Origin of the sequence: Streptosporangium sp. NPDC049644 (assembly GCF_040675205.1) — a bacterium.
Classification (GTDB): domain Bacteria; phylum Actinomycetota; class Actinomycetes; order Streptosporangiales; family Streptosporangiaceae; genus Streptosporangium; species Streptosporangium fukuiense.
Window position 1 is genome coordinate 1 of the sequence record NZ_JBFAOJ010000003.1, and the last position, 57,671, is coordinate 57,671.

Here is a 57,671-nt window from a genome sequence, read left to right on the forward strand (position 1 = left end):
CGGTAAATCTTGTTGTTGTTTTATGTGATTGTTTTACAGATGTTTCATATCCCTATCGCGACGACTTAAACCAGACGTCTTTCGCAGCGGGCCTCAACCGAATGGCCATTCGGTTGAGGCCCTTCTTCGTTCTTCCGAAGGACGCGCTCGGCTTTCCCGACGCGTACTGTCGTAGTCAGGATCATCGGGGGAACGAAAGGATGAAGACGAAATGCGCCGATTGGCTCCGGCAGTGGCACTGGGAGCGGCCGCGCTCGTCGCGGTCGCGGGATGCGGTGCGCAGGGCACCGGCTCCCTCGGAAACGTCAAATTGGCCGCGGCCGACGCGGTGCAGCAGAGCGCGCAGAAGGCCGAGGAGGTCACCTCCTACTCCGCGGACCTGGTTCTCGACGCGAGCGGCGGCGAGAAGGGCGTGAGCAAGATCCAGGGCAGCATGCTCTACCAGAGCAAGCCCCGGCTGGCGACGGACATCAAGCTCGACACGGTCACCCTCGGCGGCCAGAACGTGCCCGGCGGGGCACGGGCCATTCTGTCGGGTGAGACGGTCTACGTGAAGTCCGAGCTTCTCAGCAGGTTCGCCGGCGCCACCAAGCCGTGGGTCAAGATGCCGCTCAGCGAGCTCGACGCCGAGGGGCAGGCCGGGGTCAGGCGGTTCATGGACCAGGCCCAGCAGTTCGACCTGGCCGGCACCGTCAAGCTGCTGACCGCCTCGAAGGACGTCAAGGCGGTCGGCACCGAAACGGTCGGCGGGGTCGACACCACCCACTACAGCGGCACCTTCCCGGTGGCCGAGGCCGCACAGCTGCTCGACCCGGCCAAGCGCGAGAAGCTCCAGGAGGAGTTCTCGCGGGTCAAGGACGTGAAGTTCGACCTCTGGGCCGATGCGCAGAGCCTGCCCCGCAAGGTCACGCTCGGCGGCTCCGAGCAGGATACGACGTTCAGCCTGACGGCGTTCTTCAAGGGCTTCAACGAGCCCGTCGAGATCACTGCGCCGCCCGCCGACCAGGTGGGCGACCTGCCCGAGCACCGCGGCGGAAACTGAGGTTCTCCCGAGATTCGCGCCCCCCGCCCGCACGGGCGGGGGGCGCGAGCCTTTTCCCGACGGCGGGGGCGGGACCGGCTTCCAGGACCGATTTGGCATTCGTGGACGGCAGGGCGTACGCTGTCAACGCCGAAGACCGCCGGTCGTCGTCAGGCCGCATGGCCTGATGACCTAAGGAGCCACGTCAGTGGACGGCCCGCGTAGGTGTGATGTGAGTTTTCATCTGGATTAACCTCCTTATGTGAGCCCCGTGCGCCTGCGCCGGGGCTTGTCTGTTTTTCATGGGCCCTTACCCCGGCGGCACATCTGGAAGGAGGCCCATGGCGAAGGCAGAAAAGGCAACGGCTGTCGCTGAGCTGAAGAGCAGCTTCGACGGCTCCAATGCTGCCGTTCTGACCGAATACCGCGGTCTCACCGTCGCCCAGCTCAAGCAGCTGCGCGTTTCTCTCGGTGAGAATGCGAAGTTCGCCGTGGTGAAGAACACGCTGACCAAGATCGCGGCCACCGAGGCCGGGTTCAACCAGCTCAACGACCTGCTCGCGGGTCCGTCGGCGATCGCGTTCGTCAACGGCGACGTGGTCGAGGCTGCCAAGAGTCTGCGTGACTTCGCCAAGGCCAATCCCCTCCTGGTCATCAAGGGCGGCGTCGTCGACGGCAAGTCGATGACGCCGGACGAGATCACCAAGCTTGCCGACCTCGAGTCGCGTGAGGTTCTCCTCGCGAAGCTGGCCGGTGCCATGAAGGCGAAGCAGGGCCACGCGGCCGCCGTCTTCAACGCGCTGCCCACCAACATGGCTCAGCTGGCCGAGGCACTGCGCGCCAAGCGCGAAGGCGCCGGCGAGTAGGTCCGCGCAGGCGGTCACAGGGGATTAACGCAACCGCGGTCCCAACTTTCCCAGTAGTCAGATCCGTATGGAGGAACCATCATGGCGAAGCTCAGCACCGACGAGCTGCTCGACGCTTTCAAGGAGATGACTCTCCTTGAGCTGTCCGACTTCGTGAAGCTCTTCGAGGAGACCTTCGACGTCAAGGCCGCCGCTCCGGTCGCCGTCGCCGCCGCTGCCGCCCCCGGTGCGGCCGCTGCCGAAGAGGTCGAGGAGCAGGACGAGTTCGACGTCGTCCTCGAGGCCGCCGGCGACAAGAAGATCCAGGTCATCAAGGAGATCCGCGCCCTGACGAGCCTGGGCCTCAAGGAGGCCAAGGACCTCGTTGACGGCGCTCCCAAGTCCGTCTTCGACGGCAAGGTCAACAAGGAGCAGGCCGAGAAGGCCAAGGCCGCCCTTGAGGGTGCCGGCGCGACGGTCACCGTCAAGTAGTTCGTCTTACCGGAAAGAGCGGGTCCACCTGGTGCCGGTGGCCCGCTCTTTTTGTGTTCGCCCTGTTGGACGCGATGTCTTATAACCGCGGCATAACGATCGGCGGAAGCTATTGGACCCTCTTCCAATTCGGTCGATCGCGGCTACGGTTGATGCAGTCGCAGGTTCTGTCGGCGAGGTCTCCGGCACGCCGCGGGACGGGCACGTCCCGCGGGCTCCTGAAGGGCGGCACGTGGGCGTAGAAGTCGTGGTGGAGGGTCTGACCAAGTCCTTCGGGAGGCAGGTAATCTGGGAGGACGTCACGCTGACGCTTCCCGCCGGCGAGATCTCCGTGCTGCTCGGCCCGTCCGGCACGGGCAAGTCCGTTTTCCTGAAGACCCTGGTGGGCCTGCTGAGGCCCGAACGCGGCCACATCTGGATCGACGGGCACGACCTCGCCAACTGCAGTGAGAACAAGCTCTACGAGCTCAGACGGCTGTTCGGCGTGCTGTTCCAGGACGGGGCGCTGTTCGGCTCGCTGAACCTCTACGACAACGTCGCCTTCCCGCTGCGCGAGCACACCAGGAAGAGCGAGACCGAGATCCGCCGCATCGTGATGGAGAAGATGGAGCTCGCCGGGCTGGCCGGAGCCGAAGGCAAGCTTCCCGGCGAGATCTCCGGTGGCATGCGCAAGCGCGCGGGCCTGGCCAGGGCACTGGTCCTCGACCCCGAGATCATCCTGTTCGACGAGCCCGACTCGGGCCTCGACCCGGTTCGCACGGCCTACATCAACCAGCTGATCGTGGATCTCAACGCGGAGACCGAGGCGACCTTCCTCATCGTCACCCACGACATCAACACCGCCCGTACGGTGCCCGACGACATCGGCCTGCTGTTCCGGCGTGAGCTGATCATGTTCGGGCCGAGGGAGATGCTGCTCTCCAGCGACGAGCCGGTGGTCCGGCAGTTCCTCAACGCCCGCAGGCACGGCCCGATCGGCATGACCGAGGAGAAGGACGTCTCCGAGCTGGAGGCCGAGGCCCAGATGGGGCACGACCCCGGCGGGCTGCCGCCGATCCCGCCGCAGCTGATGCCGAGCGAGAGCCGGATCCGCCGCACGCAGCGCCCGCCGGGTTCGTGGCTGGCCGCCAACGGGGTCATCCCGCCGCCCAACTCGTTCGTGGACGAGAGGGGCCGGAACTGGCTGGAGGAGTATCCCCGGCTGGTCACGGCGCACGTCCACGGCGCACGTTGACCGCGGGCGGGTAGCGGGCGTCCCGCCGTTCACCGCACGGAGCGAAACGCTGGGCGAAACGGCCCGAAGCAGGTGAGCAAAGGCTGGTATGCGGATCTGCGCGGCGGGTTATGATCCGGCGATCGGGGAGCATGCCGTCCCGGTGCGGGAAAGCCGCGCTCACCGGCTCGCGTTCCGCGGACCGTGCGATGGGAGAGAACGCATGGCAGTGCACGCCGCTCGCCCTCGCCGCCCCCGTCGCACGCCCAGGGGCGCGGCACCGGTGCTCGGAGTGCTGATCGCGATGCTGCTCGTCGCCGCGTTCTGGATCGGCACCGACCTGCGCGACGCCCAGGCGGCGGCGGACGACAGACAGGCGGCGACGCGGGCGGCGGGAGCGCACGCGGTGCATCTGCTCTCCGTCGGATACCGGAGCGTCGACGCCGACATCAAGCGAATCCTCGACGGTTCCACGGGTGAGGCCAGGGCCGAGTACGTCAGGACCGCCGCGGAGCGCCGGGAGAGCACGATCAAGGACAAGATCCTCCGTGCGGGCGCGCTGCGCGCCCTGGGGCTGGTCTCGCTGGCGGGGGACACGGCCCGGGTGATGGTGGTGGGCGACGAGGTGATCCGGTGGGACGGGAGTAAGAACGCTCCACGGGAGCAGTTCCACCGGTGGAACATGGAAGTGACCAGGGTCGGGGGAGCCTGGCTCGTGTCCAAGGCGGAGTTGGTGCCGTGACGCGCGTCTCCCGGTTGGCGGTCGGACTCATGGCCGTCGTGGCGCTCGCGCTCGCGGTGGTGATCTGGATCATGTTCACAGATCTCAGCAGGCTGCGCGCGGACGAGAGGGCGGGACAGGAGGCGCTCGCCGCGGCCAGGTCGGTCGCCTCCGACATGCTCTCCTATGACTATCGTACGATCGAACAGGATTTCGCAAGGGCGGGCGGCTACACGACCGGGGCGCTCAGCCTGCACTACAGGCAGCTGACCAGGGGGATGGCCGCGCAGGCCAGGGAGCAGAAAGCCGTGCAGCAGGCGACGGTGATCGGGGCGGGCGTGGAGTCGGTGGAGTCCGGCGACTCCGGCCGGGTCCAGGTGCTGCTGTTCATGAACATGAGCACCGTGAAGACCCCTCAGGGGGAGAAGGAACCGCGCCGCCAGGTCAGCCAGAACCGGGCCAGGTTCATCATGGTCAAGAAGGACTCTCGCTGGTTCGTCGCCGAGCTCTCCACACTGCTCGGAGACCCTCCGTCGCCATGATCGGCGCGTCGCTTCATTCAATTGTTAGTAAAGCCTTGGTTTGGGATGGGTCCGAGGTTGGGTACACCCGCCATGGCAGCGTCGATCGTCAGTCGAACCACAGGCTGACGTTCGAACCGCCGGGTGACTCAGCGTCAGCCGCACCAGGTCGGGCATCGTGTTGGATCCTGGGGTGTGCGCAGGTCACCCGGTGGGAAAACTCCCAGGGTCTCGGCTATTTCCCGGCCGAAATGTCAGCTCCCGGGCTTGACGTTTCGGCTCTGACGGGCGATGCTGCGACCAACGTGGAGCTTGCAGTGAGACTGAGGTGGACAGGTGTGTGCCGTTCGGCTACACTGCCCCTTTGCGCTGCCCTTTGACGACCCGCTTCTTTTGGTGCTCTGATGCATGGTCGTCTGGCGTGCGTGTAGTCAGTCCGCCGCGAGCCCTCGGAAGGACATCTGTTGGCAGCCTCGCGCAACGCCTTCGCCGTACCCGCCGGTCCCCGTCGTGTGTCTTTCGCACGAATCCAGGAGCCGCTCGAAGTTCCTGACCTTCTCGCCCTTCAGACCGAGTCCTTCGACTGGTTGCTCGGAAACGAGAAGTGGAAGGGGCGGGTCGAGGCGGCTCGCCAGGCCGGGCGCAAGGACGTTCCGGTCCAGTCGGGCCTCGAAGAGATCTTTGAGGAGATCAGTCCCATCGAGGACTTCTCCGGAACCATGTCCCTGTCGTTCCGGGACCACCGGTTCGAGCCGCCCAAGTACTCAGTCGATGAGTGCAAAGACAAGGACATGACCTACTCCGCCCCGATGTTCGTCACGGCGGAGTTCATCAATAACACCACTGGTGAGATCAAGAGCCAGACCGTGTTCATGGGCGACTTCCCGCTCATGACCGGCAAGGGCACATTCATCATCAACGGCACCGAGCGTGTCGTGGTCTCCCAGCTGGTCCGGTCCCCGGGTGTCTACTTCGACCGCAGCGTCGACAAGACCTCGGACAAGGACCTCTACGGATGCAAGGTGATTCCCTCCCGGGGCGCCTGGCTGGAATTCGAGATCGACAAGCGCGACAGCGTCGGTGTGCGCATCGACCGCAAGCGCAAGCAGGCCGTCACCGTGCTGCTCAAGGCGCTGGGCTGGACCAGCGAGCAGATCCTGGAGCGGTTCGGGCAGTACGAGTCCATGCGGGCGACCCTGGAGAAGGACCACACGGCCGGCCAGGACGACGCTCTGCTCGACATCTACCGCAAGCTGCGCCCGGGCGAGCCGCCGACCAAGGAGTCGGCGCAGACGCTGCTGGAGAACCTGTACTTCAACTCCAAGCGCTACGACCTGGCCAAGGTCGGCCGTTACAAGATCAACAAGAAGCTCGGGGTGGACAGCGAGATCACCCAGGGCACGCTCACCGAGGACGACATCGTCGCCACCATCGAGTACATCGTCCGGCTGCACGCCGGCGAGGTGTCGATGCCCGGCGCCAACGGTGAGATCGTCGTCGAGACCGACGACATCGACCACTTCGGCAACCGCCGCCTGCGCAGTGTGGGCGAGCTGATCCAGAACCAGGTCCGCCTGGGGCTGGCCCGTATGGAGCGCGTCGTCCGTGAGCGGATGACGACCCAGGACGTCGAGGCGATCACGCCGCAGACCCTGATCAACATCCGCCCGGTGGTGGCCTCGATCAAGGAGTTCTTCGGCACCTCCCAGCTGTCGCAGTTCATGGACCAGACCAACCCGTTGGCCGGGCTGACGCACAAGCGTCGTCTGTCCGCGCTGGGCCCCGGTGGTCTCTCCCGTGAGCGGGCCGGCTTCGAGGTCCGTGACGTGCACCCGTCCCACTACGGCCGGATGTGCCCGATCGAGACGCCGGAAGGGCCGAACATCGGCCTCATCGGCTCGCTGGCCTCCTTCGGCCGCATCAACGCCTTCGGCTTCGTCGAGACCCCGTACCGCAAGGTCGTCGACGGTCGGGTTACCGACCAGGTCGAGTACCTGACCGCGGACGAGGAGGACCGGTACGTCATCGCCCAGGCGAACACGCCGATCGGTCCTGACGGAACGTTCCTCGAGTCGAGGGTGCTCGTCCGCAGGAAGGGCGGGGAGTTCGAGTCCCTGCGCGCCAACGAGGTCGACTACATGGACGTCTCGGCACGCCAGATGGTGTCGGTGGCGACCGCGATGATCCCGTTCCTGGAGCACGACGACGCCAACCGCGCGCTCATGGGCTCCAACATGCAGCGCCAGTCGGTGCCGCTGCTCAAGAGCGAGGCGCCACTGGTAGGCACCGGCATGGAGTACCGTGCCGCGACCGACGCCGGTGACGTCATCACCGCCGAGAAGGCGGGCGTGGTCGAGGAGGTCTCCGCCGACTACGTCACGGTGATGAACGACGACGGCACCCGCACCACCTACCGTGTCGCCAAGTTCAAGCGCTCCAACCAGGGCACCTGCTTCAACCAGAAGCCGATCGTCGCCGAAGGCGACCGGATCGAGGTCAACCAGGTCGTCGCCGACGGTCCCTGCACCGACGACGGTGAGATGGCCCTGGGCAAGAACCTCCTGGTGGCGTTCATGCCGTGGGAGGGCCACAACTACGAGGACGCGATCATCCTCTCCCAGCGCCTGGTGCAGGACGACGTCCTGTCCTCGATCCACATCGAGGAGCACGAGGTCGACGCCCGCGACACCAAGCTGGGCCCCGAGGAGATCACCCGGGACATCCCGAACGTCTCCGAGGAGGTCCTGGCCGACCTCGACGAGCGTGGCATCATCCGCATCGGCGCCGAGGTCGTGCCCGGCGACATCCTCGTCGGCAAGGTCACCCCCAAGGGAGAGACCGAGCTGACCCCCGAGGAGCGGCTGCTGCGCGCGATCTTCGGCGAGAAGGCCCGCGAGGTCCGTGACACCTCGCTGAAGGTGCCGCACGGCGAGCAGGGCAAGGTCATCGGAGTGCGGGTGTTCAGCCGCGAGGAGGGCGACGAGCTTCCGCCGGGGGTCAACGAGCTGGTCCGCGTCTACGTGGCCCAGAAGCGTAAGATCACCGACGGTGACAAGCTGGCCGGCCGCCACGGCAACAAGGGTGTCATCTCCAAGATCCTGCCCGTGGAGGACATGCCGTTCCTGGAGGACGGCACGGCGGTCGACATCATCCTCAACCCGCTGGGCGTGCCCGGCCGGATGAACGTCGGCCAGGTCCTGGAGACCCACCTGGGGTGGATCGCGGCCAGAGGCTGGGACATCTCCGGTGTCCAGGAGGCCTGGGCCGAGCGGCTGCGCGACAAGGGTTTCGCGGAGGTCGACCCGCGCACCAACATGGCCACGCCGGTGTTCGACGGCGCCAACGAGGAAGAGATCGTCGGCCTGCTCGACAACACCCTGGTCAACCGGGACGGCGGGCGCATGGTCGGTGCGAACGGCAAGGCCCGGCTGTTCGACGGCCGCTCCGGCGAGCCGTTCCCGCACCCGATCTCGGTCGGCTACATCTACATCCTGAAGCTGCTCCACCTGGTCGACGACAAGATCCACGCCCGCTCGACCGGCCCGTACTCGATGATCACCCAGCAGCCGCTCGGCGGTAAGGCCCAGTTCGGTGGCCAGCGCTTCGGTGAGATGGAGGTCTGGGCACTGGAGGCCTACGGCGCCGCCTACGCCCTGCAGGAGCTGCTGACCATCAAGTCCGACGACGTTCTGGGCCGGGTGAAGGTCTACGAGGCGATCGTCAAGGGCGAGAACATCCCCGAGCCGGGCATCCCGGAGTCCTTCAAGGTGCTCATCAAGGAAATGCAGTCGCTGTGCCTGAACGTCGAGGTGCTCTCCAGCGACGGCATGTCCATCGAGATGCGCGACACCGACGAAGACGTCTTCCGCGCCGCGGAAGAACTCGGCATCGACCTGTCCCGGCGTGAGCCGAGCAGCGTCGAAGAGGTCTGATCTAGAAGCTGAGGAGGGGATTACAAGTGCTCGACGTCAACTTCTTCGACGAGCTTCGGATCGGCCTCGCGACCGCCGACGACATCCGCCAGTGGTCGCACGGCGAGGTGAAGAAGCCCGAAACCATCAACTACCGGACGCTCAAGCCCGAGAAGGACGGACTCTTCTGCGAGAAGATCTTCGGTCCGACCCGCGACTGGGAGTGCTACTGCGGTAAGTACAAGCGCGTCCGCTTCAAGGGCATCATCTGTGAGCGCTGTGGCGTCGAGGTGACCCGCGCCAAGGTGCGCCGTGAGCGGATGGGCCACATCGAGCTGGCCGCGCCCGTCACGCACATCTGGTACTTCAAGGGTGTCCCGTCCCGTCTGGGATACCTGCTCGACCTGGCCCCGAAGGACCTCGAGAAGGTCATCTACTTCGCGGCCTACATGATCACGCATGTCGACAAGGAAATGCGCGAGCGTGACCTGCCGTCGCTGGAGGCGAAGATCTCCGTCGAGCGGCAGCACGTCGAGCAGCGCCGTGACGCCGACATCGAGGCTCGCCAGCGCAAGCTGGAGACCGACCTGGCCGAGCTTGAGGCCGCCGGCGCCAAGGGCGACCAGCGCCGCAAGGTACGTGAGGGCGCCGAGCGCGAGATGCGGCAGCTGCGTGACCGGGCCCAGCGCGAGCTGGACCGGCTGGACGAGGTCTGGAGCCGCTTCAAGAACCTCAAGGTCCAGGACCTTGAGGGCGACGAGCTGCTCTACCGCGAGATGCGCGACCGCTTCGGCCGCTACTTCCGCGGCGGCATGGGCGCCCAGGCCATCCAGGAGCGTCTGACCAACTTCGACCTCGCTCTTGAGGCCGAGAACCTGCGCGAGACGATCCGCAGCGGCAAGGGCCAGAAGAAGGCCCGCGCGCTCAAGCGTCTCAAGGTCGTGTCGGCGTTCCTGAACACCCGCAACTCGCCCAACGGGATGGTCCTTGACTGCATCCCGGTCATTCCGCCGGACCTGCGCCCCATGGTGCAGCTCGACGGTGGCCGGTTCGCCACCTCGGACCTGAACGACCTGTACCGTCGCGTGATCAACCGGAACAACCGCCTCAAGCGGCTTCTCGACCTCGGTGCCCCCGAGATCATCGTGAACAACGAGAAGCGGATGCTCCAGGAGGCCGTCGACGCGCTGTTCGACAACGGCCGCCGCGGCCGCCCGGTCACCGGTCCCGGCAACCGCCCCCTGAAGTCCCTCAGCGACATGCTGAAGGGCAAGCAGGGCCGGTTCCGCCAGAACCTGCTGGGCAAGCGAGTCGACTACTCCGGCCGTTCGGTCATCGTCGTCGGCCCGCAGCTGAAGCTGCACCAGTGCGGTCTGCCCAAGCAGATGGCGCTGGAGCTCTTCAAGCCGTTCGTGATGAAGCGCCTGGTCGACCTGAACCACGCGCAGAACATCAAGTCGGCCAAGCGGATGGTCGAGCGTGCTCGCCCGGTCGTGTGGGACGTCCTCGAAGAGGTCATCACCGAGCACCCCGTGCTGCTCAACCGCGCGCCGACCCTGCACCGCCTGGGCATCCAGGCCTTCGAGCCGCAGCTGGTCGAGGGCAAGGCCATCCAGATCCACCCGCTCGTCTGCACCGCGTTCAACGCGGACTTCGACGGCGACCAGATGGCCGTGCACCTGCCGCTGTCCGCCGAGGCGCAGGCCGAGGCCCGCATCCTGATGCTGTCGACGAACAACATCCTGAAGCCGGCCGACGGCAAGCCCGTGACCATGCCCACCCAGGACATGATCATCGGCCTCTACTCGTTGACCACGATCAAGGACGAGGACGAGAACGGCGTCGGCCAGGGACGGGTCTTCGGCTCGGTGTCGGAGGCGCTGATGGCCTTCGACCGCCGGGAGCTCGACATCCAGTCGCCGATCCAGATCCGGATGCGGGGGGACGTCCCGCCGCCCCGCGGCTGGGCGGGCCCCGACGGCTGGGAGGCCGGTGACAGCTACCGCCTGGAGACCACTCTGGGCCGGTGCCTGTTCAACCAGACCCTGCCGGCGAACTACCCGTACGTGAACTCGCAGGTCGGCAAGAAGCAGCTGTCGGTCATCGTCAACGAGCTCGCCGAGAAGTACCCCAAGGTCGAGGTCGCGGCCGCGCTCGACGCCCTCAAGGACGCCGGTTTCTACTGGGCGACCAGGGCCGGTGTGACGATCTCCATCGAGGACGTCATCGCGCCGCCGAACAAGTCCGAGATCATGGAGACGTACGAGCGCCGGGCCGACAAGGTCCAGCGCGAGTACGAGCGTGGTCTGATCACGGACGAGGAGCGTCGTCAGGAGCTCATCGAGATCTGGACGCACGCGACCAGTGACGTGACCGACGACATGCAGAAGGCGTTCCCGAAGACCAACCCGGTCTGGATGATGGTCCAGTCGGGCGCCCGAGGAAACCTGATGCAGGTCCGGCAGATCTCCGGCATCCGTGGTCTGGTGTCCAACACCAAGGGCGAGACGATCCCGCGCCCGATCAAGGCCTCGTTCCGCGAGGGCCTGTCGGTGCTGGAGTACTTCATCTCCACCCACGGCCAGCGGAAGGGTCTGGCGGACACCGCGCTGCGGACCGCCGACTCGGGGTACCTGACCCGTCGTCTGGTGGACGTCGCGCAGGACGTCATCGTCCGCGAGATCGACTGCGGCACCGACCGAGCCGTCCCGCTGCACGTCGCCGACCGCGACTCTCAGGGCAACCTGGTCAAGGCGGAGAACGCCGAGAGCAACGTGCACGGCCGCATCCTCGCCGAGGACGTGGAGGTGGACGGCAAGATCATCGTGCCGGTGGGCGTCGACATCAACGACATCCACGTCACCGCCCTGGTCGAGGCCGGAGTGGAGACCGTCAGGACCCGCAGCGCTCTCGTCTGCGAGGCCAAGATCGGTGTCTGCGCCACCTGCTACGGCCGCTCGCTCGCGACCGGCAAGCTCGTGGACGTCGGCGAGGCGGTCGGCATCATCGCCGCCCAGTCGATCGGTGAGCCCGGCACCCAGCTGACGATGCGGACCTTCCACACCGGTGGTGTGGCGGGCGCCGACATCACCCACGGTCTGCCCCGTGTCCAGGAGCTCTTCGAGGCGCGCGTCCCCAAGGGCGTCGCCCCGATCAGCGAGGCCGAGGGCCGGGTCCGCGTCGACGAGACCGACAAGACCCGGAAGATCGTGATCGTCCCGGACGACGGTTCCGAGGAGGTCGCCTACCCGGTGTCGATGCGTTCGCGCATGCTGGTCTCCGACGGGCAGCGGGTCAAGGTCGGTCAGCAGCTGATCGCCGGTGCCGTCAACCCCAACGAGGTGCTGCGCATCCTCGGCCCCCGGGCCGTGCAGCTGCACCTCGTGGCGGAGGTCCAGCAGGTCTACCGCTCGCAGGGTGTGTCGATCCACGACAAGCACATCGAGATCATCGTGCGGCAGATGCTCAAGCGCGTGAACGTGCTGGAGTCCGGCGACGCCGACATGCTGCCCGGCGAGCTCGTCGAGCGGCCGCGCTTCGAGCGGATCAACCGCGAGTGCGTGGCGGAGGGCGGCACGCCGGCCTCCGGACGTCCGGTGCTGATGGGTATCACCAAGGCCTCGCTCGCCACCGAGTCCTGGCTGTCCGCGGCGTCCTTCCAGGAGACGACCCGAGTGCTCACCGACGCGGCGATCCACGCCAAGTCGGACTCGCTGCTCGGCCTCAAGGAGAACGTCATCATCGGAAAGCTCATCCCGGCCGGTACCGGCATGCCGCAGTACCGCAACATCCGGGTCGAGCCCACCGAGGAGGCCAAGGCCGCGATGTACACGGTCGGCGGCTACGACGGCTCCGCGGCGGACTACACCTTCGGTTCGGGCTCCGGTGAGGCCGTTCCGCTGGAGGAGTACGACTTCGGTCAGTACAACCGCTAAGTGATCGCAGACGGCGCCCGGTCCCCGGCAGGGGGCCGGGCGCCGTTGCCTTTCCACCGTGTTCACGTCCGTGACGGGTGGGTGTGGTCCTTTCTTGACCGGAATGTTGCGGCGAAAGCCGTACGTTAATGAAGAGAACGGCCGGAGAAGTGCTCTGCGACGGGTAAACTCGACGTGGACCCGAAAGCGGTCGGTCGGAAACCGGTCGTGGGAGTCATGACACGAATGCGGGCGCCCGGAGCGGTGCCCTACGGGTGCGGCCGTTTTGACGTGTTGCGCTCGGCTGGGTAGTCTTGCCCTTCGTGCTCATGTCTTCATGGGCCCTCATGCGTGTGCGTCGGACAGATTCCCGCTGGGAGTCGACAGGGGCGCCGCATGGCCTCCTCCACCGGACCGGCCTTGACCGGGTTGTGGCGTGACAAGTGCGCGACACGCCCGACCGCGTGGGTCGGAGGGGATGAAAGAACCGCAGGTCATGACACCGGCAGCACCTGCAAAATGCACGACATTCGATTAACCGGCTAGCACGAACGGAGACGCGGTGCCCACGATTCAGCAGCTGGTCCGCAAGGGCCGCCAGGACAAGGTCACCAAGACCAAGACCCCGGCGCTCAAGGCCAGCCCTCAGCGACGCGGCACCTGCATGCGCGTTTACACCACGACCCCCAAGAAGCCGAACTCCGCCCTCCGCAAGGTCGCGCGTGTCCGGCTCACCAACGGTATCGAGGTCACGGCCTACATCCCCGGTGTCGGTCACAACCTCCAGGAGCACTCCATCGTGCTCGTCCGCGGTGGTCGTGTGAAGGACCTGCCGGGTGTTCGCTACAAGATCATCCGTGGTTCGCTCGACACCCAGGGTGTCCGTAACCGCAAGCAGGCCCGTAGCCGTTACGGCGCGAAGAAGGAGAAGTAAGAATGCCTCGCAAGGGTTCTCCTGGCCGTCGTCAGCTCATGGCTGACCCGGTTCACAACTCGCCCCTGGTCACCGCGCTCATCAACAAGGTGCTCCTGGACGGCAAGCGGTCCATCGCTCAGTCCATCGTGTACGGCGCCCTCGAAGGTGCCAAGGAGAAGACCGGCAACGACCCGGTCGTCACCCTGAAGCGCGCGCTGGACAACGTCAAGCCCACCCTTGAGGTCCGCAGCCGCCGTGTCGGTGGCGCGACCTACCAGGTCCCGGTCGAGGTGCGCGCCGCGCGCAGCACCACTCTGGCCCTGCGCTGGCTGGTGCAGTACTCCCGGGCCCGCCGCGAGAAGACCATGACCGAGCGCCTCATGAACGAACTGCTCGATGCCAGCAACGGCCTCGGCGCAAGCGTCAAGAAGCGTGAGGACACCCACAAGATGGCCGAGTCCAACAAGGCCTTCGCCCACTACCGCTGGTAACAGCGGCTTCGACGAGACGACGAGGACGCGAGAGAAGTGGCCACCACGACCGCTCTTGACCTGGCCAAGGTCCGCAACATCGGGATCATGGCTCACATCGACGCGGGCAAGACCACGACGACTGAGCGCATCCTGTTCTACACCGGTATCAACTACAAGATCGGTGAGGTCCACGAGGGCGCAGCCACGATGGACTGGATGGAGCAGGAGCAGGAGCGTGGTATTACCATCACCTCCGCTGCTACGACCTGCGAGTGGCTTGGCCACACGATCAACATCATCGACACGCCGGGTCACGTGGACTTCACGATCGAGGTGGAGCGCTCGCTCCGCGTCCTCGACGGTGCCGTCGCCGTGTTCGACGGCGTTGCGGGCGTCGAGCCCCAGTCCGAAACGGTGTGGCGTCAGGCCGACCGTTACGAAGTTCCCAGGATCTGCTTCGTCAACAAGCTGGACCGGGTCGGCGCGGAGTTCCACCGCTGCGTCGACATGATGATCAGCCGCCTGAACGCGACCCCCGCGGTCCTTCAGCTTCCCTGGGGCGTCGAGGCCGACTTCAAGGGCGTCATCGACCTGGTCAAGATGAAGGGTCTGCTCTGGAGCGCCGAGGCGGCCAAGGGCGAGATGTACGAGACCGTCGACATCCCGGCCGAGCACGCCGAGGCCGCTCGCGAGTGGCGTGACAAGCTGGTCGAGACGGTCGCCGAGAACGACGACGAGCTGATGGAGCTCTTCCTGGAGGGCGTCGAGCCCACCGAGGAGCAGCTGGTCGCGGCCATCCGCCGCGCGACGCTGAGCAGCGCCATCAACCCGGTCCTGACCGGCACCGCGTTCAAGAACAAGGGCATTCAGCCCCTGCTCGACGCGATCGTCGCCTACCTTCCCGCCCCGACCGACATCCCGGCCTTCAAGGGCCACGCGGTCGGCAAGGAAGACGAGATCATCGAGCGCCACGCGGATGTGAACGAGCCGTTCTCCGCGCTGGCATTCAAGATCATGAGCGACCAGCACCTGGGCCGTCTCACCTACATCCGCATCTACTCGGGCACGCTCGAGACCGGCACCGCCGTGGTCAACGCGGTGAAGGGCCGTAAGGAGCGGATCGGCAAGATCTACCAGATGCACGCCAACAAGCGCGAGGAGCGCGGGTCGGCCGTCGCCGGTCAGATCGTCGCCGTCATGGGCCTGAAGGACACCACCACCGGTGACACCCTGGCCGACCCGGCTCACCCCGTGGTCCTGGAGTCGATGAACTTCCCGGCGCCGGTCATCAGCGTCGCCATCGAGCCCAAGACCAAGGGCGACCAGGAGAAGCTGGGCACCGCGATCCAGCGTCTGGCCGAGGAGGACCCGTCCTTCCAGGTCCGTCGTGACGAGGAGACCGGGCAGACGGTCATCTGGGGTATGGGCGAGCTCCACCTGGAGATCCTCGTCGACCGGATGCGCCGCGAGTTCAAGGTCGAGGCCAACATCGGCCGGCCTCAGGTGGCCTACCGGGAGACCATCCGCCGCAAGGTGGAGAAGGTCGACTACGTCCACAAGAAGCAGACCGGTGGTTCCGGCCAGTTCGCCAAGGTCATCATCGACATTGAGCCGCTGGGCGAGGGCAACGACGGTTACGAGTTCGAGAACAAGGTCTCCGGTGGCCGCATCCCGAGGGAGTACATCCCCTCGGTCGACGCGGGCGCCCAGGAGGCGGCCGAGTTCGGTGTTCTCGCCGGCTACCCCATGGTCGGGGTCAAGGTCACCCTGCAGGACGGTGCCTACCACGAGGTGGACTCGTCCGAAATGGCCTTCAAGATCGCCGGTTCGATGGCCTTCAAGGAGGCCGCGCGCAAGGCGGACGCCGTAATCCTGGAGCCGATGATGGCCGTCGAGGTCACCACGCCCGAGGACTACATGGGTGACGTCATCGGTGACCTCAACGGTCGTCGCGGACAGATCCAGGCGATGGACGAGCGCTCCGGCGCCCGGATCGTCAAGGCGCTCGTGCCGCTCTCTGAGATGTTCGGCTACGTGGGAGACCTCCGTAGCAAGACGCAGGGACGCGCGAGCTACAGCATGCAGTTCGACTCCTACGCGGAAGTGCCCGCGCACATCGCCAAGGAGATCGTCGCGAAGGTGCGGGGCGAGTAGCCCAGCACTCATTTCGGTGCGGGTGGCGAGGAGATCGTCGCCCCGTTACCGGAGGGGTGCGGGGCGAGTAGCCCAGCACTCATTTCGGTGCGGGTGGCGAGGAGATCGTCGCCCCGTTACCGGAGGGGTGCGGGGCGAGTAGCCCAAGCACTCACTTTGGTACGGGTGGCGGGGAGACTCGCCGCCCGTTGCCGGGGGTGCGGGGCGAGAGCTTTCTCGCGGGCCGGTTCCGACAGGGGCCGGTCTCCCCGAACCCGAATATGAAGACGCAAGTCACGTCAGAATCTCTAAGGAGAGAGCAGTGGCCAAGGCCAAGTTCGAGCGGACCAAGCCGCACGTAAACATCGGCACCATTGGGCACATCGACCACGGCAAGACCACTCTGACCGCGGCGATCACCAAGGTGCTCCACGAGCGTTTCCCGAACCTCAACGAGGCGACCCCGTTCGACAAGATCGACAAGGCGCCCGAGGAGAAGGCTCGTGGTATCACGATCTCCATCGCGCACGTCGAGTACCAGACGGAGAAGCGCCACTACGCCCACGTGGACTGCCCCGGTCACGCCGACTACGTGAAGAACATGATCACCGGTGCGGCTCAGATGGACGGTGCGATCCTCGTGGTCGCCGCCACCGACGGCCCGATGCCGCAGACGAAGGAGCACGTCCTCCTGGCCCGCCAGGTCGGCGTCCCCTACATCGTCGTGGCCCTCAACAAGTCCGACATGGTGGACGACGAGGAGATCCTGGAGCTCGTCGAGCTTGAGGTCCGCGAGCTCCTCTCGGCTCAGGAGTTCCCTGGCGACGACCTGCCGGTCGTCCGCGTCTCGGCGCTGAAGGCGCTTGAGGGCGACGCCAAGTGGGGCGACTCGATCATCGAGCTCATGACCGCGGTGGACGAGAACGTCCCCGAGCCGGTCCGTGAGACCGACAAGCCGTTCCTGATGCCGGTCGAGGACGTCTTCTCGATCACCGGTCGCGGCACGGTCGTCACCGGCCGTATCGAGCGCGGTATCGTCAAGGTCAGCGAGACCGTCGACATCATCGGCATCAAGGAGACCAAGACCACCACCACGGTCACCGGTGTCGAGATGTTCCGCAAGCTCCTCGACGAGGGCCAGGCGGGTGACAACGTCGGTCTGCTCCTGCGCGGCATCAAGCGCGAGGACGTCGAGCGCGGCCAGTGCATCATCAAGCCGGGCACGACCACCCCGCACACCGAGTTCGAGGCCCAGGTCTACATCCTGAGCAAGGACGAGGGCGGCCGCCACACGCCGTTCTTCAACAACTACCGCCCGCAGTTCTACTTCCGTACGACTGACGTGACCGGCGTGGTGAACCTCCCCGAGGGCACCGAGATGGTCATGCCGGGCGACAACACCGAGATGAGCGTCGCGCTCATCCAGCCCATCGCGATGGAGGACGGTCTCAAGTTCGCCATCCGTGAGGGTGGCCGCACCGTCGGTGCGGGTCGAGTGACCAAGATCATCAAGTAGTACGATCGCGGAGTGGCGGTCGGCCCTCGACGAAAGGGCCGGCCGCTTCCCCACGAGGGGCCCGCGCCGCAGGGCGCGGACCCCGGCAGGACCCCACGAACCGTGATCTCGCAGTTGGTTCGGCCGAACGATGACCGAAGTAACTGCCAGATCACGGAAGAAAGCGCGGACTCACAGCGTCTGCTACGTGGGGCATGTGCGGAGAACGTCGCCCCAGGGCGAGGTGGGCTCCGCGCAACATGGAGGGGACGTCCGAGACGGACCCGGCCATGACACAGCGGCAACAGGCCGCACGTAACTTTTTCAGACGACAGTGAAGGACACCGAGGCCATTATGGCGGGACAGAAGATCCGCATTCGGCTCAAGGCCTATGACCACGAGGTCATCGACGTCTCGGCCAAGAAGATCGTCGAGACGGTGACAAGGACTGGCGCCAAGGTCGCGGGCCCGGTGCCGCTGCCGACCGAGAAGAACGTGTACTGCGTCATCCGCTCGCCGCACAAGTACAAGGACAGTCGCGAGCACTTTGAGATGCGCACGCACAAGCGGCTGATTGACATCATCGACCCGACGCCGAAGACGGTCGACTCGCTCATGCGACTCGACCTTCCCGCCGGCGTTGACATCTCGATCAAGCTCTGAGGGAACGCACTGACATGGCTAAGCAGATCAAGGGCGTCCTGGGCAAGAAGCTCGGCATGACCCAGGTCTTCGACGCGGACAACCGGATGGTCCCGGTGACCGTCGTCGAGGCCGGTCCGTGTGTCGTGACCCGCGTCCGCACCGCTGAGAAGGACGGCTACACCGCCATCCAGCTGGGCTTCGGACAGGTCGACCCGCGGAAGGTCAACAAGCCGCTCGGCGACTACCTGCGCAAGCACGACATCACCCCGCGCCGTTACTTCGCGGAGATCCGCACTGACGACGTGAGCGAGTACACCCTGGGCCAGGAGCTCTCGGCCGACACCTTCGAGGCCGGCCAGTACGTCGACGTGACGGGCAAGAGCAAGGGCAAGGGTTACGCGGGTGTCATGAAGCGGCACGGCTTCAAGGGCCTGGGCGCCTCGCACGGTACGCAGCGCAAGCACCGCTCGCCGGGTTCCATCGGTGGCTGCGCCACCCCGGGCCGCGTCTTCAAGGGTGTGCGCATGGCCGGCCGGATGGGCAACGCCCGCACGACCATCCAGAGCCTCAAGGTTCACGCCGTGGACGCCGAGAAGGGCCTCATCCTGATCAAGGGTGCGATCCCCGGCGCCAACGGCAGCCTGGTCCTGGTCCGCACCGCCGCCAAGAAGGGGGCTGCCAAGTGAGCACCATTGACGTCCTCGACGTGAGCGGCGACAAGGCCGGGACCGTCGACCTGCCGGAGGACATCTTCGGCACGAAGGTCAACATCCCGCTGATCCACCAGGTCGTCGTGGCCCAGCTCGCCGCTCGCCGGCAGGGCACCCACAAGGCCAAGACCCGTGGTGAGGTCAGCGGCGGTGGCAAGAAGCCGTACCGCCAGAAGGGCACCGGCCGCGCCCGCCAGGGTTCGACCCGCGCTCCGCAGTTCACCGGCGGTGGCACCGTCCACGGTCCGGTTCCGCGGGACTACTCGCAGAAGACTCCCAAGAAGATGAAGGCCGCCGCCCTGCGCGGGGCTCTGTCCGACAGGGCGACCGGGGGCCGCGTTCACGTGGTCAGCGGTCTGGTCGCGGGGGAGACCCCGAAGACCAAGGCGGCTCTCGAGTCGCTTCGCAGGATCACGAAGGCCCGTAGTGTCCTGGTCGTCGTGGACGAGGGTGACGAGCTCAGCTGGCTGAGCCTGCGTAACGCTCCCGAGGTCCACCTGCTGGACGCCGGGCAGCTCAACACCTACGACGTGCTCTGCTACGACGACGTCGTTTTCACTCAGGCGGCGTACGACCAGGTCGTCGCGCGTCTGAGCAAGAGCGGGAAGGAAGACGCCTGATGGAGAAGATCGCCGACCCGCGCGACATCATCATCAAGCCGGTTGTCTCCGAGAAGAGCTACGGCCTGATCGACGAGCACAACAAGTACACGTTCCTGGTGCGGAAGACGGCCAACAAGACGCAGGTCAAGATCGCTGTTGAGAAGATCTTCGGCGTCAAGGTGGCCAGCGTCAACACCATCAACCGCCAGGGCAAGCGTAAGCGGACCAGGTTCGGTTACGGCCAGCGTCCGGCTACCAAGCGAGCGATCGTCAGCCTGGTCGAAGGCGACCGGATTGACATCTTCGGCCAGATCGGCTGACGCGCTCGCTCAGTAAGTACAGGGAGAAGCCCCTCATCGCCAGGTGAGGGGCCTTCGACCGGATTAACCGACGAAGGATGAACGAAAAAGATGGGCATCCGTAAACTCAAGCCGACGACCCCGGGTCGCCGCGGCGCCAGCGTCTCGGACTTTGCCGAGATCACGCGCAGCACGCCCGAGAAGTCGCTGCTTGCACCCCTGCACAGCAAGGGTGGCCGTAACGTCCACGGCCGTGTCACCACCCGTCACCAGGGTGGTGGCCACAAGCGCGCCTACCGGATCATCGATTTCCGGCGTCACGACAAGGACGGGATTCCGGCCAAGGTCGCTCACATCGAGTACGACCCGAACCGCACCTCCCGTATCGCGCTGCTGCACTACGCCGACGGGGAGAAGCGCTACATCCTCTGCCCGACCGGCCTCAAGCAGGGCGACAAGATCGAAAACGGCCCCACGGCCGACATCAAGCCGGGCAACTGCCTCCCGCTGCGCAACATCCCGACCGGTACCTTCATCCACGCGGTGGAGCTCCGTCCGGGCGGTGGCGCCAAGCTGGGCCGGTCCGCCGGCGCGCAGATTCAGCTCCTCGCCAAGGAGGGCCAGTACGCCACGCTGCGTATGCCCTCCGGTGAGATGCGCCAGGTCGACGTTCGCTGCCGGGCCTCCATCGGCCAGGTCGGCAACGCCGAGCAGGCCAACATCAACTGGGGTAAGGCCGGACGTATGCGGTGGAAGGGCAAGCGCCCCACCGTCCGCGGTGTCGCGATGAACCCGGTCGACCACCCGCACGGTGGTGGTGAGGGTAAGACCTCCGGCGGTCGTCACCCCGTCAACCCCAAGGGCAAGCCCGAGGGTCGTACTCGTGCGGCGAACAAGGCCAGCGACCGGCTGATCATCCGCCGTCGTACCAAGCGGAAGAAGCGGTAGGAGCAGCCAAAATGCCACGTAGCCTCAAGAAGGGTCCCTTCGTGGACGACCACCTTCAGAAGAAGGTGGATGTCCAGAACGAGAAGGGCACCAAAAACGTCATCAAGACGTGGTCGCGGCGCTCCATGATCGTGCCCGACATGCTCGGTCACACGATCGCCGTTCACGACGGCCGCAAGCACGTCCCGGTGTTCGTCACCGAGTCGATGATCGGTCACAAGCTGGGCGAGTTCGCGCCGACGCGGACCTTCCGCAGCCACGTCAAGGAAGACCGCCGCAGCCGGCGATAAGCGCCTTAGGGAGAGGAAGTCGAGTCGGAGACGATCGTCACCCGGCACGACGGACTCGCCCGATACGAAGCAGAAGGTAAGAGGAGTAAGCGATGGAAGCCAGGGCTCAGGCGCGGTTCGCGCGCCACACGCCCATGAAGGCCCGCCGCGTGGTGGACCTCATTCGCGGGCTGCCCGCTTCGGAGGCGCAGGCCGTGCTGCAGTTCGCTCCCCAGTCGGCGAGCGAGACCGTGTACAAGGTGCTGTCGAGCGCCATTGCCAACGCGGAGCACAACTTCAAGCTCGACCGTGACACGCTCTTCGTGAGCCGTGCCTGGGTCGACGAGGGCCCGACGCTGAAGCGGTTTCGTCCCCGTGCTCAGGGTCGTGCCTATCGGATCAACAAGCGGACCAGCCACATCACCGTGATCGTGGAGTCCCGCGAGCCGAAGGGGAGGACCCGCTAGTGGGTCAGAAGGTTAACCCGCACGGGTTCCGCCTCGGCATCACGACCGACTTCAAGAGCCGGTGGTATGCCGACAAGCTCTACAAGTCGTACGTTGCCGAGGATGTGGCGATCCGCCGCATGCTCAAGAAGGGCATGGAGCGGGCCGGCATCTCCAAGGTGGAGATCGAGCGGACCACCGACCGGGTTCAGGTCGACATTCACACCGCCCGTCCGGGCATCGTCATCGGTCGCCGCGGCGCCGAGGCGGACCGGATCCGCGGTGACCTCGAGAAGCTGACCAAGAAGCAGGTCCAGCTGAACATCCTTGAGGTCAAGAACCCTGAGATCGACGCTCAGCTCGTCGCCCAGGGGGTGGCCGAGCAGCTGTCCAGCCGTGTCTCGTTCCGCCGCGCCATGCGCAAGGCGATGCAGTCGGCGATGAAGAGCGGCGCCAAGGGCATCCGGGTGCAGTGCTCCGGTCGTCTCGGCGGCGCGGAGATGTCCCGTTCGGAGTTCTACCGCGAGGGCCGCGTGCCCCTGCACACCCTCCGCGCGGACATCGACTACGGCCTGTACGAGGCCCGTACCACCTTCGGCCGCATCGGCGTGAAGGTGTGGATCTACAAGGGTGAGGCTCCGACCAGCCGCGCCGAGCGCGAGGCGGCCGCCGCCGGTGCTCGTGCGGGCCAGCGTCGTGACCGCGACGACCGTCGCGGCCCCGGTGCCGGTGGCGGCGACCGTCCCCGTCGTGGCGCCGGTGGCGCCCGTCGTGGTGCCGGCGCCGGCCGTGGCGACCGCGCCCCCAGGACCGAGGCGGCCTCCCAGGCCGCCCCCGAGACCGGCCCGGCTGCGCAGCCGGGTGCTGAAGGGAGCTGACCATGCTGATCCCGCGCAGGGTCAAGCACCGTAAGCAGCACCGGCCCGACCGTCACGGCGCCGCCAAGGGCGGCACCAGGGTCGTGTTCGGCGAGTTCGGCATTCAGGCGATTGAGCACTCCTACGTGACCAACCGCCAGATCGAGTCGGCTCGTATCGCGATGACCCGTCACATCAAGCGTGGTGGAAAGGTCTGGATCAACATCTATCCGGACCGTCCTCTCACCAAGAAGCCCGCCGAGACCCGCATGGGTTCCGGTAAGGGTTCGCCGGAGTGGTGGATCGCCAACGTCAAGCCCGGTCGCATCATGTTCGAGCTGTCGGGCGTCGCCGAGCCGGTGGCTCGCGAAGCCCTGCGTCGTGCGATGCACAAGCTGCCGATGAAGTGCCGGTTCGTCAAGCGTGAAGTGGGTGAGGCGTGATGGCTAAGGGCCTGACCGCCGGTGAGCTGCGGGTGGAAGACCAGGACACCCTGGTCACGAAGCTGAAGGAAGCCAAGGAGGAGCTGTTCAACCTCCGCTTCCAGGCTGCGACCGGCCAGTTGGAGAGCCACGGGCGGCTGCGTGCCGTTCGCCGCGAGATCGCCCGTATCTACACGGTGATGCGCGAGCGGGAGCTCGGAATCGTCACGGTAGAGAAGGAGTCGATTGATGGCTGAGGCCACGGAAACCACGACCGAGACGCGGAACTACCGCAAGACCCGTGAGGGTCTGGTCGTCAGCGACAAGATGGACAAGACTGTCGTGGTCGCTGTCGAGGACCGCGTCAAGCACCCCCTGTACGGCAAGGTCATCCGCAGGACGACCAAGTACAAGGCGCACGACGAGGCCAACAGCTGTGGTGTCGGCGACCGCGTTCTCCTGATGGAGACCCGGCCGCTCTCCGCCAGCAAGCGCTGGCGGGTCATCGAGATCCTCGAGAAGGCCAAGTAAGACAACGCGCCTCGTGGGGGGTGACACCGTCACCCCCCATGACGGCGTCCAAGGGGGCGAAGCGATCTTCGCCCCGCCTGCGTCGGCGGTCCGCCAAGGACTGTCGCCGGGGGACAAAGACCCAGCAGGTTCCGCAAGGCTCACCCACGGGTGAGAACCAGCGAGACAAACAGGAGTACAAGTGATCCAGCAGGAGTCGCGGCTCAAGGTCGCCGACAACACCGGTGCGAAGGAAGTCCTTTGCATCCGTGTGCTCGGTGGCTCGGGCCGGCGCTACGCGGGAATCGGCGACATCATCGTCGCCACTGTCAAGGACGCCATTCCCGGCGGCACCGTGAAGAAGGGCGATGTGGTCAAGGCCGTCATCGTCCGCACTGTCAAGGAGCGCCGCCGGCCCGACGGCTCCTACATCCGCTTCGACGAGAACGCCGCCGTCATCATCAAGGACAGCGGTGACCCCAGGGGCACCCGCATCTTCGGTCCCGTCGGACGTGAGCTGCGTGACAAGAAGTTCATGCGGATCATCTCGCTCGCGCCGGAGGTGTTGTAATGCCGAAGCTTCATGTGAAGAAGGGTGACCTCGTACTGGTCATCGCCGGCAAGGACAAGGGTGCCAAGGGCCGCGTGATCGCCGCCCACCCGCGCGACGAGCGCGTGGTGGTCGAGGGCGTCAACATGGTCAAGAAGCACTCCAAGGAGACCAACCAGGGTCCGCGTGGCGCCAAGACCGGCGGCGTGCAGACCATGGAGGCTCCCATCCACGTGAGCAACGTCAAGAAGCTCAAGGATGACGACAAGCCCGCCAAGAAGGAGTCGGCCAAGGCTGCTTCCGAGGAGACGGGTGAGGACAACTGATGACCGCGAACACTGAAGAGCGGACCCTCCCGCGCCTCAAGCAGCGCTACCGCGAAGAGATCATCGCGAAGCTGAACGAGCAGTTCGGGTTCGAGAACATCATGCTGGTGCCCACCATCACCAAGATCAAGGTGAACATGGGCGTCGGCGAGGCCGCGCGTGACTCGAAGCTCATCGAAGGCGCCGTCCGCGACCTCACCGTGATCACCGGCCAGAAGCCGGCGGTCGTCCGCGCCCGCAAGTCCATCGCCCAGTTCAAGCTGCGTGAGGGCATGCCGATCGGCGCGCACGTCACGCTCCGTGGCGACCGGATGTGGGAGTTCCTCGACCGGCTGCTCTCGCTGGCGCTGCCCCGTATCCGTGACTTCCGCGGCCTGTCGCCCAAGCAGTTCGACGGCAACGGGAACTACACCTTCGGTCTCACCGAGCAGGTCATGTTCCACGAGATCGACCAGGACAAGGTCGACCGTCAGCGTGGTATGGACATCACGGTCGTGACCACCGCTAAGACCGACGACCAGGGCCGGGCGCTGCTGAAGCACCTCGGCTTCCCCTTCAAGGAGGCCTGATCATGGCGAAGACGTCGCTCAAGGTCAAGGCTGCTCGCAAGGCCAAGTTCGAGGTCCGGGCGTACACTCGGTGCTCGCGCTGTGGTCGTCCCCGCGCCGTCTACCGGAAGTTCGGCCTGTGCCGCATCTGCTTCCGTGAGATGGCGCACCGGGGCGAGCTGCCCGGCATCACCAAGTCGAGCTGGTAGCCGTCCGCGCGGTCCCGTGACCATCACGGGCCCGCGCGGGGCACCGGCCACACATAGAAGTTCGTATTCACCGGGCGCTGACTACAAGCGCCCATGACCGCACCGAAGGTCCCCTGTGGAAACCGCGGTGAGGAAGGCCACCGGCCATGACGATGACCGACCCGATCGCAGACATGCTGACGCGTCTGCGAAACGCGAACTCGGCTTACCACGACAGCGTGGCGATGCCGTACTCGAAGATCAAGGCGCACATCGCCGAGATCCTCCAGCAGGAGGGTTACATCCAGTCCTGGAGCGTCGAAGACGCCAAGGTCGGAAAGAACCTCGTGGTGGAGCTGAAGTTCGGGCCGAGCCGTGAGCGGTCGCTCGCGGGCCTGCGACGGGTTTCCAAGCCCGGCCTGCGGGTCTATGCAAAGAAGGACAACCTGCCCCGAGTCCTGGGCGGACTGGGCGTCGCGATCATCTCGACGTCCGGCGGTCTCATGACGGACAAGCAGGCCGGCAAGCGTGGAGTGGGCGGGGAAGTCCTCGCCTTCGTTTGGTAGAGGGGAGAACGAACAGCATGTCAAGAATCGGACGGCTGCCCATCCCCGTACCGAACGGAGTGGACGTCGCCATCGACGGCCGGGACGTCACGGTCAAGGGCCCCAAGGGCACGCTTTCGCTTACGGTCGCGGAACCCATCGCGATCGCCAAGGGTGAGGACGGAAACCTCTCCGTCACCCGCCCCAACGACGAGAACAGGGTCCGTGCGCTGCACGGCCTGTCCCGCACCCTGGTCGCCAACATGGTGACCGGTGTGACCCAGGGCTACTCGAAGTCCCTGGAGATCGTGGGCGTCGGTTACCGCGTGCAGGCCAAGAGCCCGACTCAGCTCGAGTTCGCTCTCGGCTTCAGCCACCCGGTGATCGTCGACGCCCCCGAGGGTGTCACCTTCCGCGTCGAGAAGCCGACGCTGTTCCACGTGGACGGCATCGACAAGCAGAAGGTCGGCGAGATCGCCGCGAACATCCGCAAGCTGCGCAAGCCCGACCCGTACAAGGGCAAGGGTGTGCGCTACCAGGGTGAAGTTATCCGCCGCAAGGTCGGAAAGGCTGGTAAGTAGGCATGGCTGGCAAGACTGCGTTCGGCAAGCACACGGCCGCCCGCGCCGTCTCGCGGGCCCGCCGCCACGGCCGAGTCCGCAAGAAGGTTGTCGGTACGGCCACGCGTCCGCGTCTGGTCGTCAACCGCTCCACGAGGCACCTCTTCGTGCAGATCGTCGACGACGCCCAGGGCCACACGCTGGTGAGCGCCTCCACCATGGACGCCTCCCTGCGCTCGGCCGAGGGCGCCAAGACCGACAAGGCCAAGCAGGTCGGCGAGCTTCTCGCTCAGCGGGCCAAGGCAGCCGGGATCACCGCGGTCGTGTTCGACCGGGGTGGCAACCGCTACGCGGGCCGCATCGCGGCTCTCGCGGACAGCGCCCGCGAAGGTGGACTGGAGTTCTGATGACTCCTTTCACCAGTGCGCAACCGATGGCCCGTCTTACGAATGAGAAGAGGAACCACTAATGGCTGGAGCTCCGCGTCGCGGTGGCGCCGCCGGTGGCGAGCGGCGTGACGGTCGTCGTGACGACCGCCGCGGTGGCAACGCTGACAAGGGCGTCTCGTACATCGAGCGCGTTGTGAAGATCAACCGAGTGGCCAAGGTCGTGAAGGGTGGTCGTCGCTTCAGTTTCACCGCCCTCGTCATCGTCGGTGACGGCAACGGCATGGTCGGTGTCGGCTACGGCAAGGCCAAGGAAGTGCCCGCGGCGATCGCCAAGGGTGTCGAAGAGGCCAAGAAGCACTTCTTCAAGGTGCCCCGTATCCAGGGCACCATCCCGCACATCGTGCAGGGCGAAGAGGCCGCCGGCGTCGTCTTCCTGCGTCCGGCGTCGCCCGGTACCGGCGTCATCGCCGGTGGCCCGGTGCGCGCCGTGCTGGAGTGCGCGGGCATCCACGACGTGCTGTCCAAGTCGCTCGGCTCGGACAACCCGATCAACATCGTGCACGCCACCGTGGCCGCTCTGAAGGGCCTCAGCCGCCCCGAGGAGATCGCGGCCCGCCGCGGCCTGCCGATCGAGGACGTCGCCCCCAAGGCGATGCTCAAGGCTCGCGCCGAGGGTCTCGCGGAGGCCGCGGCGGCGAAGGCGGTGAGCTAGCCCATGGCACGCCTGAAGATTACCCAGGTCCGCTCGAAGATCGGTGGCAAGCAGAAGCAGCGTGACTCGCTGCGCTCGCTCGGTCTTAAGCGAATCGGCGACGTCGTCGTCAAGGAGGACCGCCCGGAGATCCGCGGCATGGTCTCCGTGGTGACGCACCTCGTCACCGTGGAAGAGGTCGACTAGACATGGCAGAGAACACTCCGCTCCGCATCCACCACCTGCGTCCGGCCCCCGGCGCCAACAAGTCGAAGGTCCGCAAGGGCCGCGGCGAGGCGTCCAAGGGCAAGACCGCGGGTCGCGGCACCAAGGGTACGAGGGCCAGGAACACTGTTCCGCTCGGCTTCGAGGGTGGTCAGGTCCCGCTGCAGCGGCGCCTGCCCAAGTTCAAGGGCTTCTCCAACGCCCTGTTCAAGACGACCTACCAGGTCGTCAACCTTGACAGGCTCGGCGAGCTGTTCCCCGACGGTGGCGACGTCACCGTGGAGACGCTGGTCGCCAAGGGCGCGGTTCGCAAGAACCAGCTCGTCAAGGTTCTGGGAACCGGTGACATCTCCGTGGCGTTGAACGTGGAGGCGCACGCCTTCTCCGCCAGTGCCAAGGAGAAGATCGCTGCCGCCGGAGGCTCCGTCTCCGAGCTGTAGGTGTCATCATCACGCGGCGCGGGGGCTCGTAATGGGCCCCCGCGCCCGTAGTGCGTTAGAGTTCGCTGGACAGTGGGCCTCGACTCATTTCCTTGGGCTCATTGACTGGATATGGCAAAGATGGAACACCCCCGCACCATCGCTGACCGACCTCGCCTTTCAGGCGCGCAGGAGGGACCGTGCTGACCGCATTTACCCGAGCGTTCCGTACGCCGGACCTGCGTAAGAAGCTGCTCTTCACTTTGGGCATCATTGCGCTGTTCCGACTTGGGTCGGTCCTGCCGACTCCGGGTGTGCATACCGAGAACATCAGCCGTTGTCTCACCCAGGCGCAGGCGGGGGACGCGGGCAACATCTACGGAATGGTGCAGCTGTTCAGCGGCGGCGCCCTCCTGAAACTTTCAGTGTTCGCCCTCGGCATCATGCCGTACATCACCGCGAGCATCATTCTTCAGCTGCTCGTCGTGGTCATTCCGCGCCTGGAGGCCCTCAAGAAGGAGGGGCAGGCCGGGCAGACCAAGATCACGCAGTACACGCGGTACCTGACGGTCGGGCTCGCCGTCCTGCAGTCGACCGCCTTCGTGGCCCTGGCCCGCAGCGGCCAGCTGTTCCCGCAGTGCCGTGAAGAGATCCTCCTCGACAAGGACAACGTCTTCGCCATCGTCACGATGGTGCTGACCATGACCGCCGGCACCGCCGTCGTCATGTGGCTGGGCGAGCTCGTCACCGACCGCGGCATCGGCAACGGCATGTCCATCCTGATCTTCACTCAGGTCATCGCCGTCTTCCCGTCCGAGCTGCTGAACATCGCCAGGCAGAAGGGCGGCTTCGTCTTCGCCGTGGTCATCGTCGTCGGTATCGCGATGATCGCCCTGGTCGTGATGGTCGAGCAGGCCCAGCGCCGGATCCCGGTGCAGTACGCCAAGCGCATGGTCGGCCGCCGGATGTACGGCGGGACGTCGACCTACATCCCGCTGAAGGTCAACCAGGCCGGCATCATCCCGGTCATCTTCGCCTCCTCGCTGCTCTACCTTCCGCAGCTGATCACGACGCTCTTCACGAACAGCCAGGAAGAGCCGAACAAGATCATCCAGTGGATCTCGCAGGAGTTCGGCGGCGGAGGGACCACCCCGACGTACATGATCACTTTCTTCCTGCTTATTGTGTTCTTCACGTACTTCTACGTGTCGATTACCTTCAACCCCGTTGAAGTCGCCGACAACATGAAGAAGTACGGTGGTTTCATCCCGGGCATCCGCCCGGGGCGCCCGACGGCTGAGTACTTGAACTATGTGCTCACGCGACTCACCGCTCCTGGCGCGCTGTATCTGGGCCTGATCTCCATGGTGCCGATCGTCGCGCTGGCGCTCGTCGGTGCGAGTCAGAACTTCCCGTTCGGAGGGACGAGCATTCTGATCATGGTTGGTGTCGGCCTTGACACCGTGAAGCAGATCGAAAGCCAGCTGCAGCAGCGCAACTATGAAGGCTTCCTGAAATAGTGCGCCTCGTCCTGGTCGGGCCCCCCGGAGCGGGTAAGGGGACACAGGCCCAGTTCATTGCGTCGCACCTGTCGATCCCGAAGATTTCGACAGGTGACATCTTCCGTGCCAACGTCTCGGGTGGCACGGAGCTCGGCAAGCTTGCCAAGGAATACATGGACCGCGGCGACCTCGTGCCTGACGAGGTCACCATCGCGATGGTCCGCGACCGCCTCGCTGAGAAGGACGCGCAGGACGGTTTCCTGCTCGACGGCTTCCCCAGGAACGTGCCCCAGGCCGAGATCCTGAAGAAGATCCTCGCCGAGTTCGGATCCGGTCTGGACATCGTTCTGGAGCTCGTGGTCGACGACGAGGAGGTCGTCCGCAGGCTCGCCGGGCGCCGCACCTGTAGCCAGTGCGGCCGGATCTGGCATGTCGACTTCGACGACAAGAAGGACGACATCTGCGACGCCTGTGACGGTCGGCTGTACCAGCGTGACGACGACAAGGAGGAGACCGTCAGGCACCGCCTGGAGGTCTACCAGGAGCAGACCGCCCCCCTGGTCTCCTTCTACGCGGACGAGGGCATCCTTGTCGGAGTCGACGCCACCGGTCCGGTGGAGGAGATCACTCAGCGCGCTATGGAGGCCCTGAGCCCCTTCGTCGGCTAGCGAAGCGATGTTCACCTCGCACGCCACCCATGGCTCCCCATGGGTGGCGTGCTGTCATTTAGGGCAGAATCTGGGGAATTGGGCTCCCGGACCGCCCGTTGAACCACCCCAGGGGGTGCGCACGTGTTCAAGAAGAACAAGCACGGAATCCAGATGAAGACGCCCGAACAGCTGGAGAAGATGCGGGCGGCGGGCCTGGTGGTCGGTCGTACCCTGCAGTTGCTGCGGGAGAGCGTCCAGCCGGGCATGACGCCCCTGGACCTCGACGCGATCGCGGAGAAGGCCATCAGGGGCGAGGGGGCGATCCCCTCCTTCAAGGGCTACCAGGGCTTCCCGGCGACCATCTGCGCGTCGGTCAACCACGAGGTGGTCCACGGCATCCCGAGCGACCGCAGGGCGCTGCGGGAGGGCGACGTCATCTCGATCGACTGCGGCGCCATCCTGGACGGCTGGCACGGCGACTCGGCCGTCACGGTCGGTGTCGGTGAGGTGGACCCCAAGCTGACCGAGCTGATGAGGGTCACCGAGGAGGCCATGTGGCGGGGCATCGCCGCGCTCACCGTGGGTCGCCACCTGTCCGACATCGGCCACGAGGTGGAGAAGTACGTGCGCTCCCAGGGGCGCTACGGCATCCCGCAGGAGTACGGCGGGCACGGCATCGGCACCGAGATGCACATGGACCCGTGGGTGGCCAACCACGGCAAACCGGGTCGTGGCCCGCGTTTCGAGCCGGGTATGTGCTTCGCGGTCGAGCCCATGGTCAACCTGGGGACGGACCGGACCAAGGTGCTGGCCGACGACTGGACCGTGGTCACGATCGACGGTAAGGCCTCGGCACACTTCGAGCACAGCGTCGCCGTGACACATAATGGACCTTGGGTACTGACCGCCCTTGACGGGGGTAAAGAGCGGCTTGCCAACCTGTTGGGAGACGCGGGCTAGATCGGGCTCGCCGGCGAGCGGATGTGGTTGATATGGCGTCTGGTCCGGATATGCGAGCTTCCGATGGGGACCGCGACAAGGTCGCCTCGGTCCTGCGGGAGCACTACGCGCAGGGCCGTCTGACCACCGAGGAGTTCGATGAGCGCCTCGAACAGCTCTACAGCAGCAAGACGTACGGCGAGCTCGCCGTCCTCACCTCCGACCTTCCCGACGTCGACCTGCGCCGGCTTCCAGAGACCCCCTCCCGGGCCCCTGAGCGCGCCAAGGGGGACAAGCAGGACAAGGCGCAGAACAAGGGTCTGGCGGCCGCCTGGGCCGCCTGGGCGACGGCCAGCGGCGTCAACTGGATGATCTGGCTCATCATCGGAGTGACCGGCGGCTTCGACTTCCCCTATCCGTGGCCGCTCTGGGTCATGGGCCCGTGGGGTGTGGTGCTGCTGGTGACGACCGTCCTCGCCGGACTGGGCGGGGAGAAGAAGTCCACCTGAGCGGCGGGTCGTCCAGGGCCGCCCGGGCCGCGAGCCGCCGCAGGATGTCGGGCGGATTCCCCGGACGGCCTCGATAGGGCGGTCGTCCGAGGGGATCCGGTCTGACCGGGCCGGAGGAATGCTGGTCTGACCAGGCTGGACATGCCACAATGAGGCCACGGGCATTCGCGTGTCGAGCCGTGCCGTCCATCCCTGAAGGGATCTGCGGTATCCTTTGTAGCGGTTGTGTCAAGGTGCCGGCCGTGTGTTTCGCATTTCCTCGCCCGGTGCCGTACACTCCTTCTTCGGTTCACTATGACCAATGCGCGCCGGCGGTTTCGCAACCGCCGCTCTCATCGAAGCGCTGGGTCGCGGCTGCTTAGTGTTCCGAAGCCTCAGACGACCGATCAGTGAAACGCGAGGGACATGGCCAAGAAAGACGGCGCCATCGAGATCGAGGGCACTGTGGTTGAGTCGCTCCCGAACGCGATGTTCAGGGTGCAACTCGATAACGGCCATAAGGTCCTGGCCCACATCAGCGGGCGGATGCGGATGCACTACATCCGGATCCTTCCTGACGACAGGGTTGTCGTCGAACTGAGCCCCTACGACCTCAGTCGTGGGCGGATCGTCTACCGATACAAGTAAGCGTCTGAGGGACGAATAGGACTATGAAGGTCAAGCCGAGCGTCAAGAAGATCTGTGACAAGTGCAAGGTGATTCGCCGGCACGGTCGCGTCATGGTGATCTGCGACAACCTGCGCCACAAGCAGCGTCAGGGCTAGTCGTTCCAACAGGCCTCACGAGAGTCCGCTCCTAGAAGGCGGGCTCGACCCATGTGGGGCTTCCAAGGTAATCGCGTTTCACACCTGCGCAGGCGGCTCACGCCGTACCCCGCAGGAGACCCCCGGTCGGAGGCCGGGGCCCTCACCCCGGGCATGGGGAGGGGAAGTGAGGCGTAGGACCTCCGCCACAACGAAGGAGAATGCCCGACCATGGCTCGCCTGGTTGGCGTCGACCTCCCCCGCGACAAGCGGCTGGAGATCGCTCTCACCTACATTTTCGGGATCGGCCGCACGCGCGCGCTCGAAACCCTCAAGGCCACCGGTGTGAACGGCGACCTCCGCGTTCACCAGCTCACGGACGAGGAACTCGTCCCGCTGCGCGACTACATCGAGGCGAACTACAAGATCGAGGGTGACCTCCGTCGCGAAGTTCAGGCCGACATCCGTCGCAAGATCGAGATTCAGTGCTACCAGGGCATCCGGCACCGCCGTGGCCTTCCCGTGCACGGTCAGCGCACGCAGACCAACGCACGTACCCGTAAGGGCAAGAAGAAGACCGTGGCCGGCAAGAAGAAGCCCGGTAAGAAGTAGTCCGCGTAGCCGCAGGACCGAAGACCTCAGGAGTGAAGGCAAAGAATGCCTCCTAAGAGCCGCCAGGGTGCACCGAAGAAGGTGCGCCGCAAGGAAAAGAAGAACGTCGCTCACGGGCACGCCCACATCAAGAGCACGTTCAACAACACGATCGTTTCGATCACCGACCCGAGTGGGAACGTGATCTCCTGGGCCAGCGCCGGCCACGTCGGGTTCAAGGGCTCTCGCAAGTCCACCCCGTTCGCCGCGCAGATGGCCGCGGAGAACGCCGCCCGCCGCGCCATGGAGCACGGCATGCGCAAGGTCGACGTCTTCGTCAAGGGCCCCGGCTCCGGTCGTGAGACCGCGATCCGCTCGCTGCAGGCGACGGGTCTTGAGGTCGGGTCCATCCAGGACGTCACCCCCGTGCCGCACAACGGCTGCCGTCCGCCCAAGCGCCGTCGCGTCTGAGCCCAGGAGAAGATAGAAAATGGCTCGTTACACGGGTGCGGACTGCAAGCTCTGCCGCAGGGAGAAGACCAAGCTCTTCCTCAAGGGCAAGAAGTGCGAGTCCGCGAAGTGCCCCATCGAGATCCGTCCTTACCCGCCGGGTGAGCACGGCCGCGGCCGTCCCAAGGAGTCCGAGTACCAGCTCCAGCTCCGCGAGAAGCAGAAGACCCGCCGCATCTACGGCGTCCTCGAGAAGCAGTTCCACAACTACTACGAGGAAGCCAACCGCAAGACCGGCAAGACCGGCGAGAACCTCCTCCAGATCCTGGAGAGCCGTCTCGACAACGTGGTCTACCGCGCCGGTTTCGCCGAGTCGCGCGACGCCGCCCGCCAGCAGGTCCGTCACGGCCACATCCTGGTGAACGGCAAGAAGGTCGACATCCCGTCGTACCGCGTGCGCGAGCACGACATCGTCGAGGTCCGCGAGAAGTCGCGCAACCTCCTGCCCTACGAGGTGGCCCGCGCCACCGCCGGTGACAAGACGTACCCGGCGTGGCTCGGTGTCGTCCCGGACGCGCTGCGCGTCCTGGTCCACCAGCTCCCGGTCCGTCAGCAGATCGACACCCAGGTCCAGGAGCAGTTGATCGTCGAGCTCTACTCCAAGTAGCGGCTCCTCAGGTGCCGTGCGGCGATTCGCCGCACGGCACCTATGCTGTTGTTCGAGCGGCGTCAAATAGCGGGCGCCGCCATGCAAGGGAGATTCCACATGCTGATCGCTCAGCGTCCCTCCCTCCTCGAGGAGTCAATCGAGGAGACCCGGTCCAAGTTCATCATCGAGCCGCTGGAGCCGGGCTTCGGTTACACCATCGGCAACTCGCTGCGGCGCACGCTGCTGTCGTCCATTCCTGGCGCGGCGGTCACCAGCATCCGCATCGAGGGCGTGCTGCACGAGTTCACCACCGTGCCGGGCGTCAAGGAGGATGTCACCGACATCATCCTGAACCTCAAGGACCTGGTCGTCTCCTCCGAGCACGACGAGCCGGTGGTGATGTACCTGCGCAAGCAGGGCCCCGGTGACGTCACGGCCGCTGACATCGCGCCCCCGGCCGGTGTCGAGGTGCACAACCCCGAGCTGCGCATCGCCACCCTGAACGGCAAGGCGAAGCTGGAGATGGAGCTGACCGTCGAGCGCGGTCGCGGTTACGTCTCCGCCGCGCAGAACAAGCAGCCGGGCCAGGAGATCGGTCGCATCCCGATCGACTCCATCTACTCCCCGGTGCTCAAGGTCACCTACAAGGTCGAGGCGACCCGTGTCGAGCAGCGCACCGACTTCGACCGTCTGATCCTGGACGTCGAGACCAAGCCGTGCATGAAGCCCCGCGACGCGGTGGCCTCCGCGGGCAAGACCCTCGTCGAGCTGTTCGGCCTCGCCCGCGAGCTGAACGTCGAGGCCGAGGGCATCGACATCGGCCCGTCGCCGACGGACGCGGCCCTGGCCGCCGACCTGGCGCTGCCGATCGAGGAGCTGAACCTCACGGTCCGCTCCTACAACTGCCTCAAGCGCGAAGGCATCCACACCGTGGGTGAGCTCGTGGCGCGCAGCGAGCAGGACCTCCTCGACATAAGGAATTTCGGTGCGAAGTCCATCGAAGAGGTCAAGCAGAAGCTGCACGAGATGACGCTCGCGCTCAAGGACTCCCCGCCCGGGTTCGACCCGAGCGCGGTGGCCGGCGGCGGCTACGACGACGACGACAGCGCCTACGTCGAGACCGAGCAGTACTGATTTTTCGATAACGGGGATCGTGAGCGACTCCCCGGCCCGACCCCGGTACCTCGTACGGCCGGGGCGGGTTTACTCCCAAGGAGAACGTTATGCCTAGGCCCACCAAGGGTGCCCGTCTCGGCGGCAGCCCGGCCCACGAGCGGCTGATCCTGGCGAACCTCGCCACCCAGCTGTTCCAGCACGGCCGGATCAAGACCACCGAGGCCAAGGCGAAGCGTCTGCGCCCGCTGGCGGAGAAGCTGATCACCAAGGCGAAGAAGGGCGACATGCACAACCGTCGCCAGGTGCTGACGGTCGTCAGGGACAAGGGCGTCGTCCACCACCTCTTCACCGAGATCGCCTCGACCTTCGCCGAGCGCCCCGGTGGCTACACCCGGATCACCAAGGTCGGCCTCCGTAAGGGCGACGCCGCCCCCATGGCCGTGATCGAGCTGGTGTCCGAGCCGCTGAACACGGTCCGCGTCGGCCAGACCCAGGCCGCCAAGGCCGCCCCGGCCCCCAAGGTCGAGGAGCCGAAGGCCGAGGAGACCAAGGCCGAGGAGGCCGAGAGCGCCGAGGAGCCGAAGGCCGAGGAGACCGCCGAGGCGACCGAGGCTCCCGCCGAGGAGACCGAGGCCAAGAAGGACAACGCCTGATCTTTCAGGCCCAGTGAACGGGCCCGGCACTCCCGCACCGGGATGCCGGGCTCTTTCCGTTCTCCGAGAGTCTTTCGAGAGGAACATCGTGGTGCGGCTGAGGCTGGATCTCGCCTATGACGGGACCGATTTCTCCGGCTGGGCCAAGCAGCCGGGACGGCGCACGGTCCAGGGGGAGATCGAGGAGGCGCTCGGCAGGATCCTCCGGCTCCCCGAGCCGCCGGCGCTGACCGTGGCGGGGCGGACCGACGCGGGTGTGCACGCCCGCGGCCAGGTGGCCCATGTCGACCTGGACGCCGACGCGCTCGGCGCGCTGGACAGCCGCAACCGCCGCGTGCTGCCCGAGCGGGAGCCCGGATCGGCGGAGGAGCTCGACGAGAGGCTCTCTGCCACGCGCAGGAGGCTCGCCGGAGTCCTCCCCCCGGATGTACGGGTACATCGCGTCACGGTGGCTCCTGAAGGCTTTGACGCGAGGTTCTCGGCGCTGTCAAGGCGGTACGCCTACCGGATCTCCGACGCCCCCGGCGGGGTCGACCCGCTCCGCCGCCGCGAGATCGTCTGGTACAACCGGCCCCTGGACGTGGACAGGCTCAACGCGGCCGCCGCGGGTCTCCTCGGTGAGCACGACTTCGCCGCGTTCTGCAAGAGGCGTGAGGGCGCGACCACGATCCGGCGGCTGCAGCGGCTCGACTGGGTCCGCGAGGACGGGCTCGTCGTGGCGACGGTCGTGGCCGACGCCTTCTGCCACTCCATGGTCCGGGCGCTCGTCGGGTCGCTGTTGCCCGTCGGTGAGGGCAGGCTCGCGGTCGGGTGGCCGGAAGGGGTGCTGTCCCGGGCCGTACGGGACTCGGGGGTGCACGTCGCGCCCGCGCACGGGCTCTGCCTTGAGGAGGTGCGCTACCCCGGCGTCGAGGAGCTCGCCAGGCGGGCCGCGGAGACCCGCCGGGTGCGGACGCTCAGTTCGTGACGCGGCGTTCCACGACCTTCGCGGTCTGGTCGCGGAAGGCACCGCTGATCTTGCCCAGGGCCTTCTCCTTGGCCGTCGGTGTGTGGCCGTCGCTGTAGGTGGCGTAGCTGAACACGATGTAGCGGCCCCACACCATCCCGGCCGCGTAGCCGCCCGCGATGTGCACCCGCTCACCTCCGGTGCCGGCGGCCGAGGGCAGGCCGCGGAACCAGAGGTTGCGCTCCAGGTCCTTGGCCCGGTCGGCGGCGACCGCGGACTCGCGGGTGGGAAGCACGGCGATCCCGGTGGTCACGGCGTACCTGCGCTTGCTGTCCACATACGTGGCCCGCAGCACCCGGCGGCATTCCTGGCTGCGCAGGGTGGCGGCGAACTTGCCGGTCGCGGCCTTCTGGCACTGCTCGGTGAGGTTGGTCTTGACCCGGGTGAACGTCGTCCCCGCCACGGACACCTTCTTGACGAAGGCGTCGGCCACGCTCATCTTGCCCGGGTCGGTCTTCTCGGAGTTGAGCATCGTGGTGTTGATCGGCTCGGGCTCACCGGTGATGTCCAGTTTGTCGGTGGGGTCGATCTTTCCCGGACCGAGGATCGGATCCGCCGCGTTCGCCGCCTGCTTGGCGTTGAACGACTGGTAGGCGAAGAAGGCCCCGATGCCGATGCCGACCACCACGACCGCGACCACGGCCGCGAGCAGCGTCGTGCCGGCCCTGCCGCGGGTAGGCGGTGGGGGGGCGGGCGGCGGTTCGGGGGTGAACGCGGAGAGCGGGGTGAACGGCCCGCGCGTCGCCGCCGGGTCGCTCGGGGATGCCGGCGGCTCGCTCGCGGATGAGGACGTCACCGGCGGGGGAGGGAAGGCGGGGAGCGGGAACGGCGGGGTGACCGCCGGGACGCCGCTGGGCGGGGTCACCTGCTCCGCGGGGGTGAAGAGCGGCGCGGGCGGGCCGGAGGCGGCCGGCCGGGGGGCTGTCCGGCCGGGAGCGGTCTGCTCGGTGTCCGGCAGGGGCGCCTGCGAGATCGGCTCCGGCCCGATCGCCACGGGGTGCGCGACGGGTTGCGTGACGGGTGCCGGCATGGGGGGCCGAGCCGCCGGTACGGGCCGGTCGCTGTCCTCCAGGACGTCCTGGGGGTCGTTCCGGGGACCGGTCTGGGTGGGGGCGGGAGCCTGGGGCGGCGGGTCCTGGTGGGGTGAGGCGGCGCGGACGTCGACCGTCTTCCCGCTCTCGCCACCCTCCTGGAAGACCGCGTCCGGCGGCCAGACGGCGACGTCGCCGGGTTCTCCCGGGCGGGCGGCGGTCTCCTCCTGGTCGGTCCACACCGGCTCGCCGGTCGCGGCGGGCCAGGGAGCCTCCTGCCCGGACGAGGGCCAGACCTGCATGCCCGCGGCGGCGGCGGTGAAGGCCGGAGGCGGGTACCAGGGCGGTGCTCCCGGCACGATGGGCGCGGTGGACAGTGGTGGGCCGTCCTCCGGCTGGGCGTACCAGTCGTAGGGAGCTCCGTCGTCACCGGGGACCGTCCACGGCTGAGCCGCGCCCGGATCCGCCTCCGGCCACGGAGAAGGACTGCCGGGCTGCTCATCACCTGAGAGATCGGTCCGCGGCACGTGCGGCGAGGGCTGGCCGAAACTCGGCGGCGGCGTCGCCGGTGTCGCCGAACCCTCGGCTTCATGTCGGTGCTCGGACCCGGATTCCTGGCCACGCATACGCGGCAGCCTAGCGACAGAAGAGAGATCGTCATGCGGGTATGGCCGTATCGTCTGCCGGGTTCATGCCTGAAAGCGGCAGTATGGCCCTATGCTCAAGGCCGCTTGCCGGTCAACGAACGCGACTCCAGCGCGGGGGTGACGGTCGCGTCCGCCGCTCCGAAGGCCGCCTGGTTCAGTTGCTTGACCTCGTTCTTCTTCGGCAGGTGCCCGTCCTTGTACTGGAACCAGACCATTACCGCGTAGTGCCCATGGCGCCATTCGCCAACGAAAGCCTCGCCGGTTCCGAGAAGTTTGGTGACCTTATCCTTACCTGGAAGCGGTTTGATGTACTCTTCCCGCTCCTTGCCGGAACTGGCCGAGACGACCTTGGCGGCCCCCGCGGACGTCTTGAGGTTGGCGACTCCCACGGTTCCGATGATCTTCCCGGAGGCGTCGCGGAAGCTGGCACGCAGGAGCTGGGTGCACTTGGCGGCGGTGAGGGCCTTCTGGAGCCCGGCTCCCACCACGGCCTCGCCGCACTTCTTGTCCGTCCTGCGGGTGGTCATCAGGTAGCTCTTCCCGCCGATCCGTACCTTCCTGTGCTTGAACACCTCGTTCAGGGTGAGGGCGTACGGGTCGGTGGCGCGGGAGGAGGCGAGGCCGAACTTGCCGTTCGCGATGTTGGCGGGTGGCACGAGGGGGGCCTTGGCCGAGGGGGACGCCGCCCCGGGCACCGGGGCGGGGTCGGAGTTGGCCAGCACGGCCAGGCCGACGCCCCCGGCGATCAGCGCGACGAGCGCGCCGAGCGCGATGAAGATCGGGCGACGCGAGCGGGGGCCGTCGTCGTACGGGCTCCACATCTCCTGCCGTGGTCGCTCCTGCGGCGGGGAGGCCTGGACGGGCGGCGCCTGCGGCGCCCGTGGGGGCTCGGGGGCACGGTTGTGCGGCGAGGCGTCGAACCAGTGCTGGTCCTGTGCGGGCGGCGATGCGTCAGGCCGGTTGTAAGGCTGGCGGCGCGGCGGCTCCACGGGAAAACCCATGCGCCGAGCGTAGCCCCGTATCAGGGCCGGTTGGCTCAGGAGTATCCGAAGTCCTGGGTCCACCACGGCCCGTCGGGCCCCTGGACGGCACCGACGCCGGTGGCGGTGAGCTCGCAGTTGAGGATGTTGCGCCGGTGGCCGCTGGTCTCCATCCAGTTCCGCACCGCCTCGTCGGGAGAGGTGTAGCCGCGCCCGATGTTCTCCGCGCCGCCGTCGCGGTAGCCGGTGGCGTCCATTCGCTCCCAGGGCGACGTGCCGTCGGGAGAGGTGTGGGAGAGGCTGCCGGCGGACGCCATCCCGGCCGAGTGCCTCCTGGCGGACAGGACCAGCCTCCGGTCGATGCGGAGCGGCCCGCACCCGGCCCGCCTGCGCTCGATGTTGACGAGCCTGACCACCTCGCGCTCCATCGCGCCGAGGGCGGAGGTGGTGGTGGTGGCGCCGTCGTCACCGTTGCCGTTGAGCAGGTAGCGAGAGGGGCCGTCGTCGCCGGATCCGCCGAGCTTCGTGTCGGCGCCGTGGGTGGGGCGCGGGCGCCGGTCCGCCGGGACGGTCGGGAGGGCGGAGGGACGGGCGACCCGGGTGAGCGGAGCCCGCTCCACCTGCCCGGCCAGGGCGCCGTTGCTGGGTGTGGGTCTGATCGACCCGGGGTTGTTCAGGTAGATCTGCTCGGCGGCCTCTTCGTCACGGCTGCCCCGGCCGATGATGAAGCCGACCAGCAGGACCGTCATCAGGCACACGAACACCCCCATACGACGCAGGCGCGCTCGCTGGGTATGCCCGGGGTGAGGAAGCTGCCACATACCGCTATCAAAGATAGAGATGTTTGCGGTGAGGAAAAAGAGAAAGGTGAGAACGTGTTGGAACCGTCACGGACCCACGCTCTCCGCACGGCCCCGGTGCCGGGCTTCCCCGGACCTCGGTTTACCTGCCCGGCCGCTGCCGATCGCCCGCCGGCGCGTGGCGGTTCCCAGGCAGTGCCGGGTCCCAGGTAGAATGCCAGGGGCACCGCCGGAGAGTCATGTCTTTTTGACTCGTGCTCATCCGCGCCGGTACTCTGCTAGTTCGTTGTGTGCGAATTGGTCTCCTCTGCAGACCGATACGCGGCGCGTCCGGCGTCATCTCCTCTGTTCTGGAGACGGAAGGTCCGGGCTGTCGTGTGCCCGCACCTACCGACCCATGTTGCTGTCATCTCCGACAGCGCCGAAGACGCGACCAAAGAAGGCATACGACCGTGCGCACGTACACACCCAAGCCTGCCGAAGTCGAGCGTCAGTGGCACATCATCGACGCCACCGACATCGTGCTTGGCCGGCTGGCCAGCCACGTCGCGATCCTGCTTCGCGGTAAGCACAAGCCGACCTTCGCCAACCACGTCGACACCGGTGACTTCGTCATCGTCATCAACGCCGACAAGATCGCGCTGACCGGCAACAAGCTTGAGCAGAAGAAGGCTTACCGCCACTCGGGCTACCCGGGCGGTCTGCGTTCCATGACCTACGGCGAGCTCATGGACAAGCGTCCTGACCGCGCCGTCGAGAAGGCCGTGAAGGGCATGCTGCCCAAGAACGCTCTCGGCCGGAAGATGATCAAGAAGCTCAAGGTCTACTCCGGTTCCGAGCACCCGCACCAGGCGCAGCAGCCGGTGCCCTTTGAGCTCACCCAGATCGCCCAGTAGTCGCTAGCTGCTTGTCGCCAGCAGCGTTGGCCGACGGCCGACGCCGAGTAGGAAAGTTAGAGGAGAACCGTGGCTGAGCCCACCGGTGTCGAGACGCCCATCGAGGGCGATCAGGAAGCGTACTCCGCGGAGGAGTTCCCCTCCGAGTACACCTCCGAGTCCACTGTCAGCGGCGACGTCGCCGTCCGTAAGCCCATCACCACCGGCAACTCGTACGGCACTGGGCGCCGCAAGGAGTCCGTCGCCCGCGTGCGCATCGTGCCGGGCACCGGCAAGTGGACGATCAACGGTCGTACGCTTGAGAACTACTTCCCGAACAAGGTCCACCAGCAGATCGTCAACGAGCCCTTCGTGGTTCTTGGCGCCGAGGACCAGTTCGACGTCATCGCCCGCATCAACGGTGGCGGCGTCACCGGCCAGGCCGGTGCCCTGCGCATGGGCCTCTCCCGCGCGCTGACCGCCCTGGACGTCGAGGTCAACCGCCCGCCGCTGAAGAAGGCAGGCTTCCTGACCCGTGACGCCCGCGCCACCGAGCGCAAGAAGTACGGTCTCAAGAAGGCCCGCAAGGCTCCGCAGTACAGCAAGCGTTAAGTTGGGGCGCCTTTTCGGCACCGACGGGGTACGTGGGGTCGCGGGACGCGACCTCACGGCCGAGCTCGCCATGGACCTGTCCGTGGCCGCGGCTCATGTCCTCGGCGATGCCGGGGCGTTCAGCGCCAGCGTGGGGCGGCGAGGCCGCCCCGTCGCCGTCGTGGGCCGGGACCCCCGGGCTTCAGGAGAATTCCTGGAGGCCGCGGTGGTCGCCGGCCTTGCGTCGTCTGGCGTGGACGTTCTCCGGCTCGGCGTGCTGCCCACCCCGGCGGTCGCTTACCTGACCACGGCTCTCAGAGCCGACATGGGCGTGATGATCTCCGCCTCCCACAACCCCGCCCCGGACAACGGGATCAAGTTCCTCGCTCGCGGCGGCTACAAGCTGCCGGACGCGGTGGAGATCGAGATCGAGCAGCGGCTCGGCGAGAAGTGGGAGCGCCCTGTCGGTGCCTCGGTCGGCCGCGTGCGCGAGGCGTACGGCGAGGCCGACCGTTACGTGTCCCACGTGCTGTCCACGGTGGACTGCCGTCTCGACGGCCTCAACGTGGTCCTCGACTGCGCCCACGGCGCCGCCCACATGGTGGCTCCCGAGGCGTTGCTGCGGGCCGGGGCCACGGTGGAGACGATCGGGGCGCGCCCCGACGGCCTCAACATCAACGCCGGGGTCGGCTCCACCCACCTGGAGAAGCTCCAGCAGATCGTCGTCTCCCGCGACGCGGATGTGGGCATCGCCTACGACGGCGACGCGGACCGTTGCCTGGCCGTCTCGCACACCGGCGAGATCGTCGACGGTGACCAGATCATGGCGGTGCTGGCCATGGCCATGCACGCCGAGGGGAAGCTGGTCGGCGACACCGTGGTGGCCACGGTCATGTCCAACCTGGGTTTCAAGCTCGCGCTCAAGAGCGCGGGGATCGACGTGGTGGAGACCGCCGTGGGCGACCGCTACGTCCTGGAGGCCATGAGGGCGGGCGGTTACAACCTGGGTGGCGAGCAGTCCGGCCACGTCCTCATGCTCGACCACGCCACCACCGGGGACGGCCTGCTGACCTCGCTGCACCTGCTGGCGGTCATGGCGCGGGCGAAGAAGCCGCTGGCGGAGCTGGCCTCGGTGATGACCCGTCTGCCGCAGGTCCTGGTCAACGTGAAAGACGTCGACCGGGCCAAGGCGTCGGCTCCGGAGCTGGAGACCGCGGTCGCCGCCGCGGAGTCGGAGCTGGGGGAGACCGGCCGGGTGCTGATCCGGCCGAGCGGCACCGAGCCGATGATCCGCGTCATGGTCGAGGCCGCCTCGGCGGAGCAGGCCGAGCAACTGGCGGGCCGGCTGGCCGAGGTCGTCCGTACGGCCTGCGTCTGAATCACCTGGATCACCAGAGCACGGCCCGCACTCCGAGTGCGGGCCGTGCTCTGACGTTTCCCGGCCCTCAGCGCTGCGACGATGAGCGATCGCGCATGTGACGTCCTTTCCGCCCTTCTTGTCCGGCGCCACGCCGCACTTCGCGTTGATTGACACTCTAAGTAGTTGATCGGACACTTTCAGTGTTTGCGGAGGGATTCCCCTTCCCAGCACGGTTCATCGTGTCGAACGGCTCCGAGCCCGGCGGTCGGCTGATCGCCTCGATGGCCACGATGCCCGTAGGGCGGAAGACCGCCGGCATCACGATCGATCGAAGGGGTGTCGCGCCGTGTCCTTGTTTCCCGCTGTTCTCGGCGCCGTCCCCATGACCGGCCCCGCGATCCGCTTCGCGGATCTCCGGTGGTCACGATGAACGGCATCCCGTGCCCGGCGAGGGGAGCGGGCCGATCCACGGTCACGGCGAAGGGCGTGCTGCCGCGATGCGGGCGGACCCTCTCCGGACTTCTCGTGCTGAGCATGGCCGCCGGTGCGCTGAGCGTCCCGGCCACCACGGCCGCGTCGGCGGCCGGCACCGTCGTGTTCAACCAGCCCTTCCACAACAACACGGCCAACGGCACCGGTGCCGTGGTGCTGCCCTCGCTGCCGAGCGGGTCGAGCGGGTCGAACTACGCCTGCCTGACCGCCTCCGGCAACGGCGGCACCGGCGTCCTGCAGAGCTGCAGCGGGAACACCGACAGTCAGGGCTCGGGCAAACTGCGCCTGACGAACGCGACGACCAACAAGACGGGTGGTCTCTTCGGCGCGGTCAGCGTGCCCGCCTCGCAGGGGCTCGACGTGACGTTCAACACCTACCAGTACGGCGGGGGCGGGGCCGACGGCATCACCTTCGTGCTGGCGGCGGTCGATCCGGCGAACCCGAAGTCGCCGGCCAACATCGGTCAGTCGGGCGGCGCTCTCGGCTACTCCGGGACCGGCTCGATCGTCGGCCTGGCGTACGGCTATCTCGGCATCGGCCTCGACGTGTACGGAAACTTCAGCAGCGGCACCTACCAGGGAAGCGGCTGCGCGAACCTGCCGGGAACGGGGGTTCGGGTACCCGGCCAGGTCGTCATCCGCGGGCCGGGCAACGGTACCGTCGGATACTGCGCGCTCAACACCACGGCCGCCTCGACGAGTGCCACCCCACTGGCGCTGCGGGCGACCAGCCGTACCGCCGTTCCTGTGCAGATCGGTATCAACCCCACCGCGGCGTCGCTGACCACCGCCGCCGGACTGGTGGTCCCGCCCAGCAGTTACGTGGTGGTGGTCACCCTGGTGGGCGGTACGAACAAGACCCTGACCGGCAGTCTTCCGACGGTGCCCACCGGCCTGTATCCGGCGAGCTGGCTGAACGCCAACGGGACTCCCCGGCAACTGGCCTTCGGCTGGGTGGCCTCCACCGGAAGCGTGACCGACTTCCACGAGGTCGACGCGGCCACGGTGACCACGGTCAGCTCGGTCCCCCAGCTGACCGTCGCGCAGACCGGCTACAGCGCCACGACGCCGGCGCCGGGCAGCCCCGTGACCTACAGTGTCGTCTCCGGTGTCAGCGCGGACGGCATCGCGGAATCCTCGCCGATCTCGATGACCCAGACCATGCCGGCCGGGGTGGTGCCCACCGGCGCCTACGGAACGGGATGGGTCTGCGCGGCGCCGGTCGGGCAGTCCGTCACCTGTACCAACGGCAACGTCCCGTTCGCGGCCGGAGCGACGTTACCGCCGATCACGATGACGGGCGTCGTCACCGGGACCGGTGTCACCCAGGCCCTGATCCAGACCGCGACCGTGGTCACCGCCTCGTCGATCGACGCCAACCCCGCCTACTCGACGACGACGACCCAGGGAACGCCGCCGTCGGCGCCCAGCGGCGTCAGCCTGAGTTCGACGACGGGTTCGATCTCCGGCGGCTCCTCGAACATCGTGAGCGGGACGAACATCTCCAACGCGACGGCCATCATGATCGGTACCGCCGCCGAGCAGGCGGCCGGCACCGCCGTCGTCCTGACGCCCTGCGCCTCGGGGGCCACCACCGGGTGTTTCACCGCCAATGCCAACGGCACGTTGACCATTCCCGCCATGCCTGCCCGAGCCGCCAGCGCGTCGGTGTCGGTCACCGTGGTCACCCTGGGACTCGCCGCGTCCGCCACCTACGTCTACGCCGCCTCCCCGGCCGCGCCCGCCGCCCCCACCGCCACGGCGGGGGTGAGCAGCGCCACGGTGACCTGGACGGCGCCGAACAACAACGGCGGCGCCATCACCGGTTACCTGGTGACCCCGTACAAGAACGGGGTGGCCCAGACCCCGGTGGCCTATGACGCCTCGACCACCACCCGGACGCTGAGCGGGCTGACCACCGCTGTGCCGTACACCTTCACGGTGACCGCCACGAACGCCTTCGGCACCGGGACGGCCAGTCCGGCGTCCGGCGCGGTCACCCCGTACGCCGTTCCCGGCAGGCCGGCCATCACCTCGGCCACCGCCGGAACCTCCTCGGTGAACCTCACCTGGACGGCGCCGGCGACGAACGGCAGTGACATCACCGGCTACCTCGTCACGCCCTACATCGGTGGCGTCGCGCAGCCGTCCCAGACGTTCAACGGCAATGCGACCACCCAGGCCGTCACCGGTCTGACACCGGGGACCTCGTACCGGTTCACCGTAGCCGCGGCGAACGCGGCGGGCTCCGGCACGCCGTCCGAATCGTCGGCCACCGTCGTCCCCAACTCCGCTCCCGCCTTCACCTTCGCGGCGCCGCCTGCCGGCGAGGTGAACGTCTCCTACAGTGTCCCGCTGACCGTGAGCGGGGGCACCGCGCCGTACACCTGGTCGGTCAGCGCGGGCGGCCTGCCGCCCGGTCTCACCCTGAACGCCTCCACCGGCGTGCTGTCGGGCACCCCCACGCTGGGGAGCGGTTACTCCTTCACCGCCCAGGTGACGGACGCCAGCAACGTGACCGTCACCCGGGCGGTCACCCTGGTCATCGCGGCGGCGCCCGCCCTGACGTTCCCGGCGCCGCCCAACGGCGAGGTGAGCATCCCCTACAGTGTCCCGCTGACCGTGAGCGGGGGCACCGCGCCGTACACCTGGTCGATCACGGCGGGCAGTCTGCCGCCCGGTCTCACCCTGAACGCCTCCACCGGCGTGCTGTCGGGCACCCCGACGGCGGGAGGCGCCTACTCCTTCTCCGTCAAAACGCTCGACGCCCTGAACCAGGGCGACACCAGGACGGTGAGCCTGACGATCGCAGCGCTGCCGGCGTTCACCTTCCCAGCGCCACCGGCAGGGCAGGTCGGAGTCTCCTACAGCGTCCCGCTCACCGTCAGCGGAGGGGTCACGCCCTACACCTGGTCGGTCAGCGCGGGCAGCCTGCCCCCTGGGCTCACCCTGAACGCCTCCACCGGCGTGCTGTCGGGCACCCCGACCACGACGGGCGGCTCCCCCGTCACCTTCCGGGTGGTCGACGCCGCCGGCCTGGCCGCCACCCAGTCCGCGACGCTGGTCATGGTGGCCGGGCCGCTGGTCATGGTCAAGACGGCCAATGCCTCCTCGGTGGTGCCCGGTGAAACGCTCACCTACACGATCACCGTGAACAACACCGGGTCGAGCGCCTTCAACGGGGCGACACTGACCGACCCGCTGGCGGGTGTTCTCGACGACGCGACCTACAACGGTGACGCGTCCGCGAACATCGGCTCGGTCTCGGTGACCGGTCAGAGCCTGACCTGGACCGGCAACGTGCCGGCCGGAGCGACGGTGACCATCGGCTACTCGGTCACCGTGAGCAACCCGGGCACCGGTAACAAGGTGCTGGCCAACGCGGTGACCTCGTCGACCGTCGGCAGCACCTGCCCGAGTGGCGGTGGCGACCCCCGGTGCTCCGCCACCGTCACCGTGTCCGGCCTGTCCATCGCCAAGGTCGCCAGCGTCGCGACGACGACCCCCGGCGGGACGATCGGCTACACCGTCACGGTGACGAACAACGGTCAGACCCCGTACACCGGCGCGACGTTCGTCGACTCGATGGCCGGCCTGCTCGACGACGCCGTCTACAACGCGGACGCGACCGCCTCCGGTGGCAGCGTGTCGTACACCGGCCCCAACCTGACCTGGACCGGGAACCTCGCTCCCGGCGCGAGCGCGAACATCACCTACTCGGCCACGGTGCGAAACCCCGACGGCGGGGACCGGACCGTATCCAACACGATCACCTCCGGTACCCCCGGCAGCACCTGCCCGGCCGGCAACCGCGCCGCGCCGTGCACCGCCACCGTCACGGTCCTGGTTCCGGGCCTCACGATCAGCAGCGGCGCGGACGTGGCCACCACCACGCCGGGCTCGGTCGTGAACTACACGTTGACGGCCGCCAACACCGGGCAGACCCCGTACGCCGGGACCGGCTTCACCGCCTCCCTGGCGGGTGTGCTGGACGACGCGACGGTCAACGGCAGCCTCTCCGCGACGTCGGGCACCGTCGTCAACAATCTGGACGGCACCTTCACCTGGACGGGCAACCTGGCCATCGGCGCGAGCGTCACCATCACGGGCTCGGTCACCGTGAACGATCCCGACACCGGCGACAGGCTCCTGCGGACCGCCGTCACCTCCGCCGCGCCGGGTAACAACTGCCCGGCCGGCAACCAGGCCCCCGGGTGCTTCAGCACCGTCACGGTCCTGATCCCCGGCCTGACGATCGTCAAGTCGGCCGGCACGTCGACCACGACTCCCGGCTCGGTCGTGAACTACACGGTCGCGGTCACCAACACCGGGCAGACCGCCTACACCGGCGCGACGTTCGCCGACGCGCTGGGCGGGGTGCTCGACGACGCGACCTACAACGCGGACGCCGCCGCGACCAGCGGCTCGGTCGGCTTCGCCGGCTCCACGCTGACCTGGACCGGCAACCTGGCGGTCGGCGCGAGTGCCACGATCACCTACTCGGTCACCGTCGACAACCCCGACACCGGGAACAGGACGCTGACCGGCACCCTCACCTCGGCCACCGCCGGCGGCAACTGCCCCGCGGGCGGCGGTGACCCCCGGTGCGCCGGCAGCGTGACGGTTCTCGTCCCGCGGCTGACGATCAGCACCGGGGCGGACGTGGCCACGACGACCCCGGGGGGCGTCGTGAACTACACCACCACGCTGGCCAACACCGGGCAGACCCCGTACACGGGCATCGGCGCCGTGTTCGACGTCTCGGCCGCGTTCGACGACGTGACCTACGGCGGCGACCTCACGGCCAGTTCCGGCAGCGTCGGCATCTCCCCGGGAGGCTCGATCACATGGTCCGGGGACATCGCGATCGGTGCGACGGTCACCATCACCGGCTCGGTCACGGTGAACGATCCCGACACCGGCGACAGGGTCCTGAGAGGCGCCGTCACGTCCGCCGCTCCCGGCAGCACCTGCCCGGTCGTCGGCGCGTCGGCGCCCGGGTGCTTCACCCTGGTCACCGTCCTGGTCCCGGCGTTGGCGATCACGAACACCGCCGACACCCGGACGACCACGCCGGGTGGCACGGTCACCTATACGACGACGGTGACCAACACCGGGCAGACCCCCTACAGCGGTGCCCGGGTCACCGGCCAACTGGCCCAGGTGTTCAACGACGCCGTCTACAACGGCGACGCGACCGCGACGACCGGCACCGTGGCCTTCGCCGGGTCCGACCTGACCTGGACCGGTGACCTGGCGATCGGGGCGAGCGCGACCGTCACCTACTCGGTCACCGTGCGAAACCCCGACCGCGGCGACAAGGTGATGACCAACACCGCGGTGTCGTCCGCCCCGGGCAGCACCTGCCCGGTGGGGAGCGCCGGCACGGGGTGCGTCTCGGTGGTGACGGTCCTGGTGCCGAGGCTGACCATCGCGGCGAGCGCGGACACCGGTACGACGAGGCCGGGGGCCACCGTCGGCTACACGGTCACCGTCACCAACTCCGGGGAGACCCCGTACACCGGGGCCGCCGTCACCGACCTGCTGACCGGGGTGCTGGACGACGCGACCTACAACGCGGACGCCGGCGCCACGACGGGTACGGTCACCCTCGCCGGGTCCAACCTGGGCTGGACCGGTGACCTGGCGGTCGGCGCGAGTACCACGATCACCTACTCGGTCACCGTGAACGATCCCGGCACCGGAGACGCTCTGCTCTCCAGCACCGCCGTCTCGCCCACCACGGGGAGCAACTGCCCGACAGGGGGCACCGATTCGCGCTGCACCGTCGTGGTGGCGGTGGCGCGGCTGGTCATCTCGCAGGGTTACGTCGGGAGCAGTGCCACACCGGGTTCGACGATCCGGCTCAACGCCACCTTCACCAACACCGGGAAGGTCCCCTACACGGGGATCAGCGTCTCCAGTCCGACCGCCGGCACCGTCGACGACGCCGTCCCCAACGGTGACCAGACCGCGAGCTCCGGGACGCTGGTCCTCGGCGCCACGGCCATCACCTGGACCGGCAACATTCCCGTCGGAGGCACCGTCACGGTCACCGGCACCCTGACCGTGAAGAATCCTCCCACCGGGAACAAGATCGTCACCGGCACCCTGGTCTCGGCCGCTCCCGGTAACAACTGCCCGGCCGGCGGCTCCGACCCCCGTTGCACGGCCCTGCTCAACGTCGTCGTCCCCGGCTTGACGATCACCAACACCGCCGACACCTCCGTCACGGTCCAGGGGGGCACCGTCGGCTACACGGTCACCGTCACCAACTCCGGGCAGACGCCGTACACCGGTGCGACGTTCACCGAGGCGCTGGCGGGCGTGCTGGACGACGCGGTCCACAACGGCGACGCGACGGCGACGACCGGCGGCGTCTCCTTCGCCGGCTCCGATCTGACCTGGACCGGCGATCTGGCGGTCGGGGCGAGCACGACGATCACCTACTCGGTCACCGTGCGAAACCCCGACCCCGGAGACAGGAACCTGACCGGCACGATCTCCTCGCCCACCGGCGGCGGCAACTGCGCCCCGGCGAGTGGCAACGCGCAGTGCACCAGCACCGTGATCGTGCTCGTCCCCGCGCTGACCGTCGTCCAGACCGACGTGCCCACCAAGGCCGTGCCGGGAAGCACGATCACCTACACGATCATCGCCACCAACACCGGACAGCTCCCCTACGCGGGGGTGACGTTCACCGAATCGCTGGCGGATGTGCTGGACGACGCGGTCCACAACGGCGACGCGACGGCGACGACCGGCGGCGTCTCCTTCGCCGGCTCCGATCTGACCTGGACCGGAGACCTCGCGCCCGGCGCGAGCACGACGATCACCTACACGGTCACCGTCGACAACCCGGTGACCGGTAACGCGAACCTGGCGAGCGTGATCACCTCCACCGCCGCCGGTAACAACTGCCCGGCCGGCGGGACCGACCCCCGCTGCGGCACCAGCGTCCCGGTCACCCAGACCACCTCGCTGACCTTCGACAAGGCCGCGAGCACCCCCTCGGCCGGGCGGGGCGAGACGGTCACCTACACCGTCACGATCAGCAACAGCGGGCTGACGCCCTACGTCGGCGCGACGTTCACCGATGATCTGACCGACGTCCTGGACGACAGCACCTACAACAACGACGCCGTGGCGGGCACGGGCACCGTCGGCTACACCGCGCCCAAACTGACCTGGACCGGAACCGTCCCCGCCAGTGGATCGACCACGGTCGTCTACTCGGTGACGGTGGGCACCTCACCCGACGGGGCCCTCGTCAACACCCTGGTCTCGACCTCGCCGGACGGCAACTGCGCCGCGGCGAGCGCCGACCCGCGCTGCTCGGTCACCGTGACCGTGGCCAGGCTGACCATCGTGACCACGTCCAACGCGGCGACCTACCTGCCGGGCGAGGTGGTGCACTACACGTCGGTGATGACCAACGCCGGGCAGACGCCGTACAACGGGATCAGCGTGCTGTTCAACGGGATCGGGGGGGTCGACGACAGCGTGCCCAACGGCGACCAGAGCGCGACCTCCGGGTCGCTGTCGCTGGGTCTCGACGGGCTGACCTGGACCGGCAGCATTCCGGTGGGCGGCAGCGTCACGCTGACCGGCAGCATCACGGTGAACAACCCCGACACCGGCGACAAGCTGATCACACTCACCTCGGTCTCCGCGGCGCAGGGCAGCGGCTGTCCGGTGGCGGCCGCTCCCGGCTGCACCACCTCGGTCACCGTGCTGACCCCCGGCCTGACGATCACCAAGGTCGCGGACCGGAGCGTGGTGGTCCCCGGCGGCACGGTCGCCTACACGCTCACCATCGCCAACAGCGGGAACAGCGCGTACGCCGGCGCCGTGGTCACCGACTCGCTGACCGGCGCGGTGGACGGGGCGGCCTACAACGGTGACGCGAGCGCCACGAGCGGCACGGTCGGCTTCGCGGGCGAGGCCCTGACCTGGACCGGCGATCTGGCGGTCGGCGCGACCGCGACCGTCGGTTACTCCCTCACCGTGAACAGCCATCCCAACGGTGACAAGCTCATGAGCAACGACGTCGCCTCCACCGAGATGGGCAGCACCTGCCCGCCCGGCAGCGGGAGTTCGGCCTGCAACGCGAGGGTCGTCATCCTCACCCCGATCCTGACGATCGTGAAGACACCCGGCACCGCGTCGACCACCCCCGGAGGGACGGTCGCCTACACGGTCACTGCCACCAACACCGGGCAGGTGTCCTTCGCCGCGGCGACGTTCACCGACGCGCTGGCCGGAGTGCTGGACGACGCGGCCTACAACACCGACGCGAGCGCCACGCGCGGCACCGTCACCTTCGCCGGCTCCAACCTGACCTGGACCGGAGCCCTCGACCCCGGCGACGGGGTCACCCTCACCTACAGCGTCACGACGAACGCCCCCGGTACCGGTGACCAGAAGCTGACCAACACGGTCACCTCGGCCACCGCGGGCAGTACCTGCCCGGCCGGAAGTACCGACACCCGCTGCTTCAGCGAGGTCCTGATCTCAAGAATCAGGATCACTATGACGGCGGACGCCTTCACCGCCGTCCCGACCGGGGTCGTCGAGTACACGGTCACGATCGCCAACACCGGGCGGACGCCGTACAGCGGCCGCATCACCGTGAACGGCCTGCTCGCCGGGGTCCTCGACGACGCGGTCTACAACGGTGACGGAACGGCCTCGTCGGGAAACCTCGTCTTCACCCCCGCGGCCGGCCAGATGGCGTGGACCGGTCTTCTCCCGATCGGCACGAATGTCACCATCACCTTCTCGGTGAGGGTGCGGAACCCCGATCCGGGCGACAAGGTGCTGAACGCCGTCATGACCTCCGACGCCCCGGGCAACAACTGCCCGGTGGGGGGCACCGACCCGCTCTGTGCCTCGGAGGTCACCGTGCTGACCCCCGTCCTGGCCCTGGTCACGAGCGCCGACCGGACGACGGTCGCTCCCGGCGGGACCGTCACCTACACGACCACGGTCGCCAACACCGGCCAGACCCCGTACACCGGGGCGACGGCGACCGACGACCTCGCGGGGGTGCTCACGGACGCCACCTACAACGGTGACGCGAGCGCCACGAGCGGCACCGTCACCCTGACCGGCTCCGCTCTGACCTGGACCGGTGACCTGGCGGTCGGCGCGATAGCGACGATCACCTACTCGGTCACCGTGAACAACCCCGACCTGGGCGACAAGCTGCTCGAAAACCAGGTCTTCTCCGACACGCTGGGCAGTACCTGCCCGTCCACCGGCTCCGTTCCGGCGTGCACGGCGCTCGTCACCGTGCTCGTTCCGGCGCTGACCATCGTCAAGACGGCCGACGCGGTGACCACGACCCCCGGTGGCACGGTCGGCTACACGATCACGGTCACCAACACCGGGCAGACGGACCACACCGGCGTGACCGTCACCGATCCGCTGGCGGCGGTGCTGGACGACGCCGCCTACAACGGGGACGCGACCGCCACGGTCGGCACGGTCGGCCTTGCCGGGCAGAGCCTGACCTGGACCGGCGATCTGGTGATCGGCGCGACGGTGACCATCGGCTACTCGGTCACCGTCAACGATCCGGGCGACGGTGACCGGCTGCTCACCGGCACCGTCGCCTCCGGCGCACCGGGCAGCACCTGCCCGGTGGGTGGTGGCACCCCTGCCTGCACCTCGACGGTGACCGTGCTCACCCCGGGACTGGCCGTCTCCATCGCCGCGGACAAGGCGACCGCGACCCCCGGAGGCGTCGCGCGGTTCACGATCACGATCGCCAACACCGGCCAGACCCCGTACACCGGGGTGAGCGTCGCGAACGCTCTCGCCGACGTGCTGGACGGGGCCGCCTACAACGGGGACGCGACCGCCACGGTCGGCACGGTCGCCGTCGCCGGGCAGACCCTGACCTGGACCGGCGATCTGGCGGTCGGCGCGACGGTGACCGTCACCTACACGGTGACGGTCGACGACCCCGACACCGGGGACACCGGCATGACCGGCGTCGTCTCCTCGTCCGCGCCGGGCAGCGGCTGCCCGGTGGCCTCCACCGCCCCGGCCTGCACCGCGACCGTCACCATCCTGATCCCCGCGCTGAGCATCGCGATGACCGCCGACACGGCGACCACGACCCCCGGGAGCACGGTCGGCTACACGATCACGGTCACCAACACCGGGCAGACGGACCACGCCGCGGCCTCCGTCGTCGCCGCGCTCGACGGGGTGTTCCCCGACGCCGTCTACAACGGGGACGCGAGCGCCTCCACCGGCGTCTTCGACTACACGGCGCCGAAACTGACCTGGACCGGCGCCCTCGCGATGGGCGCGAGCACCGTGATCACCTACTCCGTCACGGTGCGGGATCCCGACCCCGGTGACAAGGTCCTGGCCGGCGGCGTGAGCTCCACCACGCAGGGCAGCACCTGTCCGGTGGGCGGCACCGACCCGGCCTGCGCGACACTCGTGCGCGTCCTGGTGCCGCAACTCACGATCACGGCGACCGCCGACACCGGCACCGTCGTCGCCGGGGGCACCGTCCACTACACGGTTACCCTGGCCAACACCGGCGAGACCGACTACGCCGGTGCCGCGTTCACCGAGTCACTGGCCGGGATGCTCGACGACGCCGTCTACGGCGACGACGCGAGTGCCTCCAGCGGCACCGTCGCCTTCGCCGACGACGTCCTCGGCTGGAGTGGCGACCTCGCCATCGGTGCCACCGCGACGGTCACCTATTCGGTCACCACCATCCATCCCCCTCCGGGTGACAAGGCCCTGACCGGCACCGTCAGCTCCGCCGCCGCCGGAACGACATGTCCCGCGGCGGGAGGCGATCCTCGCTGCACCACGACCGTCGCGGTCCTGACTCCCGGTCTCACCATCACCAAGACCGCTGACAACAGCGGTGCCGTGGCGGTGAAGGCCACCGTCCAGTACACGATCACGGTCACGAACACCGGTGAGACCCCGTACGCCGCTGCCGTGGTCACCGACTCGCTGGCCGGGGTGCTCGACGACGCCGTCTACAACAACGACGCGAGCGCCTCCAGCGGCACCGTCAGCTATGCCGGCGGGGTCCTCGGCTGGACCGGGGCGCTGCCGATGGAGGCGAGCGCGGTCATCACCTTCACCGTCGTCACCGATGAGGAGGCCACGGGTGACGGAACCCTCGACAACCGGGTCACCTCGGCGACGACGGGTGGCAACTGCCCGGTCGGGGGCACCGACCCGCGCTGCTCGGTCGTGATCACCCTGATCCCCACCAGCATCACCCTCACCGACCTGACCGGCGGTTTCGTCCTGGCAGGCACCCCGGATTCGACGGTCAGGAGCAACGGAGCCGTGACCATGACCGTCATCACGAACAGCTTCGACGGCTACAGCGTCACCGTGCAGGCGGATTCGGCCGAGCTCACCTCGGACCGGCCCGGCAACGACGCCACCATCCCGATCGGGAACCTGCGCGTGCGCGAGAGCGGCACATCGGCCTTCCAGGACGTCTCGGCCACCACCCCGGTGCTCGTCCACCGGCAGGACGGCCCGTCCGCTCCCGGCGGGGACGCCATCGGCAATGACTTTGAGGGTTACATCCCCTTTGTTCCGGTCGGCGGCTATTCGGCGACGCTCACCTACGTCGCGACGGCCAGTTGACGCGCAGACGCCCCCGCCGGGAACCCGGCGGGGCGCACCAGGCACCTCTCACCCGACACCCGAACAACGTGAAGGAGCAAGCCATGGCAGTGATCACACGGTGTGCCGCCGCTCTCTGCGGACTCGGCGCGGTCCTGGTCGTCACCCTTGCCACGCCCTCGGCGGCGTCCGCCCTCAAACCGCATCCCGACGGCAAGGAGGGGAAGGCGGCCGTCATGGCCGCCCCCAGGCTGAGCATCGGCATCGACAACGGCCAGACCACCGCCGAGGAGGGGGACCGGTTCACCTACACCGTCACCGTCGACAACATCGGCGCGGACAGGGCGCGTGGACTCAGGGTCACCCAGAGCCTGCCGACCGGCCTGCACCTCGTCTCGGCCGACGGCCAGGGCAGGGCCGAGGCGGGCCAGGTGCTCTGGACCGCCGATGTGCCGGCGGGTGAGAAGGTCGTCTTCCACACCGTCGCCGAGGTGCGAGACACCCCCCAGGACCTGCTCCGCCTGGCCACCGTCGCCTGTGCGAGCGTCAAGACGGACGACAGGCCCCTGGTCTGCGCCACCCACTCCGACCGGTTGCCGGCCGGTGCGGCCGCCGAGGCGGCCGCCCACGAGGCGGCCGGCCCCGTGACGAGCCGCCTGTGGTACGCGGGCGCCGGCGCCGGCCTGCTGGCCCTGGCCGTGCTCCTGGCCTTCCGCCGAACCGGACTCCGCCGTCACCCGGGGCGGTCGTCCTCGTAACGATCGCGCCCGGCCTCATGGACCCGCGTACCTGTGCACCTCCGGCCGTGGGGGTGCACAGGGCCTACTCGTCGCCGGTGAGGGAGAAGCCGCGGAGGCGCTGGCCCGACCAGACCACCGCGCCGACGGTGATGATCAGCAGGGCCGGTACGGCGAAGCCGAGGGTGATCTCGGTGGAGAAGAACGGCGAGGAGGACACCTGGTCGGCGATCGACTGGGCCCACTGCTGGATGGAGAACCTCCGGGCGCCGGGGACGAAGTTGCCCACCACACCCTCCCAGACGAGCGCGTAGACGATGCCGATGGTGACCGCGTGCCGGGTCAGCACGCCCAGCAGCATGAACACCGCCGCGTACGCGATCCCGCCCACCAGGGCGCCGAGGGCGAAGCCGTAGGCGATCCCGGATTCGAGGTTGACCAGCAGGTAGGCCGCGACAAAGGTCGGTACGGCGGCGAACAGCGCGAGCATCGAGGCGGCGACCGCGAACTTGGTCTGCGCGATCACCGGGCGGGAGATCGGCTTGGCCAGCAGGTGGATGATCGTGCCGTCGTCGATCTCGGGGGCGATCACCCCGGTCCCGGCGATCAGACCGAGCAGCGGCAGCATGGTGCCGATGGCGAAGGTCCGCATGAGCGTGACCGCGGTCCGCTCGTCGGCGGCGCCGATGAGGTTCAGCAGGGCCGCCATGGCGACCAGCACCAGGGGCAGCATGATCAGCAGCCAGATCCGGCGGCGGCCGAGGAGGGCCCGGTAGGAGATTCCGGCGATGACACCGTTCATGATCAGCTGCTCCTGTTGATCAGGTAGGAGAAGACGCTCTCCAGGTCCTCGTCGGCGGGGGAGACCTGCCAGACGCGTACGTCCGCGTCCCTGGCGACCCTGGGCAGCAGACGGGTGAAGCGCCGGAAGTCGACCGCCTGCACCTCCAGGCCCGCCGCGGTCAGCGAGACCGCGCCCGAGGAGGCGTCGGCGATCAGCGCGGACGCCAGGCGGCGGTCGTCGCTGGAGCGGACCCTGAACAGGTGCGGGCGGTCGGTCATCCGGCGGCGGATCTCACGGAAGTCCCCGGAGGCGGCGTGCCGGCCCGCGACCAGCACCTCGATGTGCTGGGCGACGCGTTCCACCTCCTCCAGGATGTGCGAGCTGAACAGGATGGTCTTGCCCGCCGCGCCCATGGCGCCGACCAGGTCCATCAGGTGCAGGCGCTGGCGGGGGTCCATGCCGTTGAACGGCTCGTCGAGCAGCAGGACCTGGGGGTCGTGCACCAGGGCGGCGGCCACCTTGACACGCTGGCGCATGCCCTTGGAGTACGTCTCGATCCTGCGGTCCTTGGCGCTCTCCATCTCCACCAGGGCGAGTGCCTTGCCGGCGGCGTCCTCGGGGTCGGGCAGGCGGTGCAGCCTCGCGCTGGACAGCACGAACTGCCAGCCGGTGAGGAAGCCGTAGACGGCCTCGCGCTCGGGGACCAGGCCGATGGAGCGGTAGATCTGGTGGTTGCGCCAGATCCGGTCGCCGTCCAGGGTGACGGTGCCGCCCGAGGGCGCCAGGAACCCGGCCATCATGTGCAGCAGCGTGGACTTGCCCGCGCCGTTCGGGCCGAGCAGCCCGGTGACGCCGGGGCCGACGGTCATGGTGATGTCGTTGACGGCGACCACGTTGCCGTACCAGCGGGAGACCTGTGCCAGTTCGATCCTCATCGGGAGGCCGCCTTCCGGTAGCGCGCGATCAGGGCCGTCACGGACAGGCCGATCAGCACGATCATGATCACTCCGGCGACCAGGCTGCCCGCGCCCGAGGGGTAGATGACGTTCGAGGCGGGGGCCGCCCCGAAGATTCCGACGTGCACGGCGGCGTCCACCAGGAAGAACGGGTTGATCAGCCAGGCCCACGCGGCGGCG

Annotated in this window: 56 protein-coding genes (1 of these 56 running past the window's edge); 50 read left to right on the plus strand and 6 right to left on the minus strand. The window is 67.7% G+C overall.

The annotated features are described in order from the left end of the window. Positions 1-211 precede the first annotated feature (211 nt). The 45 genes from AB0J58_RS02080 to truA all read left to right on the plus strand — a co-directional run bounded on the left by AB0J58_RS02080 (position 212) and on the right by truA (position 36,574). On the plus strand, positions 212-1,042 hold the full coding sequence (locus AB0J58_RS02080; RefSeq protein ID WP_364209050.1) for an LppX_LprAFG lipoprotein: 831 nt from the start codon (positions 212-214) through the stop codon (positions 1,040-1,042). Positions 1,043-1,362: 320 nt separating this feature from the next. Beyond that, positions 1,363-1,887, plus strand: a complete 525-nt coding sequence (gene rplJ, locus AB0J58_RS02085) for a 50S ribosomal protein L10 (RefSeq protein WP_343968364.1) — start codon at positions 1,363-1,365, stop codon at positions 1,885-1,887. 81 nt (positions 1,888-1,968) lie between these two features. Next, positions 1,969-2,358, plus strand: a complete 390-nt coding sequence (rplL, locus tag AB0J58_RS02090; protein WP_030923997.1) for a 50S ribosomal protein L7/L12 — start codon at positions 1,969-1,971, stop codon at positions 2,356-2,358. A 232-nt stretch (positions 2,359-2,590) separates the two neighbouring features. Beyond that, the gene (locus tag AB0J58_RS02095) at positions 2,591-3,592 is read left to right on the plus strand and encodes an ABC transporter ATP-binding protein (protein WP_343968359.1); all 1,002 of its coding nucleotides are present in this window, start codon (positions 2,591-2,593) and stop codon (positions 3,590-3,592) included. A 202-nt stretch (positions 3,593-3,794) separates the two neighbouring features. After that, entirely contained in the window at positions 3,795-4,313 is a 519-nt protein-coding gene (locus AB0J58_RS02100) for a hypothetical protein (protein ID WP_364209052.1), read from the plus strand. Beyond that, positions 4,310-4,834, plus strand: a complete 525-nt coding sequence (locus AB0J58_RS02105) for a hypothetical protein (RefSeq protein WP_364209055.1) — start codon at positions 4,310-4,312, stop codon at positions 4,832-4,834. Before AB0J58_RS02100 ends, AB0J58_RS02105 begins: the two co-directional genes overlap by 4 nt. A 443-nt stretch (positions 4,835-5,277) precedes the next feature. Then, a complete protein-coding gene (rpoB, locus tag AB0J58_RS02110) occupies positions 5,278-8,745 on the plus strand; it encodes a DNA-directed RNA polymerase subunit beta (protein ID WP_364209058.1) in 3,468 nt (1,155 codons plus the stop codon). A gap of 26 nt (positions 8,746-8,771) precedes the next feature. After that, entirely contained in the window at positions 8,772-12,659 is a 3,888-nt protein-coding gene (locus tag AB0J58_RS02115; RefSeq protein ID WP_343968351.1) for a DNA-directed RNA polymerase subunit beta', read from the plus strand. 541 nt (positions 12,660-13,200) lie between these two features. After that, a complete protein-coding gene (gene rpsL, locus AB0J58_RS02120; RefSeq protein WP_012887826.1) occupies positions 13,201-13,572 on the plus strand; it encodes a 30S ribosomal protein S12 in 372 nt (123 codons plus the stop codon). A 2-nt stretch (positions 13,573-13,574) separates the two neighbouring features. Continuing rightward, complete coding sequence (gene rpsG, locus AB0J58_RS02125) at positions 13,575-14,045, plus strand: 30S ribosomal protein S7 (RefSeq protein ID WP_012887827.1); 471 nt, start codon at positions 13,575-13,577, stop codon at positions 14,043-14,045. A 36-nt stretch (positions 14,046-14,081) separates the two neighbouring features. Continuing rightward, positions 14,082-16,181, plus strand: coding sequence for an elongation factor G (gene fusA, locus AB0J58_RS02130; protein WP_364209061.1), 2,100 nt, complete (start codon positions 14,082-14,084; stop codon positions 16,179-16,181). Between the two features lie 301 nt (positions 16,182-16,482). Continuing rightward, positions 16,483-17,676 carry an elongation factor Tu gene (gene tuf / locus AB0J58_RS02135; protein WP_343968342.1) on the plus strand — a complete coding sequence of 398 codons (1,194 nt, stop codon included), beginning with the start codon at positions 16,483-16,485 and terminating at the stop codon, positions 17,674-17,676. Between the two features lie 334 nt (positions 17,677-18,010). Continuing rightward, entirely contained in the window at positions 18,011-18,319 is a 309-nt protein-coding gene (gene rpsJ / locus AB0J58_RS02140; RefSeq protein WP_030912931.1) for a 30S ribosomal protein S10, read from the plus strand. Positions 18,320-18,333: 14 nt separating this feature from the next. Beyond that, complete coding sequence (gene rplC / locus AB0J58_RS02145) at positions 18,334-18,987, plus strand: 50S ribosomal protein L3 (protein ID WP_343968340.1); 654 nt, start codon at positions 18,334-18,336, stop codon at positions 18,985-18,987. After that, positions 18,984-19,631 (plus strand): 50S ribosomal protein L4, encoded by a 648-nt coding sequence (gene rplD, locus AB0J58_RS02150; RefSeq protein ID WP_343968338.1) that lies wholly within the window; start codon positions 18,984-18,986, stop codon positions 19,629-19,631. The genes rplC and rplD overlap by 4 nt, the downstream gene beginning before the upstream one ends. Continuing rightward, positions 19,631-19,933 carry a 50S ribosomal protein L23 gene (gene rplW, locus AB0J58_RS02155; protein ID WP_030912923.1) on the plus strand — a complete coding sequence of 101 codons (303 nt, stop codon included), beginning with the start codon at positions 19,631-19,633 and terminating at the stop codon, positions 19,931-19,933. Before rplD ends, rplW begins: the two co-directional genes overlap by 1 nt. A gap of 90 nt (positions 19,934-20,023) precedes the next feature. Then, positions 20,024-20,860 (plus strand): 50S ribosomal protein L2, encoded by an 837-nt coding sequence (rplB, locus tag AB0J58_RS02160; RefSeq protein ID WP_271220144.1) that lies wholly within the window; start codon positions 20,024-20,026, stop codon positions 20,858-20,860. An 11-nt stretch (positions 20,861-20,871) separates the two neighbouring features. After that, on the plus strand, positions 20,872-21,150 hold the full coding sequence (gene rpsS, locus AB0J58_RS02165) for a 30S ribosomal protein S19 (RefSeq protein ID WP_012887835.1): 279 nt from the start codon (positions 20,872-20,874) through the stop codon (positions 21,148-21,150). A 92-nt stretch (positions 21,151-21,242) separates the two neighbouring features. Then, the gene (gene rplV, locus AB0J58_RS02170) at positions 21,243-21,596 is read left to right on the plus strand and encodes a 50S ribosomal protein L22 (protein ID WP_030912916.1); all 354 of its coding nucleotides are present in this window, start codon (positions 21,243-21,245) and stop codon (positions 21,594-21,596) included. Further along, the gene (gene rpsC, locus AB0J58_RS02175) at positions 21,596-22,453 is read left to right on the plus strand and encodes a 30S ribosomal protein S3 (protein ID WP_326635525.1); all 858 of its coding nucleotides are present in this window, start codon (positions 21,596-21,598) and stop codon (positions 22,451-22,453) included. The genes rplV and rpsC overlap by 1 nt, the downstream gene beginning before the upstream one ends. Positions 22,454-22,455: 2 nt before the next feature. Then, a complete protein-coding gene (gene rplP, locus AB0J58_RS02180) occupies positions 22,456-22,875 on the plus strand; it encodes a 50S ribosomal protein L16 (protein WP_030912912.1) in 420 nt (139 codons plus the stop codon). Beyond that, entirely contained in the window at positions 22,875-23,111 is a 237-nt protein-coding gene (gene rpmC, locus AB0J58_RS02185) for a 50S ribosomal protein L29 (RefSeq protein ID WP_030912909.1), read from the plus strand. Before rplP ends, rpmC begins: the two co-directional genes overlap by 1 nt. After that, a complete protein-coding gene (gene rpsQ, locus AB0J58_RS02190) occupies positions 23,104-23,385 on the plus strand; it encodes a 30S ribosomal protein S17 (protein WP_030912907.1) in 282 nt (93 codons plus the stop codon). The genes rpmC and rpsQ overlap by 8 nt, the downstream gene beginning before the upstream one ends. 181 nt (positions 23,386-23,566) lie before the next feature. Beyond that, complete coding sequence (gene rplN / locus AB0J58_RS02195; RefSeq protein WP_012887841.1) at positions 23,567-23,935, plus strand: 50S ribosomal protein L14; 369 nt, start codon at positions 23,567-23,569, stop codon at positions 23,933-23,935. Continuing rightward, a complete protein-coding gene (gene rplX, locus AB0J58_RS02200; protein ID WP_030912905.1) occupies positions 23,935-24,240 on the plus strand; it encodes a 50S ribosomal protein L24 in 306 nt (101 codons plus the stop codon). The genes rplN and rplX overlap by 1 nt, the downstream gene beginning before the upstream one ends. After that, on the plus strand, positions 24,240-24,809 hold the full coding sequence (rplE, locus tag AB0J58_RS02205) for a 50S ribosomal protein L5 (RefSeq protein WP_030912902.1): 570 nt from the start codon (positions 24,240-24,242) through the stop codon (positions 24,807-24,809). The genes rplX and rplE overlap by 1 nt, the downstream gene beginning before the upstream one ends. Before the next feature lie 2 nt (positions 24,810-24,811). After that, positions 24,812-24,997, plus strand: coding sequence for a type Z 30S ribosomal protein S14 (locus tag AB0J58_RS02210; protein WP_012887844.1), 186 nt, complete (start codon positions 24,812-24,814; stop codon positions 24,995-24,997). Positions 24,998-25,143: 146 nt separating this feature from the next. Next, positions 25,144-25,542 carry a 30S ribosomal protein S8 gene (rpsH, locus tag AB0J58_RS02215; protein WP_343968325.1) on the plus strand — a complete coding sequence of 133 codons (399 nt, stop codon included), beginning with the start codon at positions 25,144-25,146 and terminating at the stop codon, positions 25,540-25,542. Between the two features lie 17 nt (positions 25,543-25,559). Next, positions 25,560-26,102, plus strand: a complete 543-nt coding sequence (gene rplF / locus AB0J58_RS02220) for a 50S ribosomal protein L6 (RefSeq protein ID WP_364209065.1) — start codon at positions 25,560-25,562, stop codon at positions 26,100-26,102. 2 nt (positions 26,103-26,104) lie between these two features. After that, entirely contained in the window at positions 26,105-26,488 is a 384-nt protein-coding gene (rplR, locus tag AB0J58_RS02225; RefSeq protein ID WP_030912897.1) for a 50S ribosomal protein L18, read from the plus strand. Positions 26,489-26,549: 61 nt separating this feature from the next. Next, complete coding sequence (rpsE, locus tag AB0J58_RS02230) at positions 26,550-27,182, plus strand: 30S ribosomal protein S5 (RefSeq protein ID WP_030912894.1); 633 nt, start codon at positions 26,550-26,552, stop codon at positions 27,180-27,182. 3 nt (positions 27,183-27,185) lie between these two features. Continuing rightward, a complete protein-coding gene (gene rpmD / locus AB0J58_RS02235; RefSeq protein ID WP_030912892.1) occupies positions 27,186-27,368 on the plus strand; it encodes a 50S ribosomal protein L30 in 183 nt (60 codons plus the stop codon). A 2-nt stretch (positions 27,369-27,370) separates the two neighbouring features. After that, positions 27,371-27,826: a 50S ribosomal protein L15 gene (gene rplO, locus AB0J58_RS02240; RefSeq protein WP_343968319.1), complete on the plus strand. Its 456-nt coding sequence runs from the start codon at positions 27,371-27,373 to the stop codon at positions 27,824-27,826. 179 nt (positions 27,827-28,005) lie between these two features. Next, entirely contained in the window at positions 28,006-29,325 is a 1,320-nt protein-coding gene (gene secY, locus AB0J58_RS02245; protein WP_364209068.1) for a preprotein translocase subunit SecY, read from the plus strand. Continuing rightward, positions 29,325-29,975 (plus strand): adenylate kinase, encoded by a 651-nt coding sequence (locus AB0J58_RS02250; protein WP_343968314.1) that lies wholly within the window; start codon positions 29,325-29,327, stop codon positions 29,973-29,975. The genes secY and AB0J58_RS02250 overlap by 1 nt, the downstream gene beginning before the upstream one ends. Before the next feature lie 123 nt (positions 29,976-30,098). Next, the gene (map, locus tag AB0J58_RS02255; RefSeq protein ID WP_364209071.1) at positions 30,099-30,917 is read left to right on the plus strand and encodes a type I methionyl aminopeptidase; all 819 of its coding nucleotides are present in this window, start codon (positions 30,099-30,101) and stop codon (positions 30,915-30,917) included. Positions 30,918-30,967: 50 nt separating this feature from the next. Then, on the plus strand, positions 30,968-31,405 hold the full coding sequence (locus tag AB0J58_RS02260; protein WP_364209074.1) for a DUF1707 domain-containing protein: 438 nt from the start codon (positions 30,968-30,970) through the stop codon (positions 31,403-31,405). A 405-nt stretch (positions 31,406-31,810) separates the two neighbouring features. Then, a complete protein-coding gene (gene infA / locus AB0J58_RS02265; protein WP_012887858.1) occupies positions 31,811-32,032 on the plus strand; it encodes a translation initiation factor IF-1 in 222 nt (73 codons plus the stop codon). A 23-nt stretch (positions 32,033-32,055) separates the two neighbouring features. Continuing rightward, entirely contained in the window at positions 32,056-32,169 is a 114-nt protein-coding gene (gene rpmJ, locus AB0J58_RS02270; protein ID WP_003956441.1) for a 50S ribosomal protein L36, read from the plus strand. Between the two features lie 210 nt (positions 32,170-32,379). Next, the gene (rpsM, locus tag AB0J58_RS02275; RefSeq protein WP_012887859.1) at positions 32,380-32,760 is read left to right on the plus strand and encodes a 30S ribosomal protein S13; all 381 of its coding nucleotides are present in this window, start codon (positions 32,380-32,382) and stop codon (positions 32,758-32,760) included. Between the two features lie 45 nt (positions 32,761-32,805). Then, positions 32,806-33,210, plus strand: coding sequence for a 30S ribosomal protein S11 (rpsK, locus tag AB0J58_RS02280; protein ID WP_012887860.1), 405 nt, complete (start codon positions 32,806-32,808; stop codon positions 33,208-33,210). Positions 33,211-33,229: 19 nt separating this feature from the next. Then, positions 33,230-33,856: a 30S ribosomal protein S4 gene (gene rpsD, locus AB0J58_RS02285; RefSeq protein WP_030912875.1), complete on the plus strand. Its 627-nt coding sequence runs from the start codon at positions 33,230-33,232 to the stop codon at positions 33,854-33,856. 99 nt (positions 33,857-33,955) lie between these two features. Then, positions 33,956-34,972, plus strand: a complete 1,017-nt coding sequence (locus AB0J58_RS02290; RefSeq protein WP_030912872.1) for a DNA-directed RNA polymerase subunit alpha — start codon at positions 33,956-33,958, stop codon at positions 34,970-34,972. An 89-nt stretch (positions 34,973-35,061) separates the two neighbouring features. Next, positions 35,062-35,607 carry a 50S ribosomal protein L17 gene (gene rplQ / locus AB0J58_RS02295; protein ID WP_364209077.1) on the plus strand — a complete coding sequence of 182 codons (546 nt, stop codon included), beginning with the start codon at positions 35,062-35,064 and terminating at the stop codon, positions 35,605-35,607. 88 nt (positions 35,608-35,695) lie between these two features. Continuing rightward, complete coding sequence (truA, locus tag AB0J58_RS02300) at positions 35,696-36,574, plus strand: tRNA pseudouridine(38-40) synthase TruA (RefSeq protein ID WP_364209080.1); 879 nt, start codon at positions 35,696-35,698, stop codon at positions 36,572-36,574. On the opposite strand, the gene AB0J58_RS02305 is transcribed toward truA, so the two are convergent. The 3 genes from AB0J58_RS02305 to AB0J58_RS02315 form a co-directional block, all read right to left on the minus strand. Beyond that, positions 36,564-38,270 carry a hypothetical protein gene (locus tag AB0J58_RS02305; RefSeq protein ID WP_364209083.1) on the minus strand — a complete coding sequence of 569 codons (1,707 nt, stop codon included), beginning with the start codon at positions 38,268-38,270 and terminating at the stop codon, positions 36,564-36,566. The two genes, truA and AB0J58_RS02305, sit on opposite strands and share 11 nt — an antisense overlap. Positions 38,271-38,365: 95 nt before the next feature. Then, positions 38,366-39,292 (minus strand): hypothetical protein, encoded by a 927-nt coding sequence (locus tag AB0J58_RS02310; RefSeq protein WP_364209086.1) that lies wholly within the window; start codon positions 39,290-39,292, stop codon positions 38,366-38,368. A gap of 35 nt (positions 39,293-39,327) precedes the next feature. Continuing rightward, positions 39,328-40,041, minus strand: a complete 714-nt coding sequence (locus AB0J58_RS02315; protein ID WP_364209089.1) for a CAP domain-containing protein — start codon at positions 40,039-40,041, stop codon at positions 39,328-39,330. Positions 40,042-40,523: 482 nt separating this feature from the next. Between AB0J58_RS02315 and rplM the strand changes: the two genes are divergently transcribed. From rplM to AB0J58_RS02340, 5 genes are all read left to right on the plus strand, one after another. Then, positions 40,524-40,967: a 50S ribosomal protein L13 gene (rplM, locus tag AB0J58_RS02320; protein WP_343968292.1), complete on the plus strand. Its 444-nt coding sequence runs from the start codon at positions 40,524-40,526 to the stop codon at positions 40,965-40,967. A gap of 69 nt (positions 40,968-41,036) precedes the next feature. Then, the gene (rpsI, locus tag AB0J58_RS02325) at positions 41,037-41,558 is read left to right on the plus strand and encodes a 30S ribosomal protein S9 (RefSeq protein WP_030912863.1); all 522 of its coding nucleotides are present in this window, start codon (positions 41,037-41,039) and stop codon (positions 41,556-41,558) included. Between the two features lies 1 nt (position 41,559). Continuing rightward, positions 41,560-42,915 carry a phosphoglucosamine mutase gene (gene glmM / locus AB0J58_RS02330; protein ID WP_343968289.1) on the plus strand — a complete coding sequence of 452 codons (1,356 nt, stop codon included), beginning with the start codon at positions 41,560-41,562 and terminating at the stop codon, positions 42,913-42,915. A gap of 408 nt (positions 42,916-43,323) precedes the next feature. Continuing rightward, positions 43,324-55,035: a putative Ig domain-containing protein gene (locus tag AB0J58_RS02335; protein ID WP_364209092.1), complete on the plus strand. Its 11,712-nt coding sequence runs from the start codon at positions 43,324-43,326 to the stop codon at positions 55,033-55,035. Positions 55,036-55,118: 83 nt separating this feature from the next. Next, entirely contained in the window at positions 55,119-55,772 is a 654-nt protein-coding gene (locus AB0J58_RS02340; protein WP_364209095.1) for a hypothetical protein, read from the plus strand. Positions 55,773-55,836: 64 nt separating this feature from the next. Here AB0J58_RS02340 and AB0J58_RS02345 read toward each other — a convergent pair whose 3' ends face one another. The 3 genes in view from AB0J58_RS02345 to AB0J58_RS02355 are tightly spaced (at most 2 nt apart) and all read right to left on the minus strand, a layout consistent with a single transcriptional unit that may run on beyond the window. Beyond that, positions 55,837-56,553: an ABC transporter permease subunit gene (locus tag AB0J58_RS02345; RefSeq protein WP_343968282.1), complete on the minus strand. Its 717-nt coding sequence runs from the start codon at positions 56,551-56,553 to the stop codon at positions 55,837-55,839. Between the two features lie 2 nt (positions 56,554-56,555). Further along, positions 56,556-57,470, minus strand: a complete 915-nt coding sequence (locus AB0J58_RS02350) for an ABC transporter ATP-binding protein (RefSeq protein WP_343968279.1) — start codon at positions 57,468-57,470, stop codon at positions 56,556-56,558. After that, positions 57,467-57,671, minus strand: partial view of an ABC transporter permease gene (locus AB0J58_RS02355; RefSeq protein ID WP_364209098.1) — the 3' end only. Its footprint extends 674 nt past the window's final position; the window shows 205 of its 879 coding nt (coding positions 675-879); the start codon falls outside the window, past its right edge — the gene reads right to left on this strand; the stop codon is at positions 57,467-57,469. The genes AB0J58_RS02350 and AB0J58_RS02355 overlap by 4 nt, the downstream gene beginning before the upstream one ends.

Bases quoted from the DNA above. Each gene is read 5' to 3' on its own strand.
- rplB (WP_271220144.1), top strand. From the start codon at position 20,024: ATGGGCATCCGTAAACTCAAGCCGACGACCCCGGGTCGCCGCGGCGCC.
- rpsK (WP_012887860.1), top strand. From the start codon at position 32,806: ATGCCTCCTAAGAGCCGCCAGGGTGCACCGAAGAAGGTGCGCCGCAAG.
- AB0J58_RS02315 (WP_364209089.1), bottom strand. From the start codon at position 40,041: ATGGGGGTGTTCGTGTGCCTGATGACGGTCCTGCTGGTCGGCTTCATC.
- rpmC (WP_030912909.1), top strand. From the start codon at position 22,875: ATGGCTAAGGGCCTGACCGCCGGTGAGCTGCGGGTGGAAGACCAGGAC.
- rpsS (WP_012887835.1), top strand. From the start codon at position 20,872: ATGCCACGTAGCCTCAAGAAGGGTCCCTTCGTGGACGACCACCTTCAG.
- AB0J58_RS02100 (WP_364209052.1), top strand. From the start codon at position 3,795: ATGGCAGTGCACGCCGCTCGCCCTCGCCGCCCCCGTCGCACGCCCAGG.
- rplJ (WP_343968364.1), top strand. From the start codon at position 1,363: ATGGCGAAGGCAGAAAAGGCAACGGCTGTCGCTGAGCTGAAGAGCAGC.
- rplC (WP_343968340.1), top strand. From the start codon at position 18,334: ATGGCTAAGCAGATCAAGGGCGTCCTGGGCAAGAAGCTCGGCATGACC.
- rplP (WP_030912912.1), top strand. From the start codon at position 22,456: ATGCTGATCCCGCGCAGGGTCAAGCACCGTAAGCAGCACCGGCCCGAC.
- rplF (WP_364209065.1), top strand. From the start codon at position 25,560: ATGTCAAGAATCGGACGGCTGCCCATCCCCGTACCGAACGGAGTGGAC.
- AB0J58_RS02350 (WP_343968279.1), bottom strand. From the start codon at position 57,470: ATGAGGATCGAACTGGCACAGGTCTCCCGCTGGTACGGCAACGTGGTC.
- rplR (WP_030912897.1), top strand. From the start codon at position 26,105: ATGGCTGGCAAGACTGCGTTCGGCAAGCACACGGCCGCCCGCGCCGTC.
- rpsH (WP_343968325.1), top strand. From the start codon at position 25,144: ATGACGATGACCGACCCGATCGCAGACATGCTGACGCGTCTGCGAAAC.
- rplW (WP_030912923.1), top strand. From the start codon at position 19,631: ATGGAGAAGATCGCCGACCCGCGCGACATCATCATCAAGCCGGTTGTC.
- AB0J58_RS02260 (WP_364209074.1), top strand. From the start codon at position 30,968: ATGCGAGCTTCCGATGGGGACCGCGACAAGGTCGCCTCGGTCCTGCGG.
- infA (WP_012887858.1), top strand. From the start codon at position 31,811: ATGGCCAAGAAAGACGGCGCCATCGAGATCGAGGGCACTGTGGTTGAG.
- AB0J58_RS02210 (WP_012887844.1), top strand. From the start codon at position 24,812: ATGGCGAAGACGTCGCTCAAGGTCAAGGCTGCTCGCAAGGCCAAGTTC.
- rplQ (WP_364209077.1), top strand. From the start codon at position 35,062: ATGCCTAGGCCCACCAAGGGTGCCCGTCTCGGCGGCAGCCCGGCCCAC.
- rpsG (WP_012887827.1), top strand. From the start codon at position 13,575: ATGCCTCGCAAGGGTTCTCCTGGCCGTCGTCAGCTCATGGCTGACCCG.
- rplX (WP_030912905.1), top strand. From the start codon at position 23,935: ATGCCGAAGCTTCATGTGAAGAAGGGTGACCTCGTACTGGTCATCGCC.
- rpsD (WP_030912875.1), top strand. From the start codon at position 33,230: ATGGCTCGTTACACGGGTGCGGACTGCAAGCTCTGCCGCAGGGAGAAG.
- AB0J58_RS02335 (WP_364209092.1), top strand. From the start codon at position 43,324: ATGAACGGCATCCCGTGCCCGGCGAGGGGAGCGGGCCGATCCACGGTC.
- rpsE (WP_030912894.1), top strand. From the start codon at position 26,550: ATGGCTGGAGCTCCGCGTCGCGGTGGCGCCGCCGGTGGCGAGCGGCGT.
- rpsJ (WP_030912931.1), top strand. From the start codon at position 18,011: ATGGCGGGACAGAAGATCCGCATTCGGCTCAAGGCCTATGACCACGAG.
- AB0J58_RS02310 (WP_364209086.1), bottom strand. From the start codon at position 39,292: ATGGGTTTTCCCGTGGAGCCGCCGCGCCGCCAGCCTTACAACCGGCCT.
- rplE (WP_030912902.1), top strand. From the start codon at position 24,240: ATGACCGCGAACACTGAAGAGCGGACCCTCCCGCGCCTCAAGCAGCGC.
- rpmJ (WP_003956441.1), top strand. From the start codon at position 32,056: ATGAAGGTCAAGCCGAGCGTCAAGAAGATCTGTGACAAGTGCAAGGTG.
- rplV (WP_030912916.1), top strand. From the start codon at position 21,243: ATGGAAGCCAGGGCTCAGGCGCGGTTCGCGCGCCACACGCCCATGAAG.
- AB0J58_RS02080 (WP_364209050.1), top strand. From the start codon at position 212: ATGCGCCGATTGGCTCCGGCAGTGGCACTGGGAGCGGCCGCGCTCGTC.
- rpsQ (WP_030912907.1), top strand. From the start codon at position 23,104: ATGGCTGAGGCCACGGAAACCACGACCGAGACGCGGAACTACCGCAAG.
- rplL (WP_030923997.1), top strand. From the start codon at position 1,969: ATGGCGAAGCTCAGCACCGACGAGCTGCTCGACGCTTTCAAGGAGATG.
- rpmD (WP_030912892.1), top strand. From the start codon at position 27,186: ATGGCACGCCTGAAGATTACCCAGGTCCGCTCGAAGATCGGTGGCAAG.
- rplO (WP_343968319.1), top strand. From the start codon at position 27,371: ATGGCAGAGAACACTCCGCTCCGCATCCACCACCTGCGTCCGGCCCCC.
- AB0J58_RS02345 (WP_343968282.1), bottom strand. From the start codon at position 56,553: ATGAACGGTGTCATCGCCGGAATCTCCTACCGGGCCCTCCTCGGCCGC.
- AB0J58_RS02290 (WP_030912872.1), top strand. From the start codon at position 33,956: ATGCTGATCGCTCAGCGTCCCTCCCTCCTCGAGGAGTCAATCGAGGAG.
- AB0J58_RS02305 (WP_364209083.1), bottom strand. From the start codon at position 38,270: ATGCGTGGCCAGGAATCCGGGTCCGAGCACCGACATGAAGCCGAGGGT.
- rpsM (WP_012887859.1), top strand. From the start codon at position 32,380: ATGGCTCGCCTGGTTGGCGTCGACCTCCCCCGCGACAAGCGGCTGGAG.
- AB0J58_RS02340 (WP_364209095.1), top strand. From the start codon at position 55,119: ATGGCAGTGATCACACGGTGTGCCGCCGCTCTCTGCGGACTCGGCGCG.